The sequence below is a fragment of the Sinorhizobium sp. GQ132 genome (assembly GCF_059758575.1).
Window position 1 is genome coordinate 55,253 of the sequence record NZ_JCAXDX010000015.1, and the last position, 49,921, is coordinate 105,173.

At 62.2% G+C, this 49,921-nt stretch carries 44 protein-coding genes and 4 pseudogenes (1 of these 48 only partly in view); 32 read left to right on the forward strand and 16 right to left on the reverse strand.

What is annotated here, in order from left to right; all coding sequences use genetic code 11:
* The 3 genes in view from traG to AC6CIG_RS26155 are tightly spaced (each overlapping or abutting the next) and all read right to left on the reverse strand, a layout consistent with a single transcriptional unit that may run on beyond the window.
* On the reverse strand, nucleotides 1-225 hold the 5' end (the start) of the coding sequence (gene traG / locus AC6CIG_RS26145; protein ID WP_102764166.1) for a Ti-type conjugative transfer system protein TraG. Its footprint begins 1,695 nt before the window's first position; the window shows 225 of its 1,920 coding nt (coding positions 1-225); it begins with the start codon at nucleotides 223-225; the stop codon falls past the left edge of the window.
* Entirely contained in the window at nucleotides 222-455 is a 234-nt protein-coding gene (locus AC6CIG_RS26150) for a conjugal transfer protein TraD (protein ID WP_102764167.1), read from the reverse strand. Before AC6CIG_RS26150 ends, traG begins: the two co-directional genes overlap by 4 nt.
* Nucleotides 445-732, reverse strand: coding sequence for a TraC family protein (locus AC6CIG_RS26155; protein ID WP_018097209.1), 288 nt, complete (start codon nucleotides 730-732; stop codon nucleotides 445-447). The genes AC6CIG_RS26150 and AC6CIG_RS26155 overlap by 11 nt, the downstream gene beginning before the upstream one ends.
* A gap of 177 nt (nucleotides 733-909) precedes the next feature.
* Between AC6CIG_RS26155 and traA the strand changes: the two genes are divergently transcribed.
* A complete protein-coding gene (traA, locus tag AC6CIG_RS26160; RefSeq protein WP_498324089.1) occupies nucleotides 910-5,538 on the forward strand; it encodes a Ti-type conjugative transfer relaxase TraA in 4,629 nt (1,542 codons plus the stop codon).
* Nucleotides 5,539-6,186: 648 nt separating this feature from the next.
* Here the strand turns inward: traA and AC6CIG_RS26165 are convergent.
* From AC6CIG_RS26165 to AC6CIG_RS26195, 7 genes and pseudogenes are all read right to left on the reverse strand, one after another.
* A pseudogene (locus tag AC6CIG_RS26165) lies at nucleotides 6,187-7,361 on the reverse strand (MFS transporter).
* Between the two features lie 156 nt (nucleotides 7,362-7,517).
* The gene (chrA, locus tag AC6CIG_RS26170) at nucleotides 7,518-8,927 is read right to left on the reverse strand and encodes a chromate efflux transporter (RefSeq protein WP_180980769.1); all 1,410 of its coding nucleotides are present in this window, start codon (nucleotides 8,925-8,927) and stop codon (nucleotides 7,518-7,520) included.
* Nucleotides 8,924-9,745, reverse strand: coding sequence for a chromate resistance protein ChrB domain-containing protein (locus tag AC6CIG_RS26175; protein WP_102762288.1), 822 nt, complete (start codon nucleotides 9,743-9,745; stop codon nucleotides 8,924-8,926). The genes chrA and AC6CIG_RS26175 overlap by 4 nt, the downstream gene beginning before the upstream one ends.
* 492 nt (nucleotides 9,746-10,237) lie before the next feature.
* Nucleotides 10,238-11,311, reverse strand: coding sequence for an ABC transporter substrate-binding protein (locus AC6CIG_RS26180; protein WP_102762290.1), 1,074 nt, complete (start codon nucleotides 11,309-11,311; stop codon nucleotides 10,238-10,240).
* A 49-nt stretch (nucleotides 11,312-11,360) separates the two neighbouring features.
* Nucleotides 11,361-12,182 (reverse strand): ABC transporter permease, encoded by an 822-nt coding sequence (locus AC6CIG_RS26185; protein WP_245425125.1) that lies wholly within the window; start codon nucleotides 12,180-12,182, stop codon nucleotides 11,361-11,363.
* Nucleotides 12,183-12,216: 34 nt separating this feature from the next.
* On the reverse strand, nucleotides 12,217-13,107 hold the full coding sequence (locus AC6CIG_RS26190) for an ABC transporter permease (RefSeq protein WP_102762292.1): 891 nt from the start codon (nucleotides 13,105-13,107) through the stop codon (nucleotides 12,217-12,219).
* Entirely contained in the window at nucleotides 13,104-14,222 is a 1,119-nt protein-coding gene (locus AC6CIG_RS26195; protein WP_102762293.1) for an ABC transporter ATP-binding protein, read from the reverse strand. The genes AC6CIG_RS26190 and AC6CIG_RS26195 overlap by 4 nt, the downstream gene beginning before the upstream one ends.
* A 281-nt stretch (nucleotides 14,223-14,503) precedes the next feature.
* Between AC6CIG_RS26195 and AC6CIG_RS26200 the strand changes: the two genes are divergently transcribed.
* The 5 genes from AC6CIG_RS26200 to AC6CIG_RS26220 all read left to right on the forward strand — a co-directional run bounded on the left by AC6CIG_RS26200 (nucleotide 14,504) and on the right by AC6CIG_RS26220 (nucleotide 19,873).
* On the forward strand, nucleotides 14,504-15,202 hold the full coding sequence (locus AC6CIG_RS26200) for a GntR family transcriptional regulator (RefSeq protein WP_018097199.1): 699 nt from the start codon (nucleotides 14,504-14,506) through the stop codon (nucleotides 15,200-15,202).
* A 102-nt stretch (nucleotides 15,203-15,304) separates the two neighbouring features.
* Complete coding sequence (locus AC6CIG_RS26205) at nucleotides 15,305-16,660, forward strand: aspartate aminotransferase family protein (protein ID WP_102762294.1); 1,356 nt, start codon at nucleotides 15,305-15,307, stop codon at nucleotides 16,658-16,660.
* On the forward strand, nucleotides 16,657-18,369 hold the full coding sequence (locus tag AC6CIG_RS26210) for an acetolactate synthase catalytic subunit (protein ID WP_102762295.1): 1,713 nt from the start codon (nucleotides 16,657-16,659) through the stop codon (nucleotides 18,367-18,369). The genes AC6CIG_RS26205 and AC6CIG_RS26210 overlap by 4 nt, the downstream gene beginning before the upstream one ends.
* The gene (locus AC6CIG_RS26215) at nucleotides 18,366-19,142 is read left to right on the forward strand and encodes an SDR family oxidoreductase (protein ID WP_498324090.1); all 777 of its coding nucleotides are present in this window, start codon (nucleotides 18,366-18,368) and stop codon (nucleotides 19,140-19,142) included. The genes AC6CIG_RS26210 and AC6CIG_RS26215 overlap by 4 nt, the downstream gene beginning before the upstream one ends.
* Before the next feature lie 20 nt (nucleotides 19,143-19,162).
* On the forward strand, nucleotides 19,163-19,873 hold the full coding sequence (locus tag AC6CIG_RS26220) for a response regulator transcription factor (protein ID WP_102762445.1): 711 nt from the start codon (nucleotides 19,163-19,165) through the stop codon (nucleotides 19,871-19,873).
* A 62-nt stretch (nucleotides 19,874-19,935) separates the two neighbouring features.
* Here the strand turns inward: AC6CIG_RS26220 and AC6CIG_RS26225 are convergent, their stop codons facing one another.
* Nucleotides 19,936-20,166 (reverse strand): Y4oE-related protein, encoded by a 231-nt coding sequence (locus tag AC6CIG_RS26225; RefSeq protein WP_100670675.1) that lies wholly within the window; start codon nucleotides 20,164-20,166, stop codon nucleotides 19,936-19,938.
* A 150-nt stretch (nucleotides 20,167-20,316) separates the two neighbouring features.
* Nucleotides 20,317-21,232 (reverse strand): annotated as a pseudogene (locus AC6CIG_RS26230) (nucleotidyltransferase and HEPN domain-containing protein).
* Between the two features lie 245 nt (nucleotides 21,233-21,477).
* On the opposite strand from AC6CIG_RS26230, the gene AC6CIG_RS26235 reads away from it, so the two are divergent.
* The 4 genes and pseudogenes from AC6CIG_RS26235 to AC6CIG_RS26250 form a co-directional block, all read left to right on the forward strand.
* Nucleotides 21,478-22,227, forward strand: coding sequence for a winged helix-turn-helix transcriptional regulator (locus AC6CIG_RS26235; protein WP_102762297.1), 750 nt, complete (start codon nucleotides 21,478-21,480; stop codon nucleotides 22,225-22,227).
* A gap of 184 nt (nucleotides 22,228-22,411) precedes the next feature.
* Nucleotides 22,412-23,656 (forward strand): 8-amino-7-oxononanoate synthase family protein, encoded by a 1,245-nt coding sequence (locus AC6CIG_RS26240; protein ID WP_102762298.1) that lies wholly within the window; start codon nucleotides 22,412-22,414, stop codon nucleotides 23,654-23,656.
* A gap of 54 nt (nucleotides 23,657-23,710) precedes the next feature.
* Complete coding sequence (rctB, locus tag AC6CIG_RS26245) at nucleotides 23,711-24,145, forward strand: SMa0974 family conjugal transfer regulator (RefSeq protein ID WP_437408717.1); 435 nt, start codon at nucleotides 23,711-23,713, stop codon at nucleotides 24,143-24,145.
* A pseudogene (locus AC6CIG_RS26250) lies at nucleotides 24,132-24,248 on the forward strand (autoinducer-binding protein); the annotation flags it as partial. The gene rctB and the pseudogene AC6CIG_RS26250, both read left to right, overlap by 14 nt.
* A 23-nt stretch (nucleotides 24,249-24,271) precedes the next feature.
* On the opposite strand, the gene AC6CIG_RS26255 reads toward AC6CIG_RS26250, so the two are convergent.
* Nucleotides 24,272-24,862, reverse strand: coding sequence for an SOS response-associated peptidase (locus tag AC6CIG_RS26255; RefSeq protein WP_102762299.1), 591 nt, complete (start codon nucleotides 24,860-24,862; stop codon nucleotides 24,272-24,274).
* Here AC6CIG_RS26255 and AC6CIG_RS26260 point away from each other — a divergent pair.
* The 5 genes and pseudogenes from AC6CIG_RS26260 to AC6CIG_RS26280 all read left to right on the forward strand — a co-directional run.
* Nucleotides 24,861-25,348 (forward strand): annotated as a pseudogene (locus tag AC6CIG_RS26260) (SOS response-associated peptidase family protein); the annotation flags it as partial. The gene AC6CIG_RS26255 and the pseudogene AC6CIG_RS26260 sit on opposite strands and share 2 nt — an antisense overlap.
* A gap of 343 nt (nucleotides 25,349-25,691) precedes the next feature.
* Complete coding sequence (locus AC6CIG_RS26265; RefSeq protein WP_018097189.1) at nucleotides 25,692-26,852, forward strand: CaiB/BaiF CoA transferase family protein; 1,161 nt, start codon at nucleotides 25,692-25,694, stop codon at nucleotides 26,850-26,852.
* Nucleotides 26,849-27,979, forward strand: a complete 1,131-nt coding sequence (locus AC6CIG_RS26270; RefSeq protein WP_102762301.1) for an ABC transporter substrate-binding protein — start codon at nucleotides 26,849-26,851, stop codon at nucleotides 27,977-27,979. The genes AC6CIG_RS26265 and AC6CIG_RS26270 overlap by 4 nt, the downstream gene beginning before the upstream one ends.
* A 134-nt stretch (nucleotides 27,980-28,113) precedes the next feature.
* Nucleotides 28,114-29,124, forward strand: coding sequence for a glycoside hydrolase family 25 protein (locus tag AC6CIG_RS26275; protein ID WP_102762302.1), 1,011 nt, complete (start codon nucleotides 28,114-28,116; stop codon nucleotides 29,122-29,124).
* A 10-nt stretch (nucleotides 29,125-29,134) separates the two neighbouring features.
* Entirely contained in the window at nucleotides 29,135-29,605 is a 471-nt protein-coding gene (locus tag AC6CIG_RS26280; protein WP_026168826.1) for a GNAT family N-acetyltransferase, read from the forward strand.
* A gap of 31 nt (nucleotides 29,606-29,636) precedes the next feature.
* Here AC6CIG_RS26280 and AC6CIG_RS26285 read toward each other — a convergent pair whose 3' ends face one another.
* A complete protein-coding gene (locus AC6CIG_RS26285) occupies nucleotides 29,637-30,539 on the reverse strand; it encodes a LysR substrate-binding domain-containing protein (protein WP_498324091.1) in 903 nt (300 codons plus the stop codon).
* Nucleotides 30,540-30,723: 184 nt separating this feature from the next.
* Here AC6CIG_RS26285 and argH point away from each other — a divergent pair, with 184 nt between their 5' ends.
* From argH to AC6CIG_RS26315, 6 genes are all read left to right on the forward strand, one after another.
* Complete coding sequence (argH, locus tag AC6CIG_RS26290) at nucleotides 30,724-32,190, forward strand: argininosuccinate lyase (RefSeq protein WP_437408720.1); 1,467 nt, start codon at nucleotides 30,724-30,726, stop codon at nucleotides 32,188-32,190.
* Nucleotides 32,187-33,059, forward strand: coding sequence for an amino acid ABC transporter permease (locus AC6CIG_RS26295; RefSeq protein ID WP_498324092.1), 873 nt, complete (start codon nucleotides 32,187-32,189; stop codon nucleotides 33,057-33,059). Before argH ends, AC6CIG_RS26295 begins: the two co-directional genes overlap by 4 nt.
* 8 nt (nucleotides 33,060-33,067) lie before the next feature.
* Nucleotides 33,068-33,838 (forward strand): amino acid ABC transporter ATP-binding protein, encoded by a 771-nt coding sequence (locus AC6CIG_RS26300; protein WP_018097183.1) that lies wholly within the window; start codon nucleotides 33,068-33,070, stop codon nucleotides 33,836-33,838.
* Between the two features lie 62 nt (nucleotides 33,839-33,900).
* On the forward strand, nucleotides 33,901-34,731 hold the full coding sequence (locus AC6CIG_RS26305; RefSeq protein ID WP_437408721.1) for an ABC transporter substrate-binding protein: 831 nt from the start codon (nucleotides 33,901-33,903) through the stop codon (nucleotides 34,729-34,731).
* Nucleotides 34,732-34,817: 86 nt separating this feature from the next.
* On the forward strand, nucleotides 34,818-36,209 hold the full coding sequence (locus AC6CIG_RS26310) for an MmgE/PrpD family protein (protein ID WP_498324093.1): 1,392 nt from the start codon (nucleotides 34,818-34,820) through the stop codon (nucleotides 36,207-36,209).
* 10 nt (nucleotides 36,210-36,219) lie between these two features.
* Complete coding sequence (locus tag AC6CIG_RS26315) at nucleotides 36,220-37,098, forward strand: polysaccharide deacetylase family protein (RefSeq protein ID WP_437408723.1); 879 nt, start codon at nucleotides 36,220-36,222, stop codon at nucleotides 37,096-37,098.
* A gap of 67 nt (nucleotides 37,099-37,165) precedes the next feature.
* Here AC6CIG_RS26315 and AC6CIG_RS26320 read toward each other — a convergent pair whose 3' ends face one another.
* Together AC6CIG_RS26320 and AC6CIG_RS26325 are read right to left on the reverse strand one after the other, a co-directional pair.
* Nucleotides 37,166-38,002 carry an amidohydrolase family protein gene (locus AC6CIG_RS26320; protein ID WP_437408724.1) on the reverse strand — a complete coding sequence of 279 codons (837 nt, stop codon included), beginning with the start codon at nucleotides 38,000-38,002 and terminating at the stop codon, nucleotides 37,166-37,168.
* 50 nt (nucleotides 38,003-38,052) lie between these two features.
* Nucleotides 38,053-38,835, reverse strand: coding sequence for an IclR family transcriptional regulator (locus AC6CIG_RS26325; RefSeq protein ID WP_100670645.1), 783 nt, complete (start codon nucleotides 38,833-38,835; stop codon nucleotides 38,053-38,055).
* A 167-nt stretch (nucleotides 38,836-39,002) separates the two neighbouring features.
* On the opposite strand from AC6CIG_RS26325, the gene AC6CIG_RS26330 reads away from it, so the two are divergent.
* From AC6CIG_RS26330 to AC6CIG_RS26380, 11 genes are all read left to right on the forward strand, one after another.
* The gene (locus AC6CIG_RS26330; protein WP_100670783.1) at nucleotides 39,003-40,322 is read left to right on the forward strand and encodes an ABC transporter substrate-binding protein; all 1,320 of its coding nucleotides are present in this window, start codon (nucleotides 39,003-39,005) and stop codon (nucleotides 40,320-40,322) included.
* Between the two features lie 69 nt (nucleotides 40,323-40,391).
* Nucleotides 40,392-41,288 carry a carbohydrate ABC transporter permease gene (locus tag AC6CIG_RS26335; protein ID WP_102764176.1) on the forward strand — a complete coding sequence of 299 codons (897 nt, stop codon included), beginning with the start codon at nucleotides 40,392-40,394 and terminating at the stop codon, nucleotides 41,286-41,288.
* Complete coding sequence (locus AC6CIG_RS26340) at nucleotides 41,288-42,154, forward strand: carbohydrate ABC transporter permease (RefSeq protein ID WP_100670643.1); 867 nt, start codon at nucleotides 41,288-41,290, stop codon at nucleotides 42,152-42,154. Before AC6CIG_RS26335 ends, AC6CIG_RS26340 begins: the two co-directional genes overlap by 1 nt.
* 6 nt (nucleotides 42,155-42,160) lie before the next feature.
* The gene (locus AC6CIG_RS26345; protein ID WP_018097175.1) at nucleotides 42,161-43,258 is read left to right on the forward strand and encodes an ABC transporter ATP-binding protein; all 1,098 of its coding nucleotides are present in this window, start codon (nucleotides 42,161-42,163) and stop codon (nucleotides 43,256-43,258) included.
* Between the two features lies 1 nt (nucleotide 43,259).
* Nucleotides 43,260-44,372: a mandelate racemase/muconate lactonizing enzyme family protein gene (locus AC6CIG_RS26350; protein ID WP_018097174.1), complete on the forward strand. Its 1,113-nt coding sequence runs from the start codon at nucleotides 43,260-43,262 to the stop codon at nucleotides 44,370-44,372.
* 12 nt (nucleotides 44,373-44,384) lie between these two features.
* Complete coding sequence (locus tag AC6CIG_RS26355; RefSeq protein ID WP_102762310.1) at nucleotides 44,385-44,714, forward strand: L-rhamnose mutarotase; 330 nt, start codon at nucleotides 44,385-44,387, stop codon at nucleotides 44,712-44,714.
* The gene (locus AC6CIG_RS26360; protein ID WP_102762311.1) at nucleotides 44,707-45,789 is read left to right on the forward strand and encodes a Gfo/Idh/MocA family protein; all 1,083 of its coding nucleotides are present in this window, start codon (nucleotides 44,707-44,709) and stop codon (nucleotides 45,787-45,789) included. The genes AC6CIG_RS26355 and AC6CIG_RS26360 overlap by 8 nt, the downstream gene beginning before the upstream one ends.
* Nucleotide 45,790: 1 nt before the next feature.
* On the forward strand, nucleotides 45,791-46,252 hold the full coding sequence (locus AC6CIG_RS26365; protein WP_102762312.1) for a MaoC/PaaZ C-terminal domain-containing protein: 462 nt from the start codon (nucleotides 45,791-45,793) through the stop codon (nucleotides 46,250-46,252).
* Nucleotides 46,249-46,983 (forward strand): SDR family oxidoreductase, encoded by a 735-nt coding sequence (locus AC6CIG_RS26370; RefSeq protein ID WP_003534628.1) that lies wholly within the window; start codon nucleotides 46,249-46,251, stop codon nucleotides 46,981-46,983. The genes AC6CIG_RS26365 and AC6CIG_RS26370 overlap by 4 nt, the downstream gene beginning before the upstream one ends.
* A gap of 23 nt (nucleotides 46,984-47,006) precedes the next feature.
* A complete protein-coding gene (locus tag AC6CIG_RS26375) occupies nucleotides 47,007-47,852 on the forward strand; it encodes a fumarylacetoacetate hydrolase family protein (protein ID WP_018097170.1) in 846 nt (281 codons plus the stop codon).
* 120 nt (nucleotides 47,853-47,972) lie between these two features.
* The gene (locus AC6CIG_RS26380; protein WP_498324094.1) at nucleotides 47,973-49,250 is read left to right on the forward strand and encodes an L-fuconate dehydratase; all 1,278 of its coding nucleotides are present in this window, start codon (nucleotides 47,973-47,975) and stop codon (nucleotides 49,248-49,250) included.
* Nucleotides 49,251-49,921: the final 671 nt, after the last annotated feature.

Sequence of the window (49,921 nt, forward strand, 5' to 3'; positions counted from 1 at the left end):
TCGCCGGTGCAATGGCAGCGCCCAGACGCTCAACAGTCCTGCCAGTGGTCCGAACAGAAGCGCCGGCACAGGAGAAGCGCGTAGGAACCAATATTCCGCTTTCCCGGATAGGCCGCCGGCAAGTGTTGGCCAGCGCCAGCCGACCACATAGACGGCGACAGCCGTTACTGCGATAGGCACCAGGACGAGCAACAGGCTCGGATGCGGTTTTGCTCGCACGGTCATTCGGTCGCCTCCGGGATCCGCGTCGAATGACCGTCAAGCGCCGGTGCCTTGAACGCTTCCTCGCCGATATCGCGCAACCGCCGATGCTCCGATGAGCCCGGATCAAGCCTCGCCAGTTCGAGTAGACCGCCGAGCAGAAACGCCCGGTCGGCCTTCGCGAGACCCGCCCTGACGACGATGCCGCCGAGTAAAAACTTCTCACGCGCCTCGCGTTTGCGATCAGCTGTCATGAGAAACCTCCGCCGACGTTCCAGTCCCGCCAGCTGCTGGTCGACGCGGCGAAGTAGATACGCTGGCAGTCCCCTTCTTTTCCTCCTTACGAAATCGCGCGGCGATCTCTTCGAAAATCCGATCGACCTCCTCGTCAGCGATCTCCATTTCCGCCAGCCCCGATTTCGTTGCCGCGCGCGCAAAGCGTTCGGCGGACTTTGCGATCATCGCGCGTCTGCGCTCGCGTAGCTTCTCGATCTGGGCGTCGATGTCAGCGATCGATGATTTTGCGGCCATTCCGATGTCCTTTCCGGGTTCGAGCAATCTTCACGGGGCGAATTATACTATCTAGAATACGATAGTTAAATAGGCTAGCCTGCAACCGAGAAGGCGGCATCGGCCCTGGCGGGCCGATCGGTTTGAGGGCGCAATATACGTCGCTGGCGCGACGTGCTTGGACGATCGGAGACAGCCGTGGCGATCATGTTCGTCAGAGCGCAGGTGATCGGCAGGGGAGCGGGACGCAGCATCGTCTCGGCCGCCGCCTATCGCCATCGCACCCGGATGATGGACGAGCAGGCTGGGACGTCCTTTAGTTATCGCGGCGGATCGCGGGAACTGGTGCATGAGGAACTAGCGTTGCCGGACGATGTCCCGGCCTGGCTGAAGACTGCGATCAACGGGCAATTGGTCAGCAAGGCAATTGAGGCGCTCTGGAATGCGGTGGATGCCTTCGAGACGAGGGTCGACGCCCAGCTTGCGCGTGAGCTGATTATCGCCCTGCCGGAGGAGCTGACGCGGGCGGAGAACATCTCACTTGTCCGTGAATTTGTCCGCGACAATCTGACGTCGAAGGGAATGGTGGCTGATTGGGTTTATCATGAAAAAGACGGCAATCCGCACATCCATCTTATGATCCCGCTGCGTCCACTGACCGAAGAAGGGTTCGGGCCGAAGAAGGTGCCGGTGGTTGGCGAGGACGGCGAGCCGCTGCGCGTCGCCACGCCGGAGCGGCCGAACGGCAAGATCGTCTACAAGCTCTGGGCCGGCGACAAGGAAACGATGAAGGCCTGGAAGATCGCCTGGGCGGAGACCGCCAATCGGCATCTGGTGCTTGCCGGCCACGAGATCCGCCTCGACGGCCGCTCTTATGCCGAGCAGGGCCTCGACGGCATCGCACAGAAACATCTCGGGCCGGAGAAGGCGGCGCTCGCGCGCAAAGGCGTCGAGATGTATTTCGCGCCGGCCGATCTTGCACGCCGGCAGGAGATGGCCGACCGGCTGCTTGCCGATCCGGCGCTTCTGTTAAAGCAGCTTGGCAACGAACGCTCCACCTTCAACGAAAAGGATATCGCCAAGGCGCTGCATCGCTACGTCGACGATCCCGTCGACTTTGCCAACATCCGGGCGCGGCTGATGGCGTCCGACGATCTGGTGCTGCTGAAGCCGCAGCAGGTCGATGCCGAGACCGGCAAGGCGAAGCAGCCGGCGGTGTTCACCACGCGGGAGATGCTGCGCCTCGAATATGCCATGGCGCGGTCGGCTGAGGTGCTGTCAAGGCGCCGGGGCTTTGCTATTTCAGATGATGCCGTCGCGGCCGCGGTCGAAAAGGTCGAGACGCAGAATCCGCAAAAGTCCTTCCGACTCGATGCGGAGCAGGTCGATGCCGTCCGTTACGTCACGCGCGACAATGCCATCGCAGCCGTCGTTGGTCTTGCCGGCGCCGGCAAGTCGACGTTGCTTTCGGCGGCCCGCGTCGCATGGGAAGGTGAAGGCCGGCGGGTGATCGGCGCAGCACTTGCCGGCAAGGCGGCCGAGGGGCTGGAGGACAGTTCCGGCATCAGGTCGCGCACGCTGGCATCCTGGGAACTGGCCTGGGCGAGCGGGCGCGATCTGCTCCAGCGTGATGACGTGCTGGTCATCGACGAGGCCGGCATGGTGTCGTCGCAGCAGATGGCGCGCGTCCTGAAAGCGGTGGAAGACGCCGGCGCGAAAGCGGTGCTGGTCGGCGACGCCATGCAGCTGCAGCCGATCCAGGCGGGTGCCGCGTTCCGGGCGATTTCAGAGCGCGTCGGCTTTGCCGAACTGGCCGGCGTGCGGCGGCAGCGCGATGCGTGGGCGCGCGATGCCTCCCGACTGTTCGCCCGCGGTAAGATCGAAGAGGGCCTCGATGCCTATGCGCGGCATGGCCGTATTGTCGCGGCGGAAACGCGTGACGAAATCGTCGACCGCATCGTTGCCGACTGGGCCGATGCGCGCGAACAGGCGCTCGAGAACTCTGTCTCCTGCGGAAATGAAGTTCGGCTTCGCGGCGACGAGCTTCTGGTACTCGCCCACACCAAAGACGACGTCCGGAAGCTGAACGAGGCCCTGCGGAGCGTGATGGTGGAGAAGGGCGCGCTGACAGGGGCGCGCGCGTTCCAGACGGCGCGAGGCTTGCGCGAATTTGCCGCCGGCGACCGCATCATCTTCCTAGAGAACGCCCGTTTCGTGGAGCCACGCGCGCGGCGTCTTGGTCCGCAATACGTCAAGAACGGCATGCTCGGCACGGTCGTTTCCACCGGCGACAGACGCGGCGATGCGTTGCTGTCGGTCCGACTCGACAACGGCGGTGACATCGTCATCAGCAAGGACAGCTATCGCAACGTCGATCATGGATATGCCACGACCATTCATAAATCGCAGGGCGCCACCGTCGACCGAACCTTTGTGCTCGCCACCGGCATGATGGACCAGCATCTGACCTATGTGGCGATGACCAGGCATCGCGACCGCGCCGATCTCTATGCGGCGACAGAGGACTTCGAGGCGAGGCCGGAATGGAGTCGTAAGCCGCGCGTCGATCATGCCGCCGGCGTCACCGGCGAACTGGTCGAAGAAGGGATGGCGAAGTTGCGACCCACAGACGAGGATGCGGACGAAAGTCCCTATGCCGACATCCGGACGGACGACGGAACCGTCCATCGGCTCTGGGGCGTCAGCCTGCCGAAGGCGCTCGAGGCGGCGGGCGTCGCTGAAGGCGATACGGTGACGCTGCGAAAGGACGGCGTCGAGAAGGTCAAGGTCAGGGTGCCCGTCGTCGATAAGGAGACGGGCCGAAAGCGTTTCGAGGAACGGGAAGTCGATCGCAATGTCTGGACCGTCAGGCAGATCGAAACCGCAGACGCCCGCCGGGAGCGGATCGAGCGCGAGAGCCGCCGGCCGGAGCTGTTCAGTGAGCTTGTCGAGCGTCTCGGACGATCCGGCGCCAAGACGACGACGCTCGATTTCGAGAGCGAGGCCGGGTACTGGCCGCATGCAAAAGACTTCGCGCGGCGGCGCGGCATCGACACGGTCGCCGAGGTCGCGGCGGAAATAGAGGAGGGCGTTTCGCGGCGGCTGGCTTGGCTTATCGAAAAGAGGGCGCAGGTGTCCAAGCTCTGGGAGAGGGCGAGCGTTGCGCTCGGATTTGCGATCGAGCGCCAACGGCGCGTTTCCTACAGCGAGGAACGGACGGAATCTCTCTCGGCCCCAATCCCGTTGGTTGGGAAATATCTGATCCCGCCCACCACGAAATTCTTCCGCAGTGTCGAGGAGGACGCACGACTTGCTCAGCCCTCCTCCGAACGCTGGAAGGAGCGCGAGGCCATCCTGCGCCCGGTGCTGGCGAAAATCTATCGCGACCCTGATGGCGCGGTATCGACGCTTAATGCACTGGCGTCGGACGCCGCCATCGAACCCCGCAAGCTTGCCGACGATCTCGGCAAAGCACCGGACCGGCTTGGCCGACTTCGCGGGTCGGACCACATGGTTGACGGCCGGGCGGCTCGCGACGAGCGCGGCGTCGCCATGGTGTCCCTCCACGAATTGCTGCCCTTAGCCCGCGCCCATGCGACCGAGTTCCGCAGGAATGCCGCACGGTTCCGCGAGCGCGAGCAAACGCGGCGCGTCCATATGTCCCTGTCGGTCCCGGCGCTGTCGAAACAGGCCACGGCGCGCCTCGCCGAAATCGAGGCGGTGCGCAAGCAAGGGGGTTACGACGCCTGGAAGAGCGCCTTTGCCTTCGCCGCCGAGGATCGCTCGCTCGTGCAGGAGGTGAAGGCAGTGAGCGACGCGCTGACCGCCCGCTTCGGCTGGAGCGCCTTCACGCCGAAGGCCGACGCGATTGTCGAACGCAACATCGCCGAACGCATGCCGGACGATTTCACCGATGAACGGCGCGGGAAGCTGACGCGGCTCTTCGAGGTTGTCCGTCGCTTCGCTGAAGAACAGCATCTTGCCGAGAGGAAGGACCGTTCGAAGATCGTTGCCGGTGCAAGTGTCGAGTTCGGGAAAGAGGATAAAGCGGTGCTGCCGATGCTCGCCGCCGTGACGGAATTCAGGACGCCGGTGGACGAGGAGGCCGGCCAACGCGCGCTTTCCGCCCCGCACTATCGTCACAATCGCGCTGCGCTCGCCGAGATCGCCAAGCGCATCTGGCGCGATCCGGCCGGCGCCGTCGACAGAATAGAGGCGCTGATCGTCAAGGGTTTTGCGGCCGAGCGGATCGTCGCGGCCGTGGCTAATGACCCAGCCGCCTATGGTGCGCTGCGCGGTTCGGAACGCCTGATCGACCGCATGCTCGCCTCCGGCCGCGAACGGAAAGAGGCTTTGCGGGCCGTATCCGAGGCGTCCGTCTTTTTGCGCTCGCTCGGCGCGGCTCACGTCAGTGCCGTCGACTCGGAGCGCCAGGCCATCACGGAAGAACGACGCCGCATGGCGGTCGCCATTCCAGGATTGTCACAGGCAGCCGAAGACGCGCTGCTGCGGTTGGCAGCGGAGATGAAGAAGAAGGACGGCAAGCTCGACGTGGCCGCCGGCGCGCTTGCTCCCGCCGTCGCCCGAGAGTTCGCCGCGGTCAGCCGGGCGCTCGATGAACGCTTTGGCCGCAACGCCATCCTGCGCGGCGAGACGGACGTCATCAATCGCGTCCCGCCGCCGCACCGCCGTGCCTTCGAGGCAATGCAGGACAGGCTGAAGATCTTGCAGGAGACCGTCCGCATGCAGGCGAGCCAGCAAATCATATCGGAGCGTCAGCAGCGCATCATCGATCGCGCGCGCGGCGAACCACCCTATCAAATTTGATCGAGCATGGCAGGTGGTACAACCGCGTTTCATCCTGATCGGCGGTCAACCGGATACGGAGCGACCACCCGCATCGTCGCCGACGATCTTCGCTCCTATCATTCCTGGAAGGCCGAGCTATCGCTGGATCGCCCCCACTCAGCAAGTATACGACTGCTCATATCGTAAACGAGATGGTGGCGAATGAGGTGGTTGCCCAGACTTTCCGCCATTCGGCGACCAAATGCTAAGGGCGGGCCGTGATGGGTGGAAAGCGGCAGTTGCCGAATGAGGCCCGAATTGCAGGTTGACCGGCAAAACCGATGTTGACCTCGACACGGATCATTCCGGCTTTCTGACCACGATTGAGCCGAAGGCCTCTGAACACCTGGATCGTAGCCGGTAGGGCTACTCCCGCGAACCGCCCCAGATGATCCGTCCGCCATAAGCAAGTCGCTCAGCCCGGCGGCACCATGTCGATGGCGGCTGGTGTCCAGCAGGTCGGTCATAGAACCAGACGCGGCAGAGTCCCGGCGGAGGCAAATGCCCACGAATGCGATAAGAATAACGCCGATGGTTGTTCCAGCCACCGGTGATCTCTTAATGGCACAGTTTCATGTATGGCTTGAACACGCGCTGAACGGCAACAGCGCGCCAACAGCGCTACTCTCAGCTTTCCTCCGGCGGCCTAAGGTGTCGGAACTGCATCAGCAATAGCAGGTCATAGACTATTTTCAGCGTAGCACAGATGACGAGCGGCCAAGACCGGTAGGATGTTGCAAACAGCGCGCCCGCAAGGGCTGGGCTCGCCGCGGCGGCGAGACTGCATGGCACGAATGTGAAGCTCGCGGCCGCCGCCCGCTCCGACTCCGTGACGACGGCCATGACATAGGACGAGCGAGTCGGCACGTCCATCTGCGAGAGCGCCGCCCGAAGCAGTAGCAGGGCCAGCGCCAGCGGCAATGTCGGTGCGAACGTCGCCAGCATCAGGGCAACGCTTGACGGTATGGGGGTACCATGGTGTTGATGAGACCGATACGTCGCGACAGCCATGCAGCGACAGGAAACGACAACGCCGACAACACGCCCGACCAGAAGAAAAATACCCCAGCTTGTGCGAGCGATAGATCGAAACGCTCGAACAGCCAGAGGGCGAGCAGCGACTGGACCACGAAGCCTCGGCGAAGGCGTCGAGGCTGAACAGGGCCGCGAGCCTCAAGACGATGGCGCGTGACGGGCCGAGCGCCGCGGTCTCCACGGTTTCGTGGCTGACAATGCGCCTTGGTATGCGTGCATAAAGAAAGCCGGCGGCGAACCCGACTAGCGCGTAGAGCACGAACATCAGCTTGACGGCTGCCAATCGTTCGAGCCCCACGACAGCGATGAAATCGGAAGTGCGGCCGAAAGCGCACCGGCGGCACTAGGCTGTAGCGCGCGAACATCCTCGTCCGCTCCGCATCGCTTACTTCGCGGGTGAGCGCCGCGTGCTCCAGTGGCACGAACACACTCACGCTACCGGCCGACGGATTGACAGTCCCGGCGAACGCGATCACCAGCAGCGGCCAGTAATCGTGCGCCAGGGATATGGCGACACCTGCAGCCGTCATCAGGCTCGCGGCGGCGAGCAGCAACCAACGGACATCGTGGCGCGCGCCGAGAAACCCGACGGCAATCGTCAAGAGCGCCGAGCCAAAGAGGGACGCGGTCGCGATGATGCCGACTTGCGGCGGGGAAAAGCCGAGGAGGAGCAGATAGACCGGAAGGAGGATGACGACAAAGCCGTCGCCGAAATCGCGCAAGGCACGCGCAGCAAACAGATAGGTGCCCGGGTGGATGCCTGACACTTACGTCCCTTCTTTCGAGCTGCGTCTCGGCTTCAACCTGTCGGGCACGGACAGCGAGGGACCAACGAGAAGCCAGGCATCTAGCCAGAGCTCGCTACTGAGACGTCGCTGCCTTATAGAGGAGCCCCGTTGCATTTCTCTGTTTCGCAAAGCGGCCTACGTGCCCAACGTCCACACCATACCGGCCAAGGCGCAGGCGAGCAGCGTGACGATGATCGATGCCTTGTACCGGAATATTGCGGTTGCGGCTGTGATGGTCAGAACGAGTGAAGGGAGAACAAGGGAGCTCAGTACGGGAACGTCCAGCGTGAGACCTCCAATGTTCCGCGTGATCACCTCGGCAAACAGCGTGTGCAAACCAAACCAGACCGCGAGATTAAGGATTACACCGACGACCGCGGCGGTGATCGCCGACATCGCGCCGGTTAGCGCCACATTGCTCCGCAGCCTCTCGATGAAGGGTGCTCCGAGGAAGATCCAGAGGAAGCAGGGGACAAAGGTGACCCAAGTCGTCAGCACTGCCGCAAGCGTCGCCGCAGTCATCGGGTTGAGCGAGCCAGGATCGCGATAGGCGCCCATGAAGCCGACGAACTGGGTGACCATGATCAACGGCCCCGGTGTCGTCTCGGCCATGCCGAGACCGTCGAGCATCTCGCCCGGTTTCAGCCAACCATATTGCTGAACCGCTTCCTGGGCGACATAGGCAAGCACCGCATAGGCACCTCCGAAGGTCACAACCGCCATCTGGCTGAAGAACAGTCCGATCTTGGTGAAGACGTTGTCCGGCCCGAGAAAGATCAAAAGCAAGGCAAGCGGCACCAGCCACAGCGCGAGGAAAACCGCCGAGACTCGTAGTGACCAGGCCAGGTCGGGGCGCGCGTGAGCAGGGATGTCTTCTCCGAGAAGCGAGTCTTCATCCTTGAGAACTGGTCCAGTTCCCGCCTTGTGGCCGCCGCCGATCCGGAAGAGCGGCGACCCCGAGCGCCCACCGATATAGCCGATGATGCCGGCGCCCAGAATGATCAGCGGGAACGGCACCCCGAAGAAGAAGATGGTGACGAAGGCGGCCGCCGCAATGCCGATCATCAGCCGGTTTTTCAGCGCCCTGCTGCCAATCCGGAAGACGGCATGAATAACGACCGCAAGCACGGCCGCCTTCAGGCCGAAGAACAGCCCCTCGACGACAGTGACATTGCCGAAGGCCGCGTAGATGTAGCTCAGAGCAAGAATTGAAAGGAAGCCCGGAAGAACGAACAGAATGCCGGCGACGAGTCCTCCGACAGTTCTGTGCAGGAGCCAGCCAATATAGACCGCAAGCTGCTGCGCTTCCGGGCCGGGCAGCAGCATGCAGTAGTTGAGCGCGTGCAGGAAGCGGTGCTCGCCGATCCAACGCTTCTCGTCGACGAGGATACGGTGCATCACCGCGATCTGCCCGGCGGGGCCGCCGAAGCTCAAGGTCGCGATCCGCGCCCAGACGCGAAGTGCGTCGCCGAACGGTATGCCATGCCTCAATGCTTGGGGCTCTGACATAGTCGTGGCGTTCCGTGCGATGTCGGACAAGGTCATGCTCCCTTTTTCGGAGAAGGCCAGTTGTGCGTTTCGTCGGTCGCGTCCCGGCACCAGCGGTAAAACGCGTCATAGAGCGGCAGACCCGCCTCGAGCTGTTCGTTGTCGTCGGCATACATGCGCGACAGCCCAAGCGAGGCGGCTAACAGGCCGGGCGCCTGCGGCGCAAGATCAAGCCGCGCCGTGTCGGCAGCCCGAACGATTGTTGCGAGCCGCAACAGCGGTTCCGTTGCCAGCCCGAATTCCTGAACCATGACGTCAAAGGTGCAATGCTCGCCACGGTGGCTCCAGCGGACCGGCGCGTCGATGTCGAAAGGCGTGGCATTGAAACGCTCGGCGACCGTTTCGACCTCGGACGGCGAGACGAACAGGAACACGGCATTTGGATCAACAAAGCGGCGGATCAACCATGGGCAGGCGATGCGGTCGATCTTCGGACGCGAGCGCGTCACCCAGACGGTGCGCCCTTGCCCATCCCTCTCGGGCAAGCTGGAGGCGGGAACTGCCGGGTGTCCGGCCTTTGCCCAACTCTCGAAGCCGCCCTCGAGCACGTCGGCCGAAACGCCGGCCTGGCGGAGCCAGGCGGCTACGCCGTAGCTCAGTTTTTTGCCGCGGTGGCAGATGACGACGGCGGACCGGCCGTAAAGCTCATCACTCCAGAGCTGCACCTCACGGTAATCGCGCCGGACCGAGCCGGGGACCAGCCGTGGGTCGGCGTTGAAATCCTCGTCAATCCGCACGTCGATGAGAGCTGGGGATTTCGGGGTACCGATGAGGCGGGCGAGCTTGTCGGGGGAAATTTCAAGAAGTGACGGCATGGCGCGTCCTCCGTCTGACCGGTTGAAAAGGACGCGATTCTTCGGCTGTCGCCTCGTGGGGTGATCGCAACCCCATGGACTGTGTTTTCCGCTCTTTGCCCACGGCTGTCAAGCGGTGCGCCCGCACTTGTCACCGCACGAATAGCTCGTGAACGGCAACCGCGACGAGGATCATGCCGGCAACCGCCTCGACCGTCTGCGGGTGAAATGCTCAGCGCCATCGTCGGGCGTCCGCAATGGGCTCAAGCGAGCCGTTCACAGCGTCTGCTGCGGAAGAGAGGGAAGGGTCGCTCCCGGCCGCTGATCAGAAACTGTCGTGCGACTGCTTCTGGACAAACGAGGACGTACACGGTGCTTGCATGAACCTCGGCTCCCCCCAAAGAGGACGCTTAGCTCGGGGTGAGCATCCGCTTCACCTTCAGACGATTCCCAAGGCGGAGGCGCTCCGAGACCGCTGCGCCTCGCCTCCATGCACGCGGGGCGCTGGTGCAGTCAGCGAATCCACTCGTTCCAGCGCTGCAACATCATCGCAGCATTGGCGTTGATCCACTCCGCGTCGGGAAGAATGACGTGATCCCGAACGTCGTCACCTTGCGGCATCGTCTTGCGCGCCTCATCCGACATCATCGAGATCGCATCGCTACTCGGGGGCGTGCAGGAGAGAGCTTCGCACGCTTTGGCCTGCGCCGCGGGAGAGTCCAGCCAGAAGGCCATTAACTTCAGCGCGTTGTCACGGTGCGGCGCGCCCTTCAGCAGCGCTATCCGGTCGCCGACGAGGAAGGCGGCCTTGTAGGACCAGTCGATCGGCAGCCCCTCATTCTGCATCGCCTTTGCGCGCGTCAACCAGATCTGCCCGAGCGAGTACTCGCCATTGCGAAACCCTTGCACGCTCTGATCGCCCGTCTTCCACCACAGCGTGACGGAAGGCCTGATCTTGTCGAGCTTAGCCAACGCGCGATCGATGTCGAGCGGAAATAATTCGTCGCGCTTTACACCATCGGCGAGCAGTGCGGCCGCCATGACGCGCCAGGGATCATCGAAGTTCGGAAATGCGCGTTCACCCGGAAATTTCCCTGTGTCCCACATATCGGCCCATGTTGCGGGAACTGGTTCTCCGGGTTTTCCGGTTCTGTAGGCCAACAGCGTAGCCGTGGATTGCAGCAGGGCCCCGCCAGCGGAGCATGCATTGGCGCTGAGGTCCTCGCGATCGGCAAATTGGCGGCAGAACTCCGTCAGATCCTCTGTCACTTCGCGATGCGCCTTTGAGGCGGCCTGGATCTCGCCGTCGAGATAGAGGTCCCAATTGACGTTTCCCGTTTTCACCATGGCCGCAGCCTTGGCGCGCATTTCGGCGTTCGTCGCCGCGACGGTGACCACCTCGATGCCAGTAGCCTTCGTGAACGGATCGAACCAGGCCTCCCTTAGAGCCTTGTCATAAGCGCCGCCGGTCGACGCGATGATGACTTGCTCGCCGGCGAATGTCGGAAGCGACAAGGCTATCAAGGATAGAAATCCGGCGACAGTCGGCTTCATCACTGCTGTGGAACGGGAGAGGAGAGACGTCATGAAAGAATCCTTTGTTAATTCAGATGCTGAGAAGTGGGAGTCCTCGGTTTCACGAGCGAGGCTTACGGGCGTTCAGCAGGTGAACCGTGCCCATGAGCAGGAGGGAAGTGGCGACGAGCACGGTCGAGACCGCGGCAATGACCGGCGTCAGGTTGAAATCGATATCCTCGAACATCTTGCGCCCGATCGATTTGCCACCAATGTCCGATATGAAGAACGCGACGGTCGCTTCATCGAATGAGGCGAGAAAGGCGAACACGGCCGCCGCTGCGACACCTGGGACGATGTTCGGCAGAACGACGAGGAAGAATGCCTGCAGCCTGTTGGCCCCGCAGTTCAACGCCGCCAGCTCGAGCGTCGGATCGACGCGCTGCAGCGACGCCGTGACGGTGATGATCACATAGGGGATTGCCAACACGGTGTGCGCGATGAGGAATCCGAAAAAGCTGCCGGTGAGCTGCAGGGGCGAGAAGGCGAGGTAGAGCGCCACGCCCAGAATGATGTGGGGAACAATCATCGGCCCGAGCGCAAGCGCCTGCAATGTGGATCTGAACGGAAGGCATCCTCGCACAATCGCGAGCGCCGCCATGATTCCCACGACAGTCGCTGTCGCGGTTGTCGCCAGGGCGATCTTAAGACTGAACCACGTCGCTGCCATCCAGTCCGGATCATTGAAATAGGCGCTGTACCATTTGAGTGTCAGGCCCTGGGGCGGGAACTCAATATGGTCAGTTTCGCTGAGCGACATCGGTAGCACGATCAGCGTCGGCAACAGCAGGAAGAAGAGAATACATCCGATCCCCGCGCCGATGGCAATGATCCCCGCCGCCCTCGAATAGCCGCGGATCGTCGGAGAAGCGAAGATATCCATGGCCGCAGGAATCCGGCCCGGCATGTGTGCGTGATCAATAGACACTGTTCAATCCCTTGCTGAGCGATAGCGTCCTGCGGAACAGGAGAACAAAAAGGAGCGTAACGGCGAGGAGTACGGTCGAAAGTGCTGCCGCGAACGGCCAATCGAGCAGGACTGTTGTCTGCTGGCCGATGAGCGTCGCCATCAGCATCGAGCCGGGCCCACCAACCAGCGCCGGGGTGATGTAGAAGCCGAGCGCCAGTACGAAACACATGACGCTGCCGGCAAAAACACCCGGCAGACTGAGCGGAAGCGTTACGGCGACGAAGGTACGGATGGGCCCGGCGCCGAGATTGCGGGCGGCACGCACGTAGTCTGGGGGCAATGCGCGCAGTGCCGAATAAATCGGCAGGATCATGAAGGGCATCAGCACATGCGTCATCGCGAGGATGACCGCGCCCTGGGTATAGATCAGCTTTAACGGCCCTTCCGTAACCCCCGTATCGACGAGCAGCTTGTTGATGATGCCGTTGCGTTGGAGAAGGACGACCCACGCATAGGAGCGGATGAGGACGGAAGTCCACAAGGGGATGAAGACGCAGGCGGCGATCGCCATTGCCAAGCCCCTGCTCAGCCGCGCCATCATGTAGGCGACGGGAAAACCCAACAGCAGGCTCGCAAGCGTCACGACAAGGGCGACCTCGATCGTGCTGAAGAGAACGTCGAGATGAAGCGACTCGGTAAAAATACGCCGATAGTGGCTGAGTGTTCCCCCGGAAAAGCTCAGCGCGATCAGCCGCGCGACCGGATACAGGAACCCAGTCAGCAGGACCGCGAGGAGGGGCGTGACCAATGCCATGGACGCGGTGGGCGAATAAAAGCGCGCGGAGCTCGACCGGCGGGATGTCAATGAAGATGAGAGTGATGCCAGTGAACGCGTCATGCGGCACACCTCTCCGCTATGGAAAAGACGTGCGCGGCTGCGCCGTCAAGGACGATGTCCACGGCGTCGTCTCTTTGGAATGGCATGACGCAGTCAGCAGCGACCTGTACCTGCAGGCTTGCTTCCGGGCGATCGGCTAGGCGGACGAGAAAGATGTATGTCGAACCGATGAACACAGCGGCATCGATGACGCCCGGCAGCGCGTCGGCGCCACCATCGCCGCGCTTCGCAAGACGCATCCGTTCTGGACGGATTGCCACACGCAGAGCCGTTCCGGCATCATATTTGCGCGTACGCTCGCTTGCCGCAGAACGGAGGTTGAGCACCGTTCTCTCCGATAAACGAACAACCGTTTGCTCAGCCGTGCAGTCGAGGCAATCGCCATCAATAAAATTCATCCGGCCGATGAAGTCCGCGACGAACTCCGTCTTCGGCTGCCGGTAGAGCTCCGTCGGCGTACCCATCTGCATCAAGCGACCGTCGGACATTATGGCGACGCGATCCGACATCGTCAGCGCTTCGTCCTGATCATGGGTTACGTAGACGACCGTGGCACCAAGTCGCTCCTGTAGACGTTTGATCTCGAATTGCATCGCCTCTCGCAATTTCTTGTCGAGGGCGCCAAGTGGTTCATCCATCAGAAGGACGGGTGGCTCAAAGGCCAAAGCCCGCGCCACGGCGACCCGTTGCTGTTGGCCACCGGAAAGCTGGTTGGGATAGCGCTCCGCGTAGCCGGAGAGCTGGACGAGTTCCAGCATCTCCTCGACGCGCTGCACGATCGCGGTCTTCTGCATCCGCCCACGCATCCTGAGCGGAAATGCGATGTTCTGGTGGATCGTCAGGTGCGGAAAAAGCGCGTATTTCTGGAACACCATTCCGATGTTCCGGTGATTTGGCGCAAGGAAAGTCACGTCCTGGCCACCGATGGCGATCCTGCCGGCGCTCGGAGCCTCAAAGCCGGCTATCATCGTCAAGGCTGTTGTCTTGCCGGAGCCGGACGGCCCCAACAGCGAGACAAACTCCCCGGCTGCGACGTCGAGCGACAGCTCGCGAATCGCAAGGGCTTCGCCGTATCGTTTTTGAAGTCCCGCAAGGGACAGAGATTGACCGATCAAATCCGCCTTTCCTTTCAGCTGTTGGACGCTCTTCGGCGTCTTCCCCTGGATACGGCCGCTTCCGGCCGCAATGAAAAGCCTTCCTCCGACCCGGGACGAGTCAGGACGATGCGCTTATTGCCGAGGTTTCTGGTGCCCCGCGGGCCGCTTGTCGCCGGCCCGCGTGACGGAGCATGTGAAAGCTGCTAATAGCCGCTGGCGCGACAAAAGCTTTGCAAAACCTTCACACTTCATTTTTGTTGCATCAAAAATTCACAGTGTCAACCGATCGAGAGAGCAAAATGGCGGACAATGCAACCGAATCGCCAGATCTTGAGAGAGCCTCGAAACGGCTGGGGGATGCCGCCTATCGGGAAATGAAGGAGCGCATCATCCGTGGCGTCTATCTGCCAGGCCACAAGTTGACGGTGCGCGCAGTCGCCCAAGACCTCGATGTCAGCACAACGCCCGCGCGCGATGCGATCAATCGTCTGACGAGCGAAGGCGCGCTTGTTTATACCGGGCCGAAGACGGTTGTCGTCCCAATTCTCGACGCGGCCGACCTTCGAGAGATAACGCTCACTCGCCTGGCGCTTGAGGGGCTGGCTTCCGAACAGGCCGCCCAGCACGGAACGCCGGCAGACGTGGAAGAACTGGTGGCCTTACAAGAGCTTATCAATTCCGCCCTCGACGAAAACCGCTATGCGGAAGCGCTGTGGCACAACAAGGAATTCCACTTTACGATCTACCGTCTCTCGGGTCTTCCCCAGCTCGTTTCGATGATCGAAAGCTTATGGCTGAGGATCGGGCCGTCCTTGCACAATCTCTACCCAGAGTTTGCCGAGGAGAAATACGGTGTTCGCAACCACGAGATCGCCATGGAGGCTCTCGCGGAGCGTGACGCGGCAAGCCTCAGGGCGGCGATGGAAAATGATATTCGCGATGGATATCGACGGCTGAAGCGCGCCTCTCTGGAGAGGGGTGCGGGCTCCTTGGCTTAAGATTTTGTTGCATGGACTTGACGGGCTGCATTTTTGTTGCAACAAAATTGTGAAGCTCGTGCAAAGCGAGCGGTCGATTTCTCACCTCAGGAAGCCGGAACTATGCTCGTTCAAGCAACAAACAGGCTGCGGCAGACGTCTGCGCGTAGTCGGTCGAAACATTTATTCAACCGCGCCAAGGCGGTGTTCCCGGATGGAACCACCCGCGCCACGGTGGAGAGGAACCCGTTTCCGATCTATGTCCAGCGCGGCGAGGGGGCTTATCTCGTCGATGTCGACGGGAACCGGCTCCTCGATCTGAACAACAATTTTACCACGCTCATTCACGGGCACGGCTTCGCTCCGGCCACGGAGGCTGTCGTCGACCTGCTGCGCTCGGGAACCTGTTTCGCCAACCCGACGGAGCATGAAATCGCGCTCGCGGAACTTCTGACGACCCGCATTCCCGCAATGGAACGGGTCCGCTTCGTCAACAGCGGAACGGAAGCGGTCATGTTCGCGATCAAGGCCGCGCGCGCTTTCACCGGCAGGCCCGCGATCGCACGCATCGAAGGCGCCTATCACGGCGCCTATGACTGGGCAGAGGCTGGGCAGGAGGTTTCGCCCGGCAAAGGCGGCTGGGCGCCAATGTCCGTCGCAACTCCGGCCTATCGCGGCACTCCCTCAAGCGTCGCCGGCGGAGTCCATCTTTTGCGCTTCAACGACGTCGAGGGCCTTGAAGCGCGCTTGAGTGCGGCGAGCGACCGCGTTGCCTGTGTACTGATCGATCCCATGCCCAGCCGGGCGGGGTTGCTGCATCCGGAGCCCGCCTTCTTCGAGGCTTTGTCGGAAACGGCGCGCAAGTACGGAATCCTGATTGTCGCGGACGAGGTGCTCAATCTTCGGCAGGGCTATGCCGGGGCCTCAGCACGCTACGGTCTGAAACCCGATCTGACCACGGCCGGCAAAATCATCGGAGGCGGCTTCCCGATCGGTGCCATTGGCGGCCGCGAGGAAGTGATGCGCGTTTTCGGCACCGAAGATGGAAAACCGTTGTTGCCGCAGGGTGGCACGTTTTCCGCAAATCCGGTCTCAATGGCCGCTGGTCGGGCAGCGATGGAGGCGATGACCCCCGATGTGTTCGATCACCTCGAAGCGATGGGCGAGAGGTTGCGCGCGGGCTTGAGGGCAAGCATTGCAAAGCGCGACGCGCGCTTCTCCGTGACCGGCGCCGCCTCGCTCTTCCGCATCCATCCGAAGCGCATCGCGCCGCTCGAATATCGCGATGCCTATCTGAACGCCGAAGAGGCCTCGCTCATGCGAAGAATGAGCCGCTACTTGCTGGAAGCGGGCGTTCTTCTCCCCTATGGGGCCGCCGCCTGCCTTTCGACGGCAATGGTCGACAGCGACATCGACCTTGTCCTCAGTGCATTTGACGAATTTCTTCAGGCCGAAATCCAAAAGGAGTGCGCGCAATGACGCAACAGAACCCAAACGAAACCGTTGCGCAGCGTATCGCGACGATTCTTCGCCGGCACGATGTGGAGTTCATATTTGGCCAAAGCCTGCCATCGGCGGTCATCCTTGCAGCGGAAGCGATCGGCATTCGCCAGATCGCGTACCGGCAGGAGAACATGGGCGGTGCGATGGCCGACGGCTACGCCCGTCTTTCCGGCAAAGTCGCTGTGGTTGCCGCCCAAAACGGCCCCGCGGCAACTTTGCTTGTGCCGCCGCTGGCCGAGGCGTTGAAGGCTAGTGTGCCGATCGTGGCGCTTGTGCAGGATGTCGAGCGAGACCAAATGGACCGCAACGCCTTTCAGGACCTTGATCAGATTGCTCTCTTCCAGTCCTGCACTAAATGGGTGCGGCGTGTCACGGTTCCGGAGCGGATCGACGACTATGTGGACGCGGCATTTACGGCCGCGTCGTCAGGCCGTGCCGGCCCAGCCGCTCTGCTGCTTCCATCCGATCTCCTGCGTGCCGAGGCGAAATCTCCGGCGGTCGTACGTTCAAAGAACTTAGGCCACTGGCCCTTGGATCGCGTCCGCCCTTCGGATGAAGCACTAGCAGAGGTCGCGTCTCTGATCGCAGCGGCGCGAGCCCCGATCATTATCGCCGGCGGAGGCGTTCATTGCAGCGGCGCCGCGGCAGAACTTGCTGCGCTCCAGCAGGAAGCGTGCCTGCCGATTCTCACCACGAACATGGGGAAGGGGGCGGTGGACGAATTTCATCCGCTTTCGGCCGGAGTGTTAGGCTCGCTGGTCGGGCCGCGCTCGCTCGGTCGATACTCGTCCGCTTTGGTCGGAAGTGCGGACTTGGTCATTCTCATCGGAACGCGTACCAACCAGAACGGCACCGACAATTGGCGGCAAATTCCCTCCAGCGCGACGGTCGTGCACATTGACATCGATCCGGTGGAGATCGGACGCAACTACGAAGCCATTCGGCTGGTGGGCGATGCCAGGGAAACGCTTGCCGCCCTGAGAGCGGCGCTCACCCGCGTCGACCTCACGCGGCGGCATCGGGATCGCGCGCGACTGGAGGAATGTATCCATCAGAATTGGAAGCAGTTCGAGCTTGATCGCCACGACGTGGTGACATCGCGTTCCCGACCGATACGCCCAGAGCGGATTATGGCTGAACTCCAGGACCTGCTAACCGACGACGTAACGGTCGTCGCCGACGCGAGCTACTCGTCTATGTGGGTCCTGGGCCAACTCCGAGCGCGAGCGAGCGGAATGCGCTTTATCACGCCGCGCGGGCTGGCGGGGCTCGGTTGGGGGGTGCCGCTCGCGATCGGGGCCAAGGTTGCCCGACCGGATAAGCCGGTCATTGCGATTGTCGGTGACGGCGGCTTTGCTCACAGCTGGGCCGAGCTTGAGACCATGATGCGGATGAAGCTTCCTGTGGCGATCGTCGTCCTCAACAACGGCATCCTCGGTTTCCAGCGCGATGCGGAAACAGTGAAGTTCGGCAACTTCACATCGGCATGCCACTTTGCCGAGGTGGATCACGCGAAATTGGCGGAAGCCTGCGGCTGCCCAGCGGTTCGTGTGGAAGACCCGAGTGAGCTTGCCGATCACTTGCAGCGTGGCATGGACCAGGGGCCGCTATTGATCGAAGTGATGACCGACCCGGCGGCGCATCCCCCCCTCTCACTCTTCGCAAAGATGGACGAAGCGGCATGAGACGTGATTCTAAAGCAAGAATTGCCGTCGTCACCGGCGGCACTTCCGGTATCGGGTTGGCAACGTCCCGTCTCCTGTTGGAGCGTGGATGCCGGGTCGCCCTCTTCGGGCAAACGCTCGTCAATGTTGAAAGCGCCGCCCAAGCTCTTTGTCAGGATTTCGGCTCCGAGCGGGTGTTCGCGCGCGCTGTTGATCTCGGTGAGCCGGCGCAGATAACGGCATTCTTTCGGGAATTGGACGATTGCTGGGGCAGAGCAGACATTCTCGTTTGCAATGCCGGCATATCACCCAAGGGGCCCTACGGGCCGACCCCATTCCAAGAGATCACACTCCAAGAATGGAACAAGGTTCTTTCCGTCAACCTGACCGGGACAATGCTTTGCTGCCAGGCGGTCTTGCCCGGCATGTGCGCGCAGGGTTTTGGCCGCGTTGTTCTTGTCGGGTCCATTGCCGGTCGTGCGCTCCCGAAAATCGCGGGCACCGCCTATGTCGCCTCGAAAGCCGCACTTGCGGGCTTTGCCCGCTCGCTGGTCTCACGGTACGCGGCGCACTCAATTACGGTGAATGTCGTTGCGCCAGGAAGGATTGCCACGGAGATGGCCGGTCCGCGTGACGGCGAGGTCAATCGCACAGCAGTTGCCCGCATTCCCGCGGGCCGCCTGGGGGAGCCTGAAGAAGTCGCGGCGGCCATCGGTTTCCTGACCTCCGACGGAGCAGCCTTCATCAATGGCGCGATAATAGACATCAATGGCGGAGAATACGCGCCACTTTGAAGTTGGAGACCGGGTGCGGAATGCATGCGGGTGTGCTGATTTATACGGGCAACGCGGAGCTCTTTCTTCTGCTCGAGTACATTCTCGAGACCGAGGGATTTACTGTCCAGCTTTGCTCCGATGCGAGCGAACTGATTAGTACAATCGAGACCGAAAGGCCGCTCGCTGTCCTGGTCGATTGTTCCGATCGGCGCCTGGAGGCGCCTGGCCTTTGCCGCCGCATAAAGGCAACCAGCGACCGCCCGCCAGTCGCCGTCTTTGCGAATGCACCGAGGAAGGATCTCAGCAGTCTCGGGATCGACGTGGTCATATGCAGTCCCTACGATCCGCGACACCTGCTCGCGTTCCTCAAGGGCATTCAAACGAACTTGCCCGACGACTCCCGCCCTGGCGTCTCACGCGAGATATTCCGGCACGCGGATATCGAGATGAATGTCGCCACGGTTCGTGTTACGCGAAACGGCCACACTGTAAGCCTTTCCGCGCTACAGTTCAGACTGCTTCTGCATCTTATGAAGATGCCAACTGTGGTGCACAGTCGTGACGATCTCATCGCCGCCGGCTGGCCGCCTGAAGCCGAAGTCGAGCTCCGCACTGTCGATATCCATATCGGTCACATCAGGCGCGCGCTGAACCACTATGGGCCTGATGTTATCCGCACCGTACGGTCCATTGGCTACGCGCTTGACGGGCTCGGCCGCCAGGGCGAAATTGAGCGTTTCCCAATTTAAGCCGGGAGCGCCTTGCTCGACCACTGACAGCCGCACGGCGCACCCTCTGAATAGATGAACTGCTAAATCAAGCGGTTTCTAAGTCGTAGGAATACCTCAAACCAGAAGCCGTAATCGCCGTGTCGGCGTTCGGTCCAGGCCTCGAGCGCGCAATAGGCGGCCGCAATTGCGGCTTCGTTGCCATAGAGGCCGATCGCCGCCTCCACCACTTCCTCCTGTTGATGCTTCTGCCAGAAGCCGTCTTTCCGGGGGCTTTGCTCCCCGATGGCGGGATTGCAAAAAATCTTGGACACGCTGAACCTCCTGCTGTCCGGCGCAGGGGATCAAAATGGGTTGCCGGACGTTGGAACTCAGCTTTCGCGAGCCACAGAACCATTTGGTTCTCATCGTGCCGTCCCTGGCAAATGTGTCTATCACAAGCGAAGACTGTGCCCTTTCCGGACTCAGTCGAGATCATCTTCTGCCTGTTTTCGAAGGCGATCTAGATGTTCGATGCAGATCGCTTCCACGTCGGCAATCAGCCGACAGGCTCTTTCAACGAGCCAGGCAAGGGCTTCTTCGCTGATTTCATAGCGCTTCGAGTACCGAGATTTGACATAAGCCTCATTCAAGATGTTGAACCACGCTAGATATTGATGCTGATGGCGCGGCCAAACCTCAGCAAGTCGTTGATCTCGTTCCTCGGCGAGGCTGCGCAGATGCCTCAGATTGTGGGATGCAGGGCTGTAGCTCGTCAGGACAAGCAAGAGTGCTGAATACGCCTGCTCGATCGATTGATGAAGCAAAAACACAGCCTCTTTCGGATCGCGCTCCTTCAGATAGAACGAGGCGCCCTTCGCGAATTTCCGAGCATGCGGCATACGGTCGTCGAAATACTCGGCCGCCATTCGCAGGGCGGGCCGACGTACGCGGTCTCGTTTCGGCCAGCGGCTCGTCGTCCCGCTCATAGAGGAGGATGCCATCGCGGCGGATTTCGGAGAAAAAATACTGTCCATCGTAGTGCCGTGTTCAATTCCCGTCTTGAATGAACGATGAGGCTTACTGGCGTCCGATCTCCGGCAAGTGCATGAGGTGCTCCTGCGCCTTGTGCCAGTAGGTCGAGAAATCTGTGAGCTTCCTGTGGTTGACGACGATCAGCAGATCGTAATCCAATTTGTATCCCTTCCTCGTGTGCGGCTCGTCGAGCCATCTTCCTCGGGCATTAGAACCGAAGAGGATGATCTTCAGAATGCGGTCAAACTTTTCGAAGTCGGCCATCCCCTCATAGAGGGCGTCCTCGAATTCCTCGTGCAGGACCTCGACGATGCGCGCGAGTTCGCGCTGTTTTCGAAGCGGAACATGGTCGAGGCTGGTCTTCATCGGTTCTGGCGCTTTCTCTGATGTCATGTGCATGAATAGCGAACCCGGTTCGCTGCATCCACAGAGTGCCCATCTCACATCGAAAATCAACAAAAATGTTGCAACAAAATAGGACGAATAGCGCGTGGAGTTTACACATTTATGGCTATTTCGCGCAATATCTCTAAAATTCTAGGGATTACGTAGGAGCTGCGACCATACTATTTCCGATTTTTGTGACATCAAACATCGGGAAGAGAACGGCGATGAGAAAGCTTGAAAGCACGAAGGCTCAGCACACAAAACACTTGGTCCTGATCTGCTCTGGTAATGCGAACTTCTACGTGTTGCTTGCACACATCCTCGCGTCGGAGGGCTTTCAGACGATGTTGGTGAGCGAAGAAGAGGTAGTGGATCAGGCTGTGCTAAGGCCGGCCACAGCAATCATCCTGGATTCAGCAGAGGATTCAGAGCTCACGGTGAGAACATGTGCCGCCATAAAGGCTAACGACGTAACCTCGCGTATCCCGACTATCGCCCTCGTTTCGTCCGGCAATGAGCGGTACTATCTGGCACTGTTGAAAGCGGGGGTTGACGAAAACTTCGTGCGCCCGGTCTCGCCGGCGAGGCTGCTTGCTTACCTTGGTTCTCTGCCGAACAATCGTGCGAATGATAAGCAGCCGACACATCCCGCTAGCGAAGAGGCCGCTGAGACCTTTGGCAAGTTAAGACTCGAGCCTGGGCGCCGTCTCGTCAGATATGGTGATGAAGACGTTCAATTCGGTGCCATCGAATTCAACCTGCTCCGATGCCTGCTTGAGGCACCGGGCCGGGTGCGGAGCCGTCTGGAACTGATCGAAGCGGCGTGGCCATCAAATCGCTACGTGCAGCCGCGCACCGTGGATGTGCATGTCGGTCGCTTGCGTCGGGAGCTCGAGCGCCTGACCGGCCATCCTCTTATTCGCACAATACGGGCCACCGGCTATGCGATCGACATTGATTATGGCTCCGATTGAGCTCGGATAGGTTTCACACTTCTCATATTTTTTTCAAAAGTGCAGGGAAAGGAAAATTCAACCGTAATTTTACGCCGAATGCAAAATTCAGCGTGAAAATATTTCGCAAATACTTCGTTGAGTTCAGCGACTAAACAAATAAATCTACCGTACATTCGCCGCTCAAGTATCGGGAGATTTCGGGATGGAAGAAAAAACGCCAGGGCAGGGAAGTATTTCTGGCAAGGGCGCCCAAAGGAACACCGCCAGCTTAATCCAGTACGCCCAAAGCCATTTCGATGCCGCGCATTTTCAGGGCTTGATGGCGATTTACGGGCGACCTCTGGAGCATCGTGCCGTGGCACTAACCCATGACCGCGGACGTCGGGTCGTCGACTTCGTGCGTTGCTCCTATCTCGGCTTGGACAACCATCCGCAGGTCGTTGCAGGTGCCGTCGACGCACTGAAAGATTACGGCGCGCTTCATTGGTCATGCGCAAGGACGCGTCTCAATTTCTCGATTCTCGGTGACTTGGAGGCGGCGCTGTCGGAGTTGTTCGATGCGCGGGTGATTACTTATACCACAGTGCTCGCAGCCAACATGAGCGCGTTGCCGCTGATTGCCTCCGGGCATCTCACGGGTGGCGTTAAGCCGCTGATGGTGTTCGATCGCTTTGCCCACGCGACGCTTGCCTTTCACAAGGGAACCATTGCCGCTGAAACTCGCGTCGAGACCATTCCTCACAACGATCTCAACGCGCTCGAGATGCTCTGCCGCGCGAACGAATCCGTCGCCTTCGTTTGCGACGGCGTTTATTCGATGGGAGGAAGCGCCGACATCGAGGACCTAAGGCGCCTGCAGGACCGCTATGGCCTCTTCCTCTATATAGATGACGCACATGGCATATCGATCTTCGGCAAGCACGGGGAAGGCTTTGCCAGATCGCAAATGAGCGGGCACCTGGGGGAGCGGACGATAATTGCGGCTTCGCTCGGCAAGGGCTTCGGCGCCTCAGGAGGCTTGATCATGCTTGGAACGGCGCGGCAGGAGGAACTGTTTCGAAGATTCGCGGTCGCTCATGCGTTTTCAGCGTCGCTGAATGTCGCGGCAATCGGCGCGGCGCGCGCGTCGCAGCAACTGCACCTAACGCAAGAACTCACGGAGCTACAACAGGGACTTCGAAGCAGAATCGCCTTGTTCGACAGCCTCGTTCCCACAGACCAGCAAGGCTCACCGTTGCCGATACGAACGGTCGAGATAGGCGACGAGATGACGGCCATCGAAGCCGCAAGAGCTTTGCTCGACCGCGGTTTCTATACGTCGGCGATCTTCTTTCCCACCGTTGCACGGGGGAGGGCAGGGTTGCGGCTTTGCCCCACGGCCGGACACTCTGAAGACGATATCCGCGCGGTGGGCACCGCGATCCAAGACGTGCTGACGAACAGATAAGAGCCTGTGCTGCACCAAGACCACGCCCAACATTGAATCTTAAAAGGAGCGAACATGTCTGAGCACCTCTCGGAGTGCTGTGTCTCCGTCCCCAGTTCAAGGAACCTCATCGAGACTGTCTCCCAACGGTTTGCCGAATTTTGCGTCTCAATCGTGGACGACGGAATGGAAAAGACCTTCAAGTTCATCGATGGCGAGGCCGTTGTGAGAGCTGTCGGTAGAGGGATTTTGATGCGGGTCGTCGCGACAGACGTCATCTCTTACTATGGAATACGAACGGCATTGGAGGGCAGCATTCTGAAGTTGACGGCATTGGAGCCCGAGGAATTCGCTTGGTACCCGGCCGGTGAATCACCATTTGCAGCGGTCGGACGTGTACATCCGAGCCAAGATGAAGTGCATGAACGCGAGAAACTCGCCACGGCTGAGGTTCACCACAAACGACTAACCGCAGGAACGTTGGACACGCACAGCAATCACCAGCATTGAGAACATGACCTACGCGAACTTCCACATGAATAATGCTCGCAGGTCGCTGAATGCCGGCACGCAGGCGCAGGCGACAAAGGTCAAGCTGATTTGGAGCCCGTGAATACATCACGAATCGAGCAGACTCTAGCCAACGTGCTCTACCGATAGCGTGCCTACCGGAAGGGGTTTGATCAACGACTTCGCAGAAACACTCGGGTTCAGCCAGTCAGTCCATAGATCGCGCTCAAGGATCACGATCTGTCGATCGTGGTACGGAGCGATGTCGGGCCCCGGCGCCATCGTCAGCATGGTGAAGGCTTGCCCGACCTCCGGCGTGTTGCGCCAGATGCCGGCGATGCAGAAGATCGGCTCGTCATTCTTGGTGAACAGCCACTTGTCCTTGCGCTTCTTGCTCGGATCCTTCGGATAGGTGAACTCGTAAAAGCCGTCGGCAAGAATCAGGCAGCGGTTGGAAATGAACTCCCGTCCCTCTGATCGGAAGTTATACACCGGCCGCTTGTTCGGCCCCGGCCAACTCCAGCGTCGCTGTACGAGCTCGGCCTCATCGGGCACTCCGTCGACCGCCCTGACGATCGGCCCATCATCGGTGATCTTGATGTCCTCACGGGCTTCGAGATTCGGGGTGCTTTCGCCGAAACGGATCTTGATCTTGAGCTCGGCAAAGTCCTCGACGATCGAGGCGACATCCGTCATCAGCCGATAATCATTGCACATGCATCCTCCGTCTCAGGTCCGATTGTCTCCAGTCCGACGCCCGCTCGACGAGCGCCGCGTTATAAGGCGCCATGACGGCGAAGTGGAGATGGTGGAGCGGCCGTGTGGCCTGCGTCCGCGCGACGTTAGCGGGCGCCGTGAAGGTCGTCCGATCGGAAGGCCGGACGTTCCCCGCCCGCCGCTGCCTGGTGCCCGCGTCCGATTTTCGCCATTGAAACTTTTCTCGCTCACCAATGGTGACTGTTTCTATTTCGCGGGGATTTGGCCGCCGGCGACCCGGCCTGGCCGGAGACATATGCCATCCTGACGATGGAGCCGAATGCCGATCTCGCGCCGTACCACGCCCGCCAGATGGCGGTACTCACCCTCGATCAACGCGTGGCCTGGCTCGACGGACTTTTCCGCGAAGACGAAATCCTGCGGCCGCAGCCGGCAGGGACTTTCCAGGTCTTGCGACACCCAACCTCTCCGGTTCAGTCGATGCTGGACGGGTCTGCGTCCCGTTGGGCTTGTTCTGGCCAGATGCCATCTTGGACAGAAACTTGTTGCAGGAAATGCCGCGGAGCCGGTGGGGCCTGTAGCGTGATGCGCATGCGCGGCATTCCGAGCGCCTCTCGATGGCGCCAGCGCGTCTCCAATCCGTGCAGGTATCGCCAGTGCTTTCGTTGCTTCATTCCGGCAGTCAGCTGCGCCATGCAGCGGACGTCGTCCCTTTTGCAGCTTGTCAGGACACCTATATTTGAATTAAGTCTTCAAATAAGAAGACACTATTTTTGTCCGACAGTCATCCGCATCGCGTTGCCGCTGCATGAGGGAAGAGTAACCACGCATGACAACAGAATCCGAACTGCCGCTTTCCGGCCTGGTGGTCGTCGACATGAGCCAGTTTCTTTCCGGCCCCTATTGTTCGCTGCGGCTGATGGATCTCGGGGCGCGGGTGATCAAGATCGAGCGGCCAGATGGCGGCGATCTTTCCCGCCGGCTTTATCTGAGCGACACGGAAATCGGCGGCGACTCGACCATTTTCCACGCGATCAACCGCGCCAAGGAAAGCCTTGCGATAGACCTCAAGAACGAGGCCGATCTTGCCGCACTGAAGCGGCTTCTCGCGCGGGCCGACGTCGTGATCCAGAACTTCCGGCCGGGCGTCATCGAAAGGCTGGGGCTGGACTATGAGGCGGTCAGGGCTATCAATCCGCGCATCGTCTATGCCTCGATCAGCGGTTATGGCGAGGAGGGCCCCTGGGTGAAGCGTCCCGGCCAGGATCTGCTGGCGCAGGCGCGCTCGGGCGTCATGTGGCTGAACGGCGACGAAGGGCAGGGGCCGGTTCCCTTCGGGCTCGCCATCGGCGACATGCTGGCCGGCGCCGCCGCCGCTCAAGGAATTCTCGCGGCGCTGGTGCGGCGCGGTATTTCCGGCAAGGGAAGCCTCGTCGAAACGAGCCTCCTGGAGGCGCTTGTCGATTTCCAGTTCGAGGTATTGACCACGCATCTCAATGACGGCGGCCGTCTGCCGAAGCGGTCGGCATTCCGGAGCGCCCATGCTTATCTCGCCGCACCCTACGGCGTTTATGCGGCGAGCGACGGCTATCTTGCGATCGCCATGACGCCGATCCCGAAGCTTGCGGATTTGCTTCAGATCGACGAACTCGCCCCCTATCGCGACGACCCGTCCTCGTGGTTCACCGAGCGCGACCGCATCAAGGCGCTGATTGCTGACCGCATCGCGCTCAGCACCGTCGACGAATGGCTGGCCGTGCTGGAGCCGGCCGACATCTGGTGCGCGCGCGTGCTCGACTGGAACGAGCTTCTGGAAAGCGAAGGTTTCCTGGTGCTCGACATGCTGCAGACGGTGATGCGCGAAGACGACGTATCGATCACCACCACGCGCTCGCCGCTGAGGATCAACGGCCGCCGCCCGCGCGTCGAGCGCGCCGCCCCGCGGATCGGTGAGCATGGCCGCTCGATCAGGGAGGAGTTCGGCCTATGAGCGTCGTCCTCAAGGGAATGACCTGGAATCACCCGCGCGGCTATGATCCGATGGTGGCCTGCTCGCAATCCTGGCAGGAAAAGACGGGCGTCGAGATCCGGTGGGAGAAGCGGTCGCTGCAGGATTTCGAAACCTTTCCGGTGGAGACCCTGGCAAGGAACTATGACCTGATCGTCATCGACCATCCGCATGTGGGGCAGATCACCGGCGAGAATTGCCTGCTGCCCCTGGACGTGCCGGGCCGCGAGGCGGAGCGGCAGGCGCTCTCGGCGGCAAGCGTCGGCCCGTCCTATCGGAGCTACGCGTGGAACGAACGGCAATGGGCCTTTCCGATCGACGCGGCGACCCAGGTGCAGGCCTGGCGGCCGGATCGCACGGATCGCCTTCAGACCTGGCGGGATATGCTCGCGCTCGCGCGCAGCGGCGGCGTCCTCCTGCCGCTCAGGCCGCCGCATTCGCTGATGAGTTTTTACACGCTCTGCGGCAATCTCGGCCGTCCCTGCCGCAGCGCCGGTAAGGGCGATCTCGTCGACGCCGAAACCGGCGCCATGGCGGTCGAGCTGCTGCAGGAAATCTCGGCACTCATCGACCCCGCATGCTTCGGAATGGACCCGATCGCGGTGCTCGAGGTCATGGCGGCCGAGGCCTCGCCCGCCGTCTGCGCGCCGCTTATCTACGGCTATGTCAGCTATTCCCTTACCGGCTTTCGCCCGGCGCTCGTCCGCTTCGGCGATTTCCCGACCGTCGGCGCCGCCGGGCCGGTCGGCTCGGCGCTCGGCGGGACGGGCATAGCCGTCTCGGCCTTTTCGCAGGCGCCGGAACAGGCGATCGATTTCGCCTATTGGCTTGCGGGCGGCGGCGTGCAGCGCGGCCTCTATGCGGCATCCGGCGGCCAGCCCGGCCACGGGGACGCCTGGCAGGACGATACGGTCAATGAGGCGACCCATGATTTCTACCGCGCGACGCGGGCGACGCTCGAAGGCGCCTGGCTCCGGCCACGCCACGACGGCTACATGACCTTCCAGCAGGCGGGCTCGGACCGCCTGAACGAGGGGCTGCGGAGCAGGGAAAGGCCGAGGCTCGTGGTCGAAGAGCTCAACCGGCTGTTTCTTGCGAGTTTTCGCTGACGGCGAAATCGCTCGCAACTCTGCCCGCGTAAAGATTGGATTCAATCTTTCTTGGTAATTTCCCGTTAGCAAGTCTCGTCAGTGGGTCCTGACGGCGCGGTTGCCGTCGGTTTTTGTATTGCGTGCGGGTCCTCATGCGTCCTTTTTCGGCTGTCTCAGCGATCGTCATAACCTGCCTGGCTCTAACGAGCTGCGGCTTCGGGGGGAGCAGGCCCTCGCGCGAGACGACGAGCTCCGTCGTCCGTCCGGCAAGTCCGGTTCCTTCGGCGGAGGTCAGTGCCGCTCCTGCGCAAGCGGCGCCTCAGCCGGAGGCGCTTGCCTGGGCGGGAACCGTTCCCGAGCCGCAGGCCTTCATGCCGGCGGAAAGGACGGTGGGCATGCCGGTTCCGGCCGAGCGACCCATTGCAATGCTCGCTCCCGAAAATCCCGCGCGCGAGCCGCGCGGCCGCTCGCGCGTCTACAGCCACAGCTTCCGCGATGCCCATCCGATCAATTTCGGTACCCGGTCGCCGCGCAAACTCGCCGTTCACGGCGTCGACGTTTCGCGCTGGCAGGGCGAAATCAACTGGGCGAAGCTGCGCACGCAAGGCGCCAACTTCGCCTATATCAAGGCGACCGACGGCGGCGATCACCTCGATCCCATGTTCAAGAAGAACTGGCGCCGGGCCGACGAGGCCGGGCTCAAACGCGGCGCCTACCACTTCTTCTATTGGTGCCGCACGGCCGGCGAGCAGGCGGACTGGTTCATCCGCAACGTGCCCCGGGATCCGACCGCGCTTCCGCCCGTCATCGATGTCGAGTGGAACGGCGAGTCGAGCTGCAAGCGGCGTCCGTCGCCGGAACGGGTGCGGGAAAAGATGCAGGTCTTCATGGACAAGCTGGAGCGCCACTACGGCCAGCGCCCGATTATCTATACCGCGCCGGACTTCTACCGCGACAATCTGCAGGGCGCGTTCCCCAATCATCCCTTCTGGCTGCGCTCGGTCGCGGCGCACCCGTCCAAGGTTTATCCCGGGCGCAAATGGATCTTCTGGCAATATTCGGGCTCGGGCCTGTCCCACGGCGTCGACGGGCGGATCGACCTCAACGTCTTCAACGGCAGCGAGGAAGACTGGCACAACTGGGTGGCGGCGCGCTCGAGCTGAGGGAACAGAAGTGACGCCGATCCGCCTGTTGCAGGCCCATGACGCAGCCTTCCCCGCAATTGCGGCCCTCATGGAGGAAATGCAGGCGCACTACCGCGTGGCCTGTCCGCCGCGCGCCGAGATAATCGCGGGGCTTGAAGCCATGCCGCCGGGCGCGGAGATCCTCGTCGCCGAGGAGCATGGTTCGGTGCTCGGTCTCGCCGCCTTCTCCGCGATTTACCCCGGGCCGGGCCTGAAGCCGGGCATCTTTCTGAAGGAACTCTACGTCAGCGGATCACAGCGGGGCCGCGGCCTCGGCCGGGCCTTGATGCAGAAGCTGGCCAGCCTGGCGAAGGAGCGCGGGCTCACGCGCATCGATTGGACCGCGGAGGCGGAAAACACTCGTCTCTTTTCCTTCTATGAAGACCTGGGCGGCGCACGCAAACCGGACAAGGTCTTCTTCCGGCTCGACGGAGAGGCGCTCGCGCGGCTGGCGGACTGAGATAGCGCGCCACGGCCCGGGCCGGCCGCCCTCAGTCGCCCATGCCTTCGGCTTCCGCCATCAGCCATGCCTCGAACGTCCGCATGGAAGCACTCGGCGCGATGTCCCGCGGTTTCGCGAACCAGTAGCCATGGTCGCTTCGATATCCGAAGCCGTTCGGATTGACGAGCTTTCCCGCCGCAAGGTCATCGAGGATGAGGCCGCGCGGGATCAAGGCCATTCCCTGTCCGGCAAGTGCTGCCCGGATCACCATCGTATAATAGCCGAAGCGCGTGGTGTGCCGGACCGCGAGGTCGTCCTTGCCATGGCCTTTGGCGAAATAATTCCAGTGCAGCGGCGTCTGCGGGTGCTCCAGCATGATGCCGTCGGCGAGATCTTCGATCGTCTCCGGAGCGCCGTTCTTCTCCCAGTAGGAAGGGGCGCTGACGACGAGAACCTCGCGCCCGAAGAGATAGCTGGTCTCCTCGTCCGGCAGCGGTTCGCTCAGGAAACGGAATATCGCATCGGGCGTCTGGGACTGTGTCGGAGAAACGAACGTCGTGAACTGCACCTCGATCTCCGGGTGCTGCTCGGTAAAGCGAAGGAAGCGCGGCAGCAGCCACCGGTCCCCGAAAATGGGCGGCACCTGCAATCTCAGCACGCGCGGGCCCGGTTTCAGGCGGGCGACCCGAAGGGCGGCGTCCTCCATCGCCTTCAATGCGGTGCGCGCCTGTTCGATATAGATCGTGCCCACTTCCGTCGGGATCATTCCGCGCGGTGTCCGGACGAAGAAGGGGCTGCCGATCAGCTCTTCGAGCGACAGCAATTGCTTGCTGACGGCGCTCTGCGACAGCGACGTGCTTTCGGCGGCAGCGCTCGTCGATCCCCTTTCGGCCACCGCAAGCAGCACCTGAAGCGCGGTCGTCGAAGGCAAGCGCCGCCGTCCCGAAGCCATGAAAATTCCTCCGCCAAATTCAGCCGATGCGCGTCCGCTCCGCCCCGTTCTTTGCGCAGACCCTAAATAAGTGCCCGGAGCAAGGCTAGTCGTTTTTGTCATAGCTTGGTGAAATAACTTCGCTTGCCGGGATATGCCACCCGTGGGAGCTTCTTCGAAAGAATGACAAATAAAGGGAACGAAGATGACCGAGCCCACTCAGCTTTGGGGTGGACGATTCAAGTCCGGACCGTCCGAAGCGCTTGCCAATCTGTCCCGCGCGCCCCGATCTTACTTTCGACTGTACAGGGAAGATATTGCAGGTTCACGCGCCCATGCTTCCGAGTTGAAGCGCGCCGGCGTCCTGGACGAGGGTGAATTCTCCGCGATACGCGCGGCCCTGGAAGGCATCGAAGCCGATATCGGTGCCGGCCGCGAAGAACCTATTGCGGCTGATGAGGATCTGCATACCTTTCTCGAGCGTCTGTTGATGGCGCGCCTCGGCACGCTTGGCGGCAAGCTTCGCGCCGGGCGGTCGCGCAACGACCAGACGGCCAACAATACGCGCCTCTATCTGCGGCGCATGGCGCGGGAGCTTTCCCGGGGCGTGATCGCCATCGAAGAAGCACTGATGGAGCAGGCATCCCGGCATACGGAGACCGTGATGCCCGGCTTTACCCATCTTCAGCCGGCCCAGCCGGTCGTGCTCGGCCACCACCTCATGGCGCACGCGCAGTCGCTGCTGCGCGACCTGCAGCGTTTTGCCGATTGGGACCGCCGCTTCGATCGCTCGCCTCTGGGTGCGGCCGCACTGGCCGGCTCCGGCATTGCGCGCCGCCCCGATCTCTCCGCCATCGATCTCGGCTATTCGGCCGCTTGCGAGAACTCCATCGATGCCGTCGCCGCGCGCGATCACGTCGCCGAATTCCTCTTCATCTGCTCGCTGGTGGCGGTGGATCTCTCGCGGCTTGCGGAGGAAATCTGCCTCTGGAGCTCCAAGCAGTTCAGCTGGGTACGGCTGCATGATTCCTATTCCACCGGCTCCTCGATCATGCCGCAGAAGAAGAATCCCGACGTCGCCGAGCTGACGCGCGGCATGTCGGGCACGCTGATCGGCAACATCGCCGGCTTCCTCGCCACCATGAAGGCGATGCCGCTCGCCTATAATCGCGATCTCGCCGAGGACAAGCGCAGCCTGTTCGAGACGATCGACGTTCTCGAACTGGTCCTGCCCGCCTTTGCCGGCATGGTGGGAACGCTGGAATTCGACGTGGAGAAGCTGCGCGAGGAGGCGCCGAAGGGCTTCACGCTCGCGACCGAAGTGGCCGACTGGCTGGTGGGCCGGGACGTGCCTTTCGCCGAAGCGCACGAGATCACCGGCGCAGTGGTGCGCTATTGCGAAGAGCGCGGCCACGACCTTGCCGGCCTGACGGCTGAGGATCTGCCGGGGATCGATCCGCGGCTTCAGCCGGAGATGCTTGCGGCACTGGCGCTCGAAAAGGCGCTTGCGAGCAGAAACGGCTACGGTGCAACAGCGCCGGAGCGGGTTCGCGAGCAGATCGCCCGCTTCGAAACGGCGCTTGCCGGCTGCCGCGCCTTTGCCGGCGGCCCGACCGGCGGCTGGGCCATTGCGGGCGCGAAGAACGGCGCAGAGGAGGCGCGACGCCGATGAATGTGGCAAGCCTCGCAACTCCGCCTGCGGATTCCAAATACGAGATCGCCCATCTGAAACTGGTGCCGAAGCGCCATATCGGGCGGATGATTGCGGCGTGCATCGTGCTCCTGCTGTTTGCAGGTCTCGTGCGGGCCTTCAGCGTCGGGCAGATCGAATGGAGCTATGTCCGCGATTTTCTCTTCGCACCCGCAATCCTCGCCGGCCTCTACAACACTCTGCTGATGACCGTTGCCGCCATGGGGCTCGGCATCGTCCTCGGCGTCGTCATCGCCATCATGCGGATATCAGGCAATCCGGTGCTGTCGTCGATCGCCATCGGCTATATCTGGGTCTTTCGCGGCGCCCCGGCGCTGCTGCAGTTGATGCTGTGGTTCAACCTGGCGCTCATCTTCCCGACGCTCGGCATTCCGGGACTGTTCGAGTTCAGGACGGTCGACGTCATGACGCCCTTCGTCGCCGCCGTACTCGGGCTCGGCATATCCCAGGGCGCCTATACTTCGGAGGTCGTGCGAAGCGGGCTCCTGTCCGTCGACAGCGGCCAGTACGAGGCTGCGCGCACGATCGGCATGACGCAGATGATGATGCTGCGCCGTATCGTCCTGCCGCAGGCGATGCGCGTCATGGTGCCGCCGGTCGGCAACGAGGTGATCGGCATGGTGAAGCTGACGTCGCTCGCCAGCGTCATCCAGTATTCCGAGATCCTCCACAACGCGCAGATCATCTATTTCGCCAATACCCGCGTCCTCGAACTGCTGCTGGTCGCGAGCTTCTGGTACCTGCTCGTCGTCTCCGTGCTCTCGATAGGGCAGCACTATATCGAGCGCTATTTCGGCCGCGGTTCGAAATCGATCCGCTCGTCCATGTGAGGTCGGTCATGAACCAGGATATTCTCGTCAAGGCTATCGACGTCACGAAGAATTACGGCACGTTCCGCGCTCTCGACAAGGTCAGCCTGGACGTCGCCCGCGGAGAGGTGAGCTGCATCATCGGTCCTTCGGGCTCGGGCAAGAGCACGCTTCTGCGCTGCATCAATCTTTTGGAGCGGATGGACGGCGGAGCGATCTGGGTCGAGGACGAACTGATCGGCTACCGCCGCGACGGCAACAATCTCCACGAAATCAGCGATGCGGAGATTTCGCGCCAGCGGCGCCGGATCGGCATGGTCTTCCAGCGCTTCAACCTGTTCCCGCACAAGACCGCCCTGGAAAACATCACCGAGGGCCCCGTGCAGGTGCTCGGCGAGCCGGTGAAGGAAGCGCGCGACAGGGCCTCGGCATTGCTGGAGCGGGTGGGCCTCGCGGACAAGGCGAACCATTACCCTTCCGAGCTTTCCGGGGGCCAGCAGCAGCGCGTCGCGATCGCTCGCGCCATGGGGATGCGGCCGGACCTCATTCTCTTCGACGAACCCACATCGGCGCTCGACCCTGAACTGGTGTCGGAAGTGCTCGATGTGATGCGGGACCTTGCCGCCTCCGGCATGACGATGATCGTCGTCACCCATGAGCTCGGCTTCGCCCGCAACGTGGCGAATACCGTCACCTTCATGGAAACCGGCAAGGTGGTCGAAACCGGCTTGGCATCGGAGGTTCTCAGCACCCCGAAAAGCGCCCGAACGGCGGAGTTCATCAAAGCCGTTCACAGCTGAGGAACAGAAAAACGGCGGCAGACGAAGCCGCCGGCTCGAACCAGGACAAGATGGGGAACCACATGAACAAGCATATCGCAGCGCTCACGGTCGCATGCCTTGCCGCAACCTCCGCCAATGCCGCCGGCCTGCCCGAGCGGGTGAAGTCGGCCGGCAAGGTCGTCGTCGCCAACCAGCCGAACTATCCGCCGATGGAATATGTCGACCCGGCGACCAACGAGCTTAAGGGTGTCGACATCGATCTCGGCGTCGCGCTCGCCAAAGAGCTCGGCACCACGGTCGAGTGGTCGAATATCGGCTTCGAGCAGATGATCTCGTCGCTTCAGACCGGCCGCGTCGACCTTATCCATAGCGGCATGAGCGATCTTCCGAAGCGCCGGGATACGCTCGATTTCATCGATTACATGAAATCCGGCGCGCAGTTCTACACGTCCTTCGCCCGCAAGGACGAGTTCAAGACGCTCGCCGATTTCTGCGGCAAGACCGTCGGCATGAGCCGTCGCACCTCTTTCCCGGACGAGACGGCGAAATGGAGTGCTGCCAATTGCGAAGCCAAGGGGCTGCCGGCCATCAAGGTCGTCGGCACGGAAGGCTCTGCCGATGCCCGCGCCCAGCTCAAGCAAGGCCGGCTCGACGCCGCCGTCCAGGGTTCCGAAACGCTGCCCTATCTGATGGATCTCGAGAAGGACACCTACGCCGTCGTGGGCGAGCCCTTCACCGTGGTCTATCAGGGCATCGGTTTCGCCAAGAAGGACACGGAACTGCGCGACGCCTATGCTGCAGCGCTGAAGGCCCTGATGGAATCAGGCGAGTACAAGGCGATTTTCGCCAAATACGGCCTCGAGGGCACCTTGCTCGACGGCATTTACGTCAACGGCGAAGCGGTGAAGTAATTTCGCCGCGTTGCGGCCCCGCCGAACAGGCCGGGCCGCAAAATGCGCCGTCGCCGACCGATTCTCGACAAACCATGAGCAGTTCCATGCCCCGCGTTGCTGCCGACACGCCGGTCGACAGGCTGGCATCCTTTCTTGCAGCCCTTAAGTTCGAAGCGCTTCCAGCCGATGTCGTCGAAAAGACCAAAGTCCACATCGCGGACACGATCGGCGCGGCACTGGCTGGCGCGCGCTCGGCGGAAGCCGGGATAGCTCGCAGGGCCGCCGGTGTGCCCGGTAGCGCGCTGATCTGGGGCACCGGCGATCGCGCGGCAGCGCGTGAGGCCGCGCTCATAAACGGGGTCGCGGCCCACGCTTTCGAACTCGACGATTCCGGCGGGTGCGACCATTCGGGCGCCGTCCTCATTCCCGCCGTTCTGGCCGCGATTGCCGAGGCGAAGCGGCCGGTGACGGGCAGGGAACTCATCGCCAGCGTGGTCGCGGGCTACGAGACCGGCCGACGCGTCCTCGAAGCGGCGGGCGGATACGACAGCCACAACGGGCTCGGCTGGCATTCCACGGGCACCTGCGGGACGCTTGCGGCTGCGGCGGCCGTGGCCAGGCTTTCCGGTTTCGACGATCTTGCCACGCGCGATGCGATCACGCTCGCCACCAGCTTCTCCTCCGGCCTCTGGGCCTTCATCCATGACGGATCGCAGGCGAAGAAGGTCCATGCCGGCCGCGCGGCCGAGGGCGGGCTGCTCGCGGCGCGGTTGGCAGGGGAGGGCCTTGCCGGCCCCTCCAGGGTCTGCGACGACGTCTGGGGCGGTTTTTTCCGGTCGTTCAACCAGGATGTCTGCGAGCCGCAGAAGCTATGCGAAAGACTGGGCCACGACTGGAAGGTGCGGCGTGCGGTTCTCAAACCTTACGCCTCCTGCCGGGGCGCCCATTCGGCGATCGATGCGCTGGACGACCTGCTTTCGGGAACGGGCCGTGATGCAGCTGAGATCGAGCGGATCGAGTTGCGGTTGAGCGCCATGCTGATGGGCATGTGCGGCGCCCGGGAGAACGGTGCCATGGCGCCCACGCAGATGAGCCTGCCCTATGCGCTTGCGGCACGCTGCGTGTTCCTGACGGCCGGGCTCCAGGCCTATGCCGCCGACCGGCGCGCCGATCCCCGCCTGCGGGCCGTCATGGACCGCATGCTGCTCACGGTGGACGATGGGATGCAGCCGCTTGACGAGCCGGTCGTCACGCTTCTCTTCAAGGACGGCGCCCGTCTGGCACGAATGGTGCCCCGCGCGACCGGCTCCGCCGAAAGGCCGATGCGCCCCGCCGCCATCCGCGCCAAGTTCGGAGAGCTCGCCGCGATGAGCACCGAAACGGAGCAGGCGGACGGGCTCTGGAGGATGCTCGCCGAGCTCGAACACGTCGAGGATTGCCGCGCTCTGGAGCCCCTGCTTGCGGGCGACGGCGACAAGCGTCCCGTCTTTTGCTGAGGATTTCGTGATGACCTACGACCTGACGCCCCGTCCGCTCAATCCGGCGCCGCAAACGCCGGCGATGACCTGGCCGAACGGCGCGAAGAGCGCCGTCTTCATCGGCTTCGACGTGGATGCCGAAACCGCGTGGATCGGCAACAATCCTTCGAATGTCGATCGGATGGTGACCACCTCCCATGGCGGCTACGATGCGCGCGTCGGCATTGCCAGGATCGTCGAACTGATGGACGAGCTGGCGATGAAGGCGACGTTCTTCACGCCCGGCTGGACGGCGCTTGCCCATCCCGCGGCCTGCGAGAAGATTGTCGCGGCCGGACACGAGATCGGTCACCACGGCTATCTTCACAAGATGCCGGATCGCGATCGGCTGGACGAGACGTTCGAGGAGATCGACCGCGGCTTCGAGGCGCTGCAGCGGGCATTCGGCATCCGTCCCGTCGGTTACCGCGCGCCCTCGGGAGAGAACTTTCCCGAGCTCATCGCCTATCTTGCCAAATCGGGCATCCGCTATTCCAGCTCGTTTCGCGACGACATCCTGCCCTACCGGCACGCGTCGGCGAACGGCGTGCCGGGCCCGGTGGAGATTCCGGTCAACTTCGCATTCGACGACTGGAATTTCGGGATGTCCAGCCGCTCGAGCGCGCGACCGCTCTTCGGCCGCGAAGCCGTCCTTTCGCTCTGGATCGACGAATTCGAGGCCATTCATGCCTGGGGCGGCGTCACGACGCTCGTCCTGCACCCGCAAGTGTCCGGCCGTCCGATGCGCTGGCACCTCCTTCGCGACTTCCTGCGTCACGTTCAGGCAAAAGGCGACGTTTGGATCGCAACCGGCAAGGAGATCGCCGACCATTTCGAGACCCTGGAACGGCAACGCGCCGCATCATGACGGCGCCTCCCGCACGCCCTCATGCCGTGTGACAAGCACAGGGGTGAGGGAGCAAGGGAGAGAATCGTCAGGGCAGGTTCCAGATCTGCCGCGCATTGCCGGAGAGCAGCTTCCTCCGTTCCTCGGGACTGCAGCCTTCGATGAGAGCCTGGGTGGCCGCGAGCCAGGTCGAGAGGTTGCCGCCGAGGGTGCAGACCGGCCAGTCGCTGCCCCAGACGACGCGGTCCCATCCGAAGACTCCGATGGTGTGCTCGACATAGGGACGGATGGAATCGAGCGCCCAGCCTTCCTCCGCATAGGCGACCACTCCGGAGATCTTGGCGACGACATTCGGGCGGCGGGCGATCTCGGTCATATGATCGCGCCAGGGATGCTCCGCGTGACCCTTTATGTCGGGAACGCCGCAATGGTCGAGAATGAACTGAACGTCGGGCGCGAGGTCGGCGAGTGCCATGGCTTTCGGAATCTGATGCGGCAGGACGCAGAGATCGAAGGTGAAACGGGTGCCGGAGAGCCGCTTGATGTTTTGGCGAAAGAGAGATTGCTCGGAGAGATCGTCGGCAACGACGTGCAGCACCCGTCTGAAACCCTTGACGAAGGCGTTTTCCTCCTGCCGCGCGAGATAGGCGGCGAAGCCTTCCTCTTCCGGGCGGCAGGCGGCGATTGCGCCTTTGAGGAGGCTTCCGGGCTCACCCGCAAGACGCGCGACCTCGCGCGTTTCGAGTTCGATCTCAGCCGGGTCGACGTCCACTTCCATATGCAGCGAGGCGGCAATGCCCACGCGCTTTGCCTCCGCCGCATAGGTCGAATAGAGAAAATCGCGATCGAGCGCGGGAACGCCGGCGAGCCACGGATAGTTTAGCGCCGATTTGTCGATCAGATGCAGATGCGTGTCGATGATCAAGGCTGCTCCTCCTCTTCATTCAAATAGGAAGTCTGTTTTTCCGGCGCGGATCAACCCTGCGCGACATCGGCACCGGCGAGCGCCGAGAGCTGCGATGCGGTCTTGAGCAGGAGCGATATGGTCTCGGTGATATCAGGGGCCGAAGGATTGTTGACCAGGGAGATATAAGGGCAGGTGAGCGCTGCGATGCTGCGTCCGTCGGGCCCAAGGATCGGGGCGGAGAGGTTGTAGACACCGGCGGTCTGGGCACTTGCCATCATCTCGTAGCCGCGCTCGCGGATCTGGTCGAGACGGGCGTAGAATTCCGGGGTGAGGTTTATCTCGTCCCTGCTGCGCACATGTTCGGAGATCATCATTTCCCGTTCCTCCGGCGAACGGAATGCAAGCAGCACGTGACCCGATCCGGTGTCGAACAGGCTGATATGCGAGCCCACCCGGATCGAAATGCCCCAATAGTCCGGCGCCTCCTGCTGCGCGATCACGACGGCGGAGCCGCGGTCGAAGACGGCGAGTTGGTTGGCCTGCTTGGACCGCTGGGCGAGGTCACGCATCAGCGGCGTGGCGAAGGAAGCGAGCCGGCGCACGGGCGCATGCAACTGTGCCAATCCGAAGAGTTTCAGGGTCAGCGAATAGAGATCGCCGTCGATACGGGTCACGTAGCCGCGGCGCACCAGACGGTCGAGCATGCGGTAGAACTCGTTCGGACTGCGGTTCAGCCTCTTCGAAATCTCCGCCTGCGTGAGGCCGCCGTCGACGCTGGCAAGCAGCTCCAGTATGTCCAGGCCCTTGTCGAGTGCCGGCGCGCGATACTTGTCGGACTCTTCATTGTCCATCCGCGTCTCTCCCAGATGAATATTCCTCTCCATATACGCATGAAAAGCGGAAGACGGAAGGGAATAGCCCTTGACCATCAATAAATTTATCGTTTGTATATAAATTAGTTTCTCACGGATGAGGACTCATGCTCTCGGAGAAGGGCGTGTTCAGCGGAGGAAATACAATGAACAGGCTGCTTTCCGGCGTATCGGCCGGAGTGATCATGCTTGCTTGCGCAATGGGGGCGGCAAATGCCGCGGACCTGCCCGGCAAGTTCGAAGGCGTGACCATCGACGCCAAGCTGATCGGTGGACAGCAGTACGAGAAACTCTATGAGCGCATCGGCGAATGGGAGAAGGCGACCGGCGCCAAGGTCAACATCCTGTCGAAGAAGAACCACTTCGAACTCGACAAGGAGATCAAGTCCGATATCGCCACCGGCGGCCTCACCTGGTGCGTCGGTTCGAACCACTCCTCCTTCGCGCCGCAATATCCGGACATCTATGCGGACCTTTTCGGTCTCATCCCTTCCGAGGAAGTGGCCAAATTCGTGCCGGCCGTAATCGACGCCTCGACGCTCGACGGCAAGCTCGTCATGCTGCCGCGGGCGCAGTTCGACGTCTCCGCTCTCTATTTCCAGAAGAGCCTTTACGAGGACGAGGCGAAGAAGACCGAATTCAAGGCCAAATACGGCTATGACCTCGCGCCGCCGGACACCTGGGCTCAGGTGAGCGACCAGGCGGAATTCTTCGCCGCTCCGCCGAATTTCTACGGCACCCAGTTTGCCGGCAAGGAGGAAGCGATCAACGGTCGCTTCTACGAAATGCTGGTCGCCGAGGGTGGGGAATATCTCGACAAGGACGGGCGCCCCGCCTTCAATTCGGAAGCGGGCGTGCGCGCGCTCGAATGGTTCGTCAAGCTCTACAAGGACAAGGCGGTACCGCCGGGCACCACCAACTATCTCTGGGACGATCTCGGACAGGGCTTCGCCTCGGGCTCGATCGCGGTCAATCTCGACTGGCCCGGCTGGGCATCCTTCTTCAACGATCCGAAGTCCTCGAAGGTCGCCGGCAATGTCGGCGTCAAGGTTCAGCCGGCCGGCTCCTCCGGCAAGCGCACCGGCTGGTCCGGGCATCACGGCTTCTCGGTGACCGAATCCTGCGCCGACAAGGAAGCAGCCGCCTCGCTCGTCTGGTGGCTGACGAACGAGGACAGCCAGAAGCTCGAATCCGCCGCCGGCCCGCTGCCGACGCGAAGCGCCGTCTGGGACTACAATATCAAGGCCGCGGAAGGCGACGCCTACAAGACCGAGGTCCTGCAGGCGTTCCAGGAAGCGGCAAAGCATGCTTTCCCGGTGCCGCAGACGGCTGAGTGGATCGAGATCTCCAACGCAGTCTATCCGGAGCTGCAGGCAGCGATCCTCGGCGACAAGACGTCGAAGGAAGCGCTCGACGCCGCCGCCGAAAAGGCGACCGGCATCCTCGAAGACGCCGGCAAGCTCTGATCCCCATCGAAAGGCGGCGCCGGACCGTTTCGGCGCCGCCACGCATGTGAACTCTTCCCAGGATCTCCGATGAAGCTCTCGAAACTGTCGGCACCCACGCTTCTGCTGCTTCCGGCCTTCATCGTCCTGGCAGTGTTCATCGTGCTGCCGCTCGTCTTCTCGCTTTATTCGAGTTTCACCCCGTTCCGTCTGACCAAGCCGGACTCGCTTTGGGTCTTCATCGGGTTTCGCAACTATGTGAACGTCCTCACCAATGCCGAGTTCTGGGTCGCGTTCGGCCGGACGGTGCTCCTTCTCACCGTCGCGCTCAACGCCGAGATGTTCCTCGGTCTTGGCTTGGCGCTGCTGGTCAACAAGGCGACTTACGGCCAGCGGGCGTTGCGGACCGCGATGATGTTTCCGATGATGTTCTCGCCGGTGCTGGTGGGCTTCCAGTTCAAGTTCCTGTTCAACGACAATATCGGCTTCGTCAACAACACGCTGCAGTCGCTGGGCCTCACCGACCGTGCCATCCCCTGGCTGATCGACGGCAATCTCGCGCTCTTCTCGATCATCGTCGCAGAGGTCTGGTCGTCGACCGCGGTTTTCGCGATCCTCATTCTCGCCGGGCTGCTTGCCATGCCCAAGGATCCGGTCGAAGCGGCCCATGTCGACGGCTGCACGCCCTGGCAGACCTTCCGCTACGTCACCTGGCCCTATCTGATGCCCTTCGCCTTCATCGCGATGACGATCCGTTCGCTCGATGTCGCGCGCGCCTACGACATCGTCAAGATCATGACGGATGGTGGCCCGGCAAAGCGCACCGAACTGCTCTGGACGCTTATCGGACGCACCGCCTATGGCGACGCCCGCATGGGCATGGCCAACGCAATGGCCTACGTCGCCATCCTGTTGTCGATCGTCTTCACCGTCTATTTCTTCCGCAAGCTCGCCGCGGCGCGCCAGCAGATCGGAGCCGAGTGGTAATGGATACGAACGCGTCTCATCGCCTGCGGCGGCGGTTGCTGAAGGTGGCGCACCTCGTGGGGCTCTTTCTCGCCATGCTGGTCATCTGCCTGCCGGGCCTCTGGATCGTGCTGTCATCGCTGCGGCCGACGGTCGAGATCATGGCCAAGCCGCCGGTCTGGATCCCGGAGACGCTCTCGTTCGACGCTTACCGGGCGATGTTCTCGGGCGCCGGGCAGGGGGGCGTCCCGGTCTGGGATTATTTCCGCAATTCGCTCATCGTATCGGTCACCTCCACGGTCATCGCGCTGGCGATCGGCCTTTCCGGCGGCTATGCCTTCGCGCGCTACCGGTTCAAGGCGAAGTCGGCCATCTTCCTCGGCTTCATGCTGACGCGCGCAGTGCCGGGCATCGCGCTGTCGCTGCCGCTCTTCATGCTTTATGCGCGCACCGGCATTATCGATACGCATTTCTCGCTGATCCTCACCTATGTCGCGCTCAACGTTCCCTTCACGATCTGGCTGATCGACGGATTCTTCCGCCAGGTGCCGAAAGATCTCGCGGAAGCCGCGCAGATCGACGGCTGCACCCCTTGGCAGGCCTTCTGGCAGGTGGAGTTTCCGCTTGCCGGCCCGGGCATTGCGTCGGCCGGTATCTTCGCTTTCCTGACGTCCTGGAACGAATATGCACTCGCTTCGCAGATTACCCGCTCCGTCAATTCCAAGACCTTGCCCGTGGGGCTCCTCGACTACACCGCCGAATTCACCATCGACTGGCGCGGCATGTGCGCGCTTGCGGTCGTCATGATCGTTCCGGCGTTGACCCTCACCTTCATCATTCAGAAGCACCTCGTCTCGGGCCTGACCTTCGGCGCGGTGAAAGGATAATCGTTCATGGCGCCCGTTACGCTCAAGAAACTCGTCAAGCGCTACGGCGCTCTGGAAGTCGTGCACGGCATCGATCTCGAAGTGAAGGATCGCGAATTCATTGCGCTCGTCGGACCTTCGGGCTGCGGCAAGTCGACGACGCTGCGCATGATCGCGGGGCTCGAGGAGGTCAGCGGCGGCGCGATTGAGATCGGCGGGCGAACGGTCAACGATCTGCCGCCTCGGGCGCGCAACATCTCGATGGTCTTTCAGTCCTATGCACTCTACCCGCATATGACGGTTGCCGAGAATATGGGTTTCTCGCTGAAAATCGCCGGGCGTCCGGCGGAAGAGATCAAGACGCGCGTTGCCGAGGCGGCGGCGATCCTCGATCTCGGCCATCTTCTCGAACGTCGCCCTTCGCAACTGTCGGGCGGCCAGCGCCAGCGCGTCGCCATGGGACGCGCGATCGTGCGGCAGCCGGACGTCTTTCTTTTCGATGAGCCTTTGTCGAACCTCGACGCGAAGCTCAGGACCCAGGTGCGCACCGAGATCAAGAAACTGCACGCCCGCATGCAGGCGACGATGATCTACGTCACCCATGATCAGGTGGAGGCGATGACGCTCTCCGACCGCATCGTCATCATGCGCGACGGGCATATCGAGCAGGTGGGCACGCCGGAGGATGTCTTCCGCCGCCCGGCGACCAAGTTCGTCGCCGGCTTCATCGGCTCGCCGCCGATGAACATGGAGGAGGCGGTCCTGACGGACGGAAAGCTCGCCTTTGCAAGCGGAGCGACCCTGCCGCTTCCGCCACGCTTCCGTTCCTCGGTTCGCGAGGGCCAGAAAGTGACCTTCGGGCTTAGGCCGGACGATGTCTATCCTTCGGGGCACGGCCTCCATGCGGGCGATGCGGACGCCGTCCACGAGATCGAGCTTCCGGTCACGATCACAGAACCGCTGGGCAACGAAACCCTGGTTTTCACTCAGTTCAACGGGCGGGATTGGGTCTCGCGCATGCTCAACCCGCGGCCGCTGCGCCCGGGCGAGGCGGTGCGCATGAGCCTCGATCTGTCCCGGGCGCATCTCTTCGACGGCGAGACCGGAAAGGCTTTGGCAGGCTGACATGGCAAGGATCGAGAAAATAGAACTGCGGATGGTGGATCTTCCGCCGAAGGTCAAGCGGACCGACGCCATCCAGAGCTTCGTGAGCCAGGAAACGCCGATCGTCACGATCACGGATGCGGACGGTGCGACCGGCACCGGCTACAGCTACACGATCGGAACAGGCGGATCGTCCGTCATGCGGCTGCTCTCCGATCATCTGGTTCCGATCCTGCTCGGGGAAGACGCGGACTGCATCGAGGCGCTTTGGCACAAGATGGAGTTTGCGACGCATGCGACGACCATCGGCGCCATAACGGCTTTGGCGCTCGCCGCCGTCGATACGGCGCTATGGGACCTGCGGGCGAAGAAGCAGAAGCTGCCGCTCTGGAAACTGGCGGGCGGGGCGAAGGAAAGCTGCCCGCTTTACACCACCGAGGGCGGCTGGCTGCACATCGAAAAGCAGGCCCTCGTAGACGACGCGTTGCAGGCGAAGGCCAAGGGCTTCTCCGGATCGAAGGTCAAGATCGGCAAGCCGAGCGGGGCGGAGGATTACGACAGGCTCTCGGCCATGCGCGCAGCACTTGGCGACGGCTTCGAAATCATGACGGATTGCAATCAGGGCTTCACCGTCGACGAGGCGATCCGCCGCGCCGCCCGGCTCCGCGAACTCGATCTCGCCTGGATCGAGGAACCGCTGCCGGCCGACGATCTCGACGGCCACATCCGCCTGACGCGGTCGACGCCGACGCCGATCGCCGTCGGCGAGTCCGTCTATTCCATCCGCCATTTTCGCGAATATATGCAAAAGGGCGCCTGCTCGATCGTCCAGGTGGACGTGGCGCGGATCGGCGGCATCACCCCTTGGCTGAAAGTGGCTCACGCGGCGGAGGCCTTCGACATTCCCGTCTGCCCGCATTTCCTGATGGAACTGCATGTGAGCCTCGTTTGCGCGGTGCCCAACGGGAAATATGTGGAATACATTCCGCAGCTCGACGATCTGACGCAAAAGGGAATGGAGATCCGGGAGGGCAGGGCGATCGCGCCTTCCGATCCGGGCATCGGCATCGCCTGGGATTGGGAGGCTGTCCAGGCGCGCTCGGTCGCCGAGTTCACCCGCGAGTTCCGCCGGTAGAAGGGAACGGTCATGCAGAGAATGGGAATGGTGATCGGGCTCGAACCGCCGAAAGTGGCGGAATACAAACGGCTGCATGCGGCCGTCTGGCCGGAAATTCTCGCGCTGATCAGCGAGTGCAACATCACCAATTACTCGATCTTCCTGAAGGAGCCGGAAAACCTTCTCTTCGGCTACTGGGAATATGTCGGGGAGGACTTCGAAGCCGACATGGCGAAGATGGCGGCACATCCGAAAAACCAGGAATGGTGGTCGGTGTGCATGCCCTGTCAGAAGCCTCTCGAAGGCCGCCGGCAAGGCGAGTGGTGGGCTATGATGGAGGAAGTCTTCCACCATGACTGAGACGTTCGATCCCTCGTCGCTGCGGCAATGGTGGCCGAAGCCGGCTACGCCACGCCCCATCGTCATCTTCGGTGCGGGCAGCATCGTCGGCGACGCCCATCTTCCGGCCTACAGGAACGCAGGCTTCCCGGTGGCCGGCATCTTCGATCCGGATGCGGAGAAGGCGGCGGCGCTCGCGCGGCAATGGGATGTCAGGGCGTTTACGAGCGAAGGGGAGGCTCTTTCGGCGGAGAACGCGATCTTCGATCTCGCGACGCCGCCGGCCGCGCATGCCTCGATTCTCTCGAAACTGCCGAAGGGCTCCTTTGCGCTGATACAGAAGCCGATGGGCAGCGATCTTGCGGCGGCGACCGGAATTCTCGAAATCTGCCGTGAGCGGAACATCAGGGCGGCGGTGAACTTTCAGCTCCGCTTCGCGCCGATGATGCTCGCGCTCAAGGACGCGATCGCCAGGGGCTATCTCGGCGAGGTCGTCGATTTCGACGCCTGGCTGGCGCTTGCGACGCCCTGGGGGCTCTGGCCGTTCCTGAAGGGACTGCCGCGCATCGAGATCGCGATGCATTCCATCCACTACCTGGACCTCGTGCGCAGTCTCCTAGGCGATCCCCAGGGTGTTCACGCCAAGACCATCGGCCATCCGAACCACGAGGTGGCTCAAACCCGCACCGCCGCGATCCTCGATTATGGCGATGCCGTGCGCTGCGTGCTTTCCGTCAATCACGACCACGATTTCGGGCGGAGGTTCCAGGCCTGCGAATTCCGCATCTGCGGGACGAGGGGTGCCGCCTATGTCAAGCTCGGCGTCAATCTCGACTATCCGCGCGGTGAGCCGGACGAGCTGTGGATTCGTCCCTCGGGGGAGAGCGAATGGATTTCGGTGCCGCTTGAAGGTTCGTGGTTCCCCGACGCCTTCGCCAACCGGATGGCCAATCTGCAACGCCATGCCTGCGGCGAGGACGATGAACTCATCGGGTCGGTCGAGGACGCATGGCGGACGATGGCCCTGGTGGAGGCCGCCTATCAATCGAGCGCGCGCCCGGCAACGCCGATCGCAGCGCTTCCATCGGAAAAGTGAAATGAGCGAGCAGACGATCTACTACGAGGACTACGAACAGGGCCATGTGCGGCTGACGAGCGGACGCACGATCACGGAAACGGACTTCGTCGTCCATGCCGGGCATACGGGTGATTTCTTCCCGCACCACATGGATGCGGAGTTCGCCAAAACGCTGCCCGGCGGTCAGCGCATTGCCCACGGCACGATGATCTTCTCAATCGGAGTCGGGCTCACCGCCTCCTTGATCAACCCGGTCGCCTTCTCTTACGGTTACGACCGTCTGCGATTCGTCCGCCCTGTCCATATCGGCGATACGATCCGCACCCGCGTCACCATCGCCGCCAAGGAAGACGATCCGAAGCGACCGAGGGCCGGCCGGGTCATCGAGCGGTGCGAGGTCATCAACCAGCGCGGCGAGGTCGTTCTTGCCGCGGATCACATTCTGATCGTCGAACGCAAACTTGAGGGAACCATCCAATGACAGCGAACCTTGCCGGAAAGGTCGTCCTCGTCACAGCTGCGGCGCAGGGCATAGGACGCGCAACCGCACTTGCCTTCGCCAAGGCCGGCGCCAAGGTCCATGCGACCGATATCAATGCGGACGCCGTCGGCAGCCTCGAAGGCGAGGCGGGCATCAGCACCCACCGGCTGGACGTCCTCGACACCGCTGCGGTCGAAGCGCTGGTCGCAGAAATCGGGGCGGTGGACGTGCTCTTCAATTGCGCCGGTTTCGTGCATGCAGGCTCGGTGCTGACGATGAAGGACGAGGACCTCGATTTCGCCTTCGACCTCAACGTCAAGTCGATGATCCGCACCATCCGCGCGGTGCTGCCCGGCATGATCGCCCGCAAGGACGGGTCGATCGTCAATATGGCCTCGGTGGCCTCCAGCATCAAAGGCGTGCCGAACCGCTTCGCCTATGGGGTGACCAAGGCAGCCGTCATCGGACTGACGAAAGCCGTTGCGGCGGACTATGTGGGCGACGGCATTCGCTGCAATGCGATCTGCCCGGGAACGGTCGAAAGCCCGTCGCTCGAAAGCCGCATGCGGGCACAGGGAGACTACGAAACGGCGCGCGCGGCCTTTATCTCCCGCCAGCCGATGGGCCGCCTCGGCACGCCCGAAGAGATCGCCGACCTCGCCGTCTATCTCGCCGGCGCCACCTACACCTCCGGCCAGGCCTACGCCATCGACGGCGGCTGGACCATTTGAACGCTTCATCAGGGAAAAAGCACATGAAATTTCTTCGTTATGGCGAACCGGGCCAGGAAAAGCCGGGTCTTCTCGGTTCCGACGGCATCATCCGCGATATTTCCGGCCACGTTCCCGATCTCGCCGCAGGCGCGCTCGACCCCGGCAAGCTTGACGAACTCGCGAAGCTCGATGTCGCGGCGCTGCCTGCCGTGTCCGGCAATCCGAGGCTTGGTCCCTGCGTCGCAGGTACGGGCAAGTTCATCTGCATCGGCCTCAACTATTCCGATCATGCTGCCGAGACGGGCGCGACCGTGCCGCCGGAGCCGATCATCTTCATGAAGGCGACTTCCGCCATCGTCGGGCCGAACGACGATCTGATCCTGCCGCGGGGTTCGGAGAAGACCGACTGGGAAGTGGAACTCGGCATCGTCATCGGAAAGACGGCGAAATATGTGAGCGAAGCCGAGGCGCTCGACTACGTCGCCGGCTACTGCACGGTCCACGATGTCTCCGAACGCGCTTTCCAGACGGAACGGCACGGTCAGTGGACGAAGGGCAAGTCCTGCGACACTTTCGGGCCGACCGGACCGTGGCTCGTCACCAAGGACGAGGTGGCGGATCCGCAGGATCTCGCAATGTGGCTGAAGGTCAACGGCGAGACGATGCAGGACGGCTCGACCAAGACGATGGTCTACGGCGCCGCCTATCTCGTCTCTTATCTCTCGCAGTTCATGTCGCTGCGCCCCGGTGATATCATCTCGACGGGCACGCCGCCGGGCGTCGGCATGGGCATGAAGCCGCCGCGCTATCTGAAGGCCGGCGACATCGTCGAACTCGGCATAGAGGGCCTCGGCAGTCAGAAGCAGCGCGTTCGCGCCGACACCTGAGCTACTCGCATGTTTCCTTCGGTCAATTCGACTGAAGGACACGAACAGGCAGCATCAAAGTGCCGCAGTGTTCTCCGCGCGTCCGAAAAGGCGCGCGGCGCTGTAGGTATTGGAGCAAACATGACCCGCATTACCGACCTTCGCGTCTTCGACCTTCGCTTCCCGACCTCGGCGAGCCTCGACGGTTCGGACGCCATGAACCCGGATCCGGACTATTCGGCGGCTTACGTCATCCTCGACACGGATCGGCCGGGGCTGGCGGGTCACGGCCTCACCTTCACCATAGGGCGCGGCAACGACATATGCTGCATGGCGATCCAGGCCATGCGGCATCTCGTGGTGGGCCAGGACATCGGCGGCATTTTGAAACATCCCGGCCACTTCTGGCGTCACCTGACGAGCGACAGCCAGCTGCGCTGGATCGGCCCGGAAAAGGGCGCGATCCATCTTGCGACCGGGGCCATCGTCAACGCCGTCTGGGATCTCCTCGCAAAGGATGCCGGCAAACCGGTGTGGCGTCTCGTCGCCGACATGTCGGCGGAAGAGATCGCCGATATCGTCGATTACCGCTACTTGACGGATGTTCTCACCCGCGACGAGGCGGTCGAGATCCTGCGGCGGGCCGAGCCCGGCAAAGCCGAGCGGATCGCCAGGCTCGAAAAGGAGGGCTACCCCTGCTACACCACTTCTGCAGGCTGGCTCGGCTATGACGACGAAAAGCTCCGGCGGCTTGCGCAGGAGGCGGTCGACGCAGGTTTCGACCACATCAAGATGAAGGTCGGGCGTGACCTCGACGACGACATCCGCCGGCTGAGGATTGCCCGCGAAGTGATCGGCCCCGACCGGTACCTGATGATCGATGCGAACCAGGTCTGGGAAGTGGGCGAGGCAATCGAATGGGTGCAAAAGCTCGCCTTTGCCAAGCCCTTCTTCATAGAGGAGCCGACGAGCCCGGACGATGTCGCCGGACACCGCAAGATCCGCGAGGCGATCGGCCCGGTCAAGGTCGCGACCGGCGAGATGTGCCAGAACCGCATCATGTTCAAGCAGTTCATCGCCGAGGGCGCGATCGACATCGTGCAGATCGATTCCTGCCGCATGGGTGGCCTGAACGAGGTGTTGGCGGTGCTGCTGATCGCCGCCAAATACGGGCTCCCCGTCTGGCCGCACGCCGGCGGCGTCGGCCTCTGCGAATATGTGCAGCACCTTTCCATGATCGATTACGTTGCCGTTTCCGGCACGAAGGACGGTCGGGTGATCGAGTATGTCGACCACCTGCACGAACATTTCCTGGATCCGTGCGTGATCCGCAACGCCGCTTACATGCCGCCCGAGCGGCCCGGCTTCTCGATCGAAATGAAGCAGCAATCGATCGAGGACAACACGTTTGACGGCTGATGTGAGCGCTCCGTATTTGTCAGGCTCGCATGTGGATCTTCGGATCAAGCCCGGGCCAGGCACGAGGATGGCGACCGCGCCCGGGGATTGACGAAGGAGCCCGAGGTCACGACCGAAAGGGAGGCGAGAATTACTGCGACGCCACAGAAATTCTCGAAGTGTGCCACCCGCCGCCGCCTGTTCGATTTCCTCATTCCTGTGCTCGTCACAGGAATCCAGCCAGACCAAGTCCTTGGGCTGAAAGAACGCCTCCCGCGCCGCAGACGCGGCGCTGCTCTCATCCCTGTGACGAGCACAGGGAGGAGAGATTGCAGTCCTCCGATACCTTTCTGAGGCCTGTTGAGATTTCGGGCCACCCGCCGCCGCTTGTTTGATTTCCCTCATTCCTGTGCTTGTCACAGGAATCCAGCCAGCCCAAGTCCTTGGGCTGAAGAACGCCTCCCGCGCCGCAGACGCGGCGCTGCTCTCATCCCTGTAACGAGCACAGGGACGAGGTAAAAGGAGAGATTGCAGTCCTCCGATACGCCTCCTGCAGCGCCGCGCGTCTCATGAGACGCGCACGCTCGGTAGTCAATGAATTCAAGCGCATCGCCCTGCGTGCCGACAAAACCGACCAGAGCTTCGACGCCATTATCCATCTCGCAGCAGCCGTCATCTCAACAGGCCTTAGT

Excerpts from the sequence above, each read along its gene's own strand:
- AC6CIG_RS26150 (WP_102764167.1), bottom strand. The coding sequence starts at position 455 with ATGACAGCTGATCGCAAACGCGAGGCGCGTGAGAAGTTTTTACTCGGC.
- AC6CIG_RS26155 (WP_018097209.1), bottom strand. The coding sequence starts at position 732 with ATGGCCGCAAAATCATCGATCGCTGACATCGACGCCCAGATCGAGAAG.
- chrA (WP_180980769.1), bottom strand. The coding sequence starts at position 8,927 with ATGACCTTGTCCGACATCGCACGGAACGCCACGACTATGTCAGAGCCC.
- AC6CIG_RS26175 (WP_102762288.1), bottom strand. The coding sequence starts at position 9,745 with ATGCCGTCACTTCTTGAAATTTCCCCCGACAAGCTCGCCCGCCTCATC.
- AC6CIG_RS26180 (WP_102762290.1), bottom strand. The coding sequence starts at position 11,311 with ATGACGTCTCTCCTCTCCCGTTCCACAGCAGTGATGAAGCCGACTGTC.
- AC6CIG_RS26185 (WP_245425125.1), bottom strand. The coding sequence starts at position 12,182 with ATGGATATCTTCGCTTCTCCGACGATCCGCGGCTATTCGAGGGCGGCG.
- AC6CIG_RS26190 (WP_102762292.1), bottom strand. The coding sequence starts at position 13,107 with ATGACGCGTTCACTGGCATCACTCTCATCTTCATTGACATCCCGCCGG.
- AC6CIG_RS26200 (WP_018097199.1), top strand. The coding sequence starts at position 14,504 with ATGGCGGACAATGCAACCGAATCGCCAGATCTTGAGAGAGCCTCGAAA.
- AC6CIG_RS26205 (WP_102762294.1), top strand. The coding sequence starts at position 15,305 with ATGCTCGTTCAAGCAACAAACAGGCTGCGGCAGACGTCTGCGCGTAGT.
- AC6CIG_RS26210 (WP_102762295.1), top strand. The coding sequence starts at position 16,657 with ATGACGCAACAGAACCCAAACGAAACCGTTGCGCAGCGTATCGCGACG.
- AC6CIG_RS26215 (WP_498324090.1), top strand. The coding sequence starts at position 18,366 with ATGAGACGTGATTCTAAAGCAAGAATTGCCGTCGTCACCGGCGGCACT.
- AC6CIG_RS26220 (WP_102762445.1), top strand. The coding sequence starts at position 19,163 with ATGCATGCGGGTGTGCTGATTTATACGGGCAACGCGGAGCTCTTTCTT.
- AC6CIG_RS26235 (WP_102762297.1), top strand. The coding sequence starts at position 21,478 with ATGAGAAAGCTTGAAAGCACGAAGGCTCAGCACACAAAACACTTGGTC.
- AC6CIG_RS26240 (WP_102762298.1), top strand. The coding sequence starts at position 22,412 with ATGGAAGAAAAAACGCCAGGGCAGGGAAGTATTTCTGGCAAGGGCGCC.
- rctB (WP_437408717.1), top strand. The coding sequence starts at position 23,711 with ATGTCTGAGCACCTCTCGGAGTGCTGTGTCTCCGTCCCCAGTTCAAGG.
- AC6CIG_RS26255 (WP_102762299.1), bottom strand. The coding sequence starts at position 24,862 with ATGTGCAATGATTATCGGCTGATGACGGATGTCGCCTCGATCGTCGAG.
- AC6CIG_RS26265 (WP_018097189.1), top strand. The coding sequence starts at position 25,692 with ATGACAACAGAATCCGAACTGCCGCTTTCCGGCCTGGTGGTCGTCGAC.
- AC6CIG_RS26270 (WP_102762301.1), top strand. The coding sequence starts at position 26,849 with ATGAGCGTCGTCCTCAAGGGAATGACCTGGAATCACCCGCGCGGCTAT.
- AC6CIG_RS26275 (WP_102762302.1), top strand. The coding sequence starts at position 28,114 with ATGCGTCCTTTTTCGGCTGTCTCAGCGATCGTCATAACCTGCCTGGCT.
- AC6CIG_RS26285 (WP_498324091.1), bottom strand. The coding sequence starts at position 30,539 with ATGGCTTCGGGACGGCGGCGCTTGCCTTCGACGACCGCGCTTCAGGTG.
- argH (WP_437408720.1), top strand. The coding sequence starts at position 30,724 with ATGACCGAGCCCACTCAGCTTTGGGGTGGACGATTCAAGTCCGGACCG.
- AC6CIG_RS26295 (WP_498324092.1), top strand. The coding sequence starts at position 32,187 with ATGAATGTGGCAAGCCTCGCAACTCCGCCTGCGGATTCCAAATACGAG.
- AC6CIG_RS26300 (WP_018097183.1), top strand. The coding sequence starts at position 33,068 with ATGAACCAGGATATTCTCGTCAAGGCTATCGACGTCACGAAGAATTAC.
- AC6CIG_RS26305 (WP_437408721.1), top strand. The coding sequence starts at position 33,901 with ATGAACAAGCATATCGCAGCGCTCACGGTCGCATGCCTTGCCGCAACC.
- AC6CIG_RS26310 (WP_498324093.1), top strand. The coding sequence starts at position 34,818 with ATGCCCCGCGTTGCTGCCGACACGCCGGTCGACAGGCTGGCATCCTTT.
- AC6CIG_RS26315 (WP_437408723.1), top strand. The coding sequence starts at position 36,220 with ATGACCTACGACCTGACGCCCCGTCCGCTCAATCCGGCGCCGCAAACG.
- AC6CIG_RS26325 (WP_100670645.1), bottom strand. The coding sequence starts at position 38,835 with ATGGACAATGAAGAGTCCGACAAGTATCGCGCGCCGGCACTCGACAAG.
- AC6CIG_RS26330 (WP_100670783.1), top strand. The coding sequence starts at position 39,003 with ATGAACAGGCTGCTTTCCGGCGTATCGGCCGGAGTGATCATGCTTGCT.
- AC6CIG_RS26335 (WP_102764176.1), top strand. The coding sequence starts at position 40,392 with ATGAAGCTCTCGAAACTGTCGGCACCCACGCTTCTGCTGCTTCCGGCC.
- AC6CIG_RS26340 (WP_100670643.1), top strand. The coding sequence starts at position 41,288 with ATGGATACGAACGCGTCTCATCGCCTGCGGCGGCGGTTGCTGAAGGTG.
- AC6CIG_RS26345 (WP_018097175.1), top strand. The coding sequence starts at position 42,161 with ATGGCGCCCGTTACGCTCAAGAAACTCGTCAAGCGCTACGGCGCTCTG.
- AC6CIG_RS26350 (WP_018097174.1), top strand. The coding sequence starts at position 43,260 with ATGGCAAGGATCGAGAAAATAGAACTGCGGATGGTGGATCTTCCGCCG.
- AC6CIG_RS26355 (WP_102762310.1), top strand. The coding sequence starts at position 44,385 with ATGCAGAGAATGGGAATGGTGATCGGGCTCGAACCGCCGAAAGTGGCG.
- AC6CIG_RS26360 (WP_102762311.1), top strand. The coding sequence starts at position 44,707 with ATGACTGAGACGTTCGATCCCTCGTCGCTGCGGCAATGGTGGCCGAAG.
- AC6CIG_RS26365 (WP_102762312.1), top strand. The coding sequence starts at position 45,791 with ATGAGCGAGCAGACGATCTACTACGAGGACTACGAACAGGGCCATGTG.
- AC6CIG_RS26370 (WP_003534628.1), top strand. The coding sequence starts at position 46,249 with ATGACAGCGAACCTTGCCGGAAAGGTCGTCCTCGTCACAGCTGCGGCG.
- AC6CIG_RS26375 (WP_018097170.1), top strand. The coding sequence starts at position 47,007 with ATGAAATTTCTTCGTTATGGCGAACCGGGCCAGGAAAAGCCGGGTCTT.
- AC6CIG_RS26380 (WP_498324094.1), top strand. The coding sequence starts at position 47,973 with ATGACCCGCATTACCGACCTTCGCGTCTTCGACCTTCGCTTCCCGACC.